Origin of the sequence: Burkholderia plantarii, from assembly GCF_001411805.1 — a bacterium.
GTDB classification, from domain to species: domain Bacteria; phylum Pseudomonadota; class Gammaproteobacteria; order Burkholderiales; family Burkholderiaceae; genus Burkholderia; species Burkholderia plantarii.
Map to the genome: position 1 here is coordinate 1,147,257 of NZ_CP007213.1, position 57,671 is coordinate 1,204,927.

Below are 57,671 nucleotides of genomic sequence, written 5' to 3' on the forward strand. Positions count from 1 at the left end.
GCGCGGGCGCCGGCGCGCCGCGCGTGATCGACGCGGCCAACAGCTACCTGATGACGGACATGCTGCGTGCCGCCGCCGCGCACGGCACCGGCGCGGCCACCAACGTGCTGAAGCGACACGACCTGGCCGGCAAGACGGGCACCACCAACCGCTATCGCGACGGCTGGTTCGCCGGCTATCAGCGCGAGCTGGCCACCGTGGTCTGGATGGGTTTCGATACACCGGCGTCGATGGGCGCGCGCGAGTATGGCTCGCGCAACGCGCTGCCGGTCTGGATCGAATTCATGCGGCATGCGCTCGCGAACGTGCCGGAGCAGCCGGACGCGGTGCCCGACGAGATCGCGTTCGTGGGCGGCGAGCCCTACGACCTGCATTTCATGCCCGACGCGGGCTTCGTGGCGGCGCTCGACGCGCAGGGGCGCATGCCGTCCGTCACGCCGCGCGCGGCGCTGCCCGAAACGGCGCGGCAGGCGGTGGGAGCGGGCGGGGCCGCGGCGATGCCGGGCGTGGTGTCGTCCGACGAGAAGGCGCGGATTCTGCGCTATTTCTCGGGGCCGGGCGATGCGGACACCGACGGCATCTGAATGCCGGCTGCCGAGCGGCGAAGCGGGAGAGTCGAAACGATTCGCGCGGCGGCATGCGCAGCGCCGCCGCGCGTGGCGGGATCGTGTCGGCCGTCCTCAGGCGCGGCCGATCGGCCTCACGGCACGAGCCACAGCGCCACCGCGTAGATCACCAGCGACACCGCGAACGTGACGGCCGTATAGCCCATCACGCGCTGGATGCGGATGCCCGCGATCGCGACGATCGGCACGGCCCAGAACGGCTGCAGCATGTTCGAGACGTTCTCGGCCATCGCCACGCCCATCGCGGTGCGCGGCACCGAGGCGTGCAGGCTCAGCGCGGCGGGCAGCACGAACGGCCCCTGCACGGCCCAGTGGCCGCCCGCGCTCGGCACCAGCAGCGTGATGATCAGCGAGCTGAGGTAGCTCCAGAGCGGCAGCGAGGCGGGCGTGGCGATCGTCACGAAGGTCTTGGCGATCATCGAGGCCAGGCCGGTGCCCTTCATCATGCCCATGATGCCGCCGTACACCGGGTATTGCAGCAGCATCGAGCCGGTCTGGCGCGCGGCGCGGCGGATCGCGTTGGCATAGGCGATCGGCGTGCGCTGCAGCGCGAGGCCGATCAGCAGGAAGATCAGGATGGTGGTGTTGATGTCGAGATCGAAGCGGTGCGCGCGCCACGCCATCACCAGGTAGCCGACGCCGAACACGAGCAGCAGCAGCGTGCCGAGCATCGAGTTTTCCAGGCGCGTGGCGAAGGTGGGCGTGGTGCCGACGCGCGCGTGCGGGTCGTCGCTCGCGCCGCCGGCCTCGTGCTCGGGCGCCTCGCTGAACGCGACCACGTCCTCGGCGCGCGGATGCATGCGGATGAAGATCGCCGTCATCACCACCACCACCAGCACGGTGGGGATGAACACGAACGGCGCGAACACCGTCGCGCCGAGCGGCACCACCTGGCCGGTGGCCTTCTCGACGAGGTTCAGCGCGTTGCCGTGCGAGGCCTGCGAGAGCGCGATCGAGCTGGACAGGCCGCTGTTGCAGACCGACCACGCCGAATAGCTGCCGGCCACCAGCCAGGCGAAATCGACCTTCACGCGCCGCGCGATCTCGCGCGAGAGCAGCGCGCCGACGATCAGCCCGAGGCCCCAGTTCAGCCAGGCCGCGATGCCGACCACCGGGAACACCAGCAGCGCGGCGCGCGTCGGCGTCTGCGCATGGGCGGCCAGCGCGCGCAGGCCGCGCTGGATCACCGGTGCCTCGGCGATCGCGTAGCCGGTGGCGAGGATCAGGATCATCTGCAGCGCGAAGCCGAGGATGCCGAAGGTGCCGGTGTACCAGGAGTCGAGCAGCGTGGGGAGGTTGCCCTGCGGGCCGAGCGCGAGCGCCAGCACCGCGACCAGGGCCGTCAGGCCGATCGACAGCACGAACGGATCGGGCATGACGCGCTCGAACAGGTAGACGAGGGCGGCGACGACACCGCGCCGGTCGTTGGCGTGGGCGATGGGGTTGTCTCTTTTCATGCTGTGGTTCAGTTGCTCGGCGTGTGCCTGCTGGCTGGCCGGGGCGGCGGATCGGCGTGCGGATGAGCCCGGGCGCGAGCGGCCGGGCGGCCGCCGGAAGGCGATCGGGATCAGGGTGCGGTGCTCCTCCAGGTGCCCGAGGCGGTTGCCACGGCGCAGCGGGTTCATATCGCGCCTTCGCTGCGTCCGGGATCGAACGCGAAGGAAGGCGGCCAGCCCTGTTGTTATTCTAATGTTCGTAATAAGAACATCGTTTCGTTTAACGAACGGCCAATATTCGCCGTGCGGCAGGGCGATGTCAAGCTGCTTGCGCGGCTATCGCACGCGATTCGCCGTGGTTCGCTTCTTTTGAAAGAAAATTGAATGGTGTTGACTGGAGAATGAAATGTGCGATCGGGCGCCTGGCCGGCTCGATGGATCGGCAGCAAGAAGGCCATGCGACCGCATGGCCTCGGGGCGACGCTTGCCGCCGGTGCTGAAACGCCCTTGTCCTGGCGGGCGTATCAGGCAAAAACGGCGTTCAGCGTGGCGATGATCGCGGTCTGGCTGCCTCCCGCCAGCGGCACCGTCACCGTGGTGCCGCTGAAGCCCGCCACGCTTTGTCCGGCGGGTGCTGCCTGCACGAACGGATTGCGGCTGGTCGCGCCTGCCATGCTGCCGAACGGGCCGTAGGTGCGGCCGCTTTGGCCGGTCAACGTGAGTTGCAGGACGCATTGCCAGCCGTACCACACGCCCGTGTAGCCGGAAACGGACACGACCGGATCGTCAAGCGGGATCTGGATGGTTTGCGCGCTTCCGCCGTTTCCACCGTGTTGCAGCAAGGTGAACGTTCCCGTTTTCGCACCCGGCTCGGTGCCGAAGTTGTAGGGGCCGGTGCCGGTGTTGACGGCCTGGATCGCGTCGAGGACGTTACCCGAGCGGATCGTCATTTGCGTCAAGAGGGGATTGCCTGCCGCACGGATGATCGGCGTATCGTCGAAGCCGTTGCCGCCGGGCGGATCGCCGAGCTGGCCGAGAATCATGAACTGCGCCTGCTCGAACTGGAAATTGCCCGAATTGAGGCGCCACATGAAGATGTCTTGATAATGGTATTGCGTACCGTTGAAGGAAAAGCCCTCCGACACCGCGCTCCAGACCTGTTGCGCGCTGCTGTTGGGCGCCGTGTTGCCGGGTTCGAATTGCGCTCCGTAGCCGATCAGCGACGGCGGAACCTTGGCATCGAGGAATTGCTGCAGCGACGAACCATCATAGAATTGCGGAGAAACGAAATCGAACAGGCCATCGAGCGTGGCGTAATCGATTTTGCCCCAGGACCACGCCGGCGTGAACGACAGATAATATTTGACCGGCTGTTGATCGAATACCGCGCGAATCGTGGAAAACAAAGTCTGGAATTGCGCCGGCGTCAGGGCGTCGGAAACGGGGGGTTCCCAGTCGATGTCCAGGCCATTCATCCCGTTGTCCTTGAGATAGGCGACCAGATTGTTCGCAAAATCAGTGGCCTGGGTTTGCGCGTCCCCGCCCGCCGAGAAAATCGACGCCAGGGTGTGGTCGCCGGAATACACCATGGTGGCCAGGAACTTGATGCCGGGATTGACCTGACGCGCGTCGCGGAGCACGTAATCCAGATAATCCTGATTGGACAGGTTGTCCGGATGGGATTTGTCGCCGATCTCGATCGTGGAGCCCTGCGCGGCGGGGACCACCTTGAAAAAAGCGATGCCGAGAAAGTTGGCGCTGTCGTAGACGCGCGAACCGATCAGCGATTGATAGCAGCTGTCGGGGCTGTGGTAGCTGGTGTCGGGCGGTTCGTCCTCGTTCAGGAAAATCCACGCATTGATGCCGTTTGCAAGGTTGGCCATGTTCTTTCCTTGGTGGTTGCGGATGGGCGGTGGCACGCGAGCTGCAACGACTGAGGGAGGCCACCATGCAGCGCTCCTGAATGCGCAAATACTTCCTTGTTCACGCGGCCGAATCAAGCAGAATTTTCCGATGCGGATAAATGAGAGAGTTTTTGAGGATTTTTTATTTTGATTAAAAAATCGTCTTGATTCGATAATCGATCAAGGAATTTTCATCCATTCACGGACGCGTGGTATCCACGTGCCGGCGAGGCGCGGGCGCGCCTCGCCGGCCCTTCACTTCAAGGCGTGCCGACCAGCGCCGCCACCGGCAGCTCGGCGAGCAGTTCGGCCACCCGCAGCCGCCCATTCGCCGCCGTCAGGCGGCGCTCGTTTCCGAGTCGCTCGCGCCATTGCGTCGACGCGTCGTCGGGCAGCACGATCGCGGTATCGCCCCAGAAGCCCGCGTCGATGCGCGGGCCGGCGCCGTCGGTGGCGAGCCGGCCGTGCGCGAGCCGACTGCCGACCACCAGCACGGCGGTGCGCGTGTCGCGCCGCAGCAGCGCGATCGCGTGGTCGCGGGCCGGGCCTTCGACCGTGAGCGGCAGGTAGGCGCCGTGAGTGAAGATCTCCGCGTATTCGGCGCGCAGCGCCAGCAGGCGCGTGACCAGCGCGCGTTTGACGCGGCCGTCGGGCCAGGTGCGCAGATAGCCGGCCAGCGGGCCGTCCACGGGCGTGGCGCGCCGCTCGGCGAAGCCCACCTCGCGCCGGTTGTCGGGATCGACGAGGCTGAAGTCCCACAGGTCGGTGCCCTGGTAGAGATCGGGCACGCCGGGCGAGGCGATGCGCAGCGTCGCCTGCAGCAGCGAATTGACCACGCCGGCCGGCGCGATGTGCGCGACGAACGCATGCAGCGCATGGGCGAAATCGTCCTCGCCGCGCGGCGTGAGCAGTTCGCGCACGAACGCCTCGCAGGCCGCTTCGTAGTCCGCATCGGGCGCGAGCCAGCTGGTCTCGCGCTTGGCCTCGCGCAGCGCCTTGGTCTGCCACTGCACGACGCGATCGGCCAGCCCGGCGAGGCCCTCGGCGTCGTCGGGCGCGAGCGTGGGCGGCCAGCAGCCCACCAGCGTCTGGTACAGCATCGCCTCCGCCGCGCGGCCCGGCGCCGGCGGTGCGCCGTCGGCCGGCGCGCGGCGCTGCGCGTCGTTGCGCGCGGCCCAGGCGTCGACGGCCGCGCGCCACGGCACGGGCGCCTCGCTCAGCACCGCGAGCCGCGCGCGCACGTCCTCGCCGCGCTTGTGGTCATGGGTGGCCGTGGCCAGCAGCGTGTGGGGCGTGCGCGCCGCGCGTTCGAGGTTGCGCAGGTGGAACGCGTCGGGCGAGAGCGCGAACTGCCCGGCGTCGGCGCCGACTTCGTTGCGCGACAGCAGACGCCCGTAGCGATAGCAGGCGGTGTCCTCCACGCCCTTCGCCGCGAGCGGCGAACTGAGCCGCGCGAACGCGATGCGCGCCTGGCGGGCCAGCGCCGGGTCCACGTCCGCCGCCGGTTCGGCGTGCCCGTCGGCATCCGGTTTCGCATCCGGTCCGCCGCGCGCGAGTTCGGGCCAGCCGAGCCAGCCGAGCACGCGATCGAGCGCGTCGTGATCGGTGCGCGGCAGCGCCCGACGCGCGGCCTGGCTGGCGGCCTCGATGAACGGACGTTCGGCGTTGCGCTCGCCCTCCACGGGATAGAGCCGGTAGACGGGCAGCTGCGCGGCCAGCTCGGCCACCACGCGGCGCAGCGGGTTGCGTGCGAAGTCGCGCGTGCGCGGGTCGGCGCGCGCGATCGCGTGCAGCGCGTCGGTCACGCGCTCGACCTCCACGGCCAGCTGCCGCGCGGCCGCCTCGCGCTTGCCGGCCAGCGCCTCGTCGGCGAACGTCGCGGTGCTGCCCGACAGCTCGGCCCAGTGCTGCGCGAGCGGCTCGGCGCCGGCCGGATCGTGCAGCAGCGCGCCGACGTCGTTCATGAAGTCGTAGCCGGTGGTGCCGTCGGTGAGCCAGTCGGCGGGCAGCGCCTCACCGGTCGCGAGGATCTTCTCCACCACCAGGTACGGCGCCGGGTCGCGCAGCGCGGCGAGCCGCGCGTGCAGCTTGCGGCAGTAGCCGCGCGGATCGGCGAGGCCGTCGACGTGATCGATCCGCACGCCGTCCACGAGGCCCGCGTCGACGAGCCGGAACAGCAGCGCGTGGACGTCGTCGAACACCGCGTCGTCCTCCACGCGGACGCCGGCCAGCGTGTCGATGTCGAAGAAGCGGCGCCAGTTGATCTCGTCGGGCGCGGTGCGCCACCAGGCGAGCCGGTAGGCCTGCCGCTCCAGCAGCGCGTGCAGCCGCGCGCGGCCGGCTTCGCTGTCGCTCGCGTATTGGCGCAGCGCGCCATCGAGCGCGGCCGCGCCGTGGGCGGCGAGGTACTCGCGCAGCGCCTCGAACGCGAGGCCGATGCGCGGCGTGCCGGGCGCCGCCTCCACCAGCGGCGCGAAGCGCGCGGCCAGCGTGTCGAGGCCGGGCTGTTTCGCGGCGCGCAGGATGTCGGGATAGGTGGCGAGCGCGACGGGCAGCGTGCGTCCCGCGCAGGCGATCACGAAGCGGCCGGTGGCCGCGTCGCAGCCGAGCACCATCTCGCCGGCCGCGAGCGCCTCGCCATATGGGCGGCCGAGGCAGGGCAGCAGCACGCGGTCGCGCAGCAGCGGGTCGGCGGGGCGCCAGTCGATGTCGAAGTGGCGCGCGTAGCGGCTGCGCGGCCCCCATTCGAGCACGTCGTTCCACCAGCCGTTCGACGAACCGGCCACGCCCATGTGGTTCGGCACGAAATCGACCAGCGTGCCGATGCCGTGCCGGCGCAGCGCGCCGACCAGCCGCACGAGGCCGTGCTCGCCGCCGAGCGCGTCGCTCACGCGGCCGTAGTCGACGGTGTCGTAGCCATGCATCGAACCGGGCTCGGCCTGCGTGATCGGCGACAGGTAGAGATGGCTGATGCCGAGCTGCGCGTACAGATCGACGTGGGCCGCCGCGTCGTCGAACGTGAAGCCGGCGTGAAGCTGCAGCCGCAGCGTGGCGCGCGGCGTGCTCATGGCGCCTCCGTACCGGTGCGCCGCGCCAGCGCGACGGCGGCGAGCGTGGCGTCGGCGGCGTCGTCGAGCAGGCCGGCGGTCTCGCGAGGCATGCGGCGGCGCCAGTTCGGATGGCCGACCGGCGGCCCGGGCAGGTTCGGCTGCGCGGGCAGCGCGAGCAGATCCTCGAGCGGCACCAGCGCGAGCGCCGAGGCGCTGCGCGCGACGAACGCGAGCGCGGCGGCCACCGGCGGCGCGTCGGGCGCGGGCGGCGTGGACGAGGCGGGCGGCGGCACCACCCGAGCATCGACGAGCGCGCTCCAGAGCGCGGCGCGGTCGGCGTCGCGCTCGGCCAGATCGGGCGGCAGCGATGGGGGCGCGGCGGTGGGCGAGTGGGCGGGCAGCGTTGGATTCATGTCGCGGGATACCGGATGAGTGGAAGGGGGGGAGGCGGCCGGCTGATCGGTGCCGCCGGCCGGGGTCGCGGCTTCGGCGTCGCGCGCGAGCGGTGCCGCTGCCCGGGGCTGGGCCGATGCCGCCACGGAGGGTGCGGGATCGGACGACGGCGGCCAGGTGACGGGCGGATCGGCGGGCGAGCGCGAGGCGGCGAACGCATCGAACGCATCGAACGCGTCGTACCGGCCGGGCGCGGCGGGCGGCGTCGCGGCATCCGTCGCCGGTGCAGCCGCTGCCTTGCTCGTTGCGTCCGCAACCTTGTCGCCGCCCTCGCGCCCGGCGTCGGGCGCCGCCACGTGCCGCCGCCAGGCCAGATCGACGCCGCGCCACCAGCCGGCCAGCGTCGGCAGGTCGTGCGTGGACGGCATCGCCACCGCGTCGCGGTCCCAGCGCTCGGGCCGGCGAAACGCGCCGTCGGCGTCGCGCTCGAACCAGAGCACGCGCATCCCGGCGATGCCGCGCGCCGCGAGCCGCTCGCGCAGCCCGTCGGGCACGGTGCCGAGATCCTCGCCGATCGCGATCGCGCGATGCCGCGACGATTCGAGCGCGACCAGCCGCAGCAGGTCGTCGAGCGGATAGCGCAGGTAGGCGCCGTCGCGCGCGGAGGTGCCGTCGCGCACGATCCAGAGCCGCGCGAAGCCGAGGATGTGATCGATGCGCACGCCGCCGGCATGCGCGAACGCGGCGCGCAGCAGCGCGATGAACGGCGCGAAGCCGCTCGCGCGCAGCGCGGCCGGGGTCCAGGTGGTGACGCCCCAGGCCTGGCCGTCGGCGTTGAACAGGTCGGGCGGCGCGCCGATCGAGGCGGCGCCCAGCATCAGGCCGGGCGCGGCCCACGCGTCGCTGCCGTCGGGCGCGCAGCCCACGGCGAGATCGGCGATGGTGCCGATCGACATGCCGGCGCCGCGCGCGGCCCGGTGCGCGCCGTCGAGCCCGCGCGCGGCGAGCCATTGCGCGAACGAGAAGAACGCCACGTCGTCGGCGTGCGCGGCCGCGAACGCGCGCACCCCGGGCGCGTCGGGGCCGCCGCGCAGCGCCTCGGGCCAGCGCCGCCAGTCGGGCTCGCGCCGGTCGGCCAGCGCCTGCGCGTGCAGCGCGTCGAAGCAGGCATGCGCGTGCAGCGCGGCGCCGCCGTCGGCGACGAAGCGCGCGAACGCGTCGGCATCGGGTGACGGATGCGCGCGCCAGCGCTCGAACAGCGCGCGCAGCACGCGCAGCTTGGTGTGGACCGCCAGCGGCCAGTCCACCAGCGGCGCGGCGGCGAGCCGGGCGGCGGTGTCGGCCAGCCCGGTTTCGGCGAGTGCGGCGGCGGTGGCCTGCGGGCCGGCCACGTCGTCGGGATCGACGTAGGCGAGGTTGTGCCAGCGGCGCGAGGACGGCGAATACGGGCTGTCGCGCTCGGGCTGGGCCGGGAACGTGGCATGGGTCGGGCTGATCGCGAGCGCGTCGGCGCCGAGCCGCGCGGCGCTGCCGGCCAGGGCCGCGAGCGCGGTGGTGTCGCCGATGCCGAAGTCGCCGGCGCGGCGCAGCCCGTAGAGCTGGGCCGCGAGCCCCCACGGCCGCTGGCGGCCCGCCGCGAACGCCGCGTCGCCGATGGTCCAGCCGCGCGCGGGCGCCACCGCCACCGTCACGCTGGCCTCGTCGGTTTCCACCAGGTGATAGCCGGGCGTGTCGATCGCGGGCAGCCGCGCGCCGCCGCCGGCCGGATCGGCCGCCAGCCGGCCCGTGACGCGGGCGCCGTCCTCGAGCGTGAGCGTGTAGCCGCCGCCGGCCCGGCCGGCCGCGGCGGGCCACGGCACGGCCTCGCCGGCCGTGGCCGTCACCAGCGGCGGCGGCGCGGCCGGCGCCGCCAGTGCGGCCAGGCTCCATTCGCGATCGGCGAGCGAGGCGGCCGGCAGGCCGAGCGCGTCGAGCAGCACCGCGAGCGCGTCGTCGCCGACCCGCCGCGGCTGGTCGGCCGCGTCGGTCCATTCGGGCTCGAGCCCGGCCGCGCGGGCCAGCGCGGCAAGCGAGGCGTCGTGTCCGGTGCTCATCGTCCACGCCCCTCGGCCGGCGCGCCGGCCGGCGCGTCGAGCCAGACGAGGCAGGCGTGCGGGCCAAGCCGCCCGTCGACGAGCGCGTCGCGCACGCGCGGCGGCGTCTCGAACACGATCTTGCCGGGCGGCGGCTCGGCCAGCGCGATCGGCGTGTCGTCGAGGTTCAGCGCGATCGCGAGCCGCGCGCCGTTGCCGAGCCGCCAGCGCGCGACCAGGGCACGAGGCGCGGCGCCCGTGCGTGGCGCACGGCCGGTGCCGGTGGCCTGGTCGTCCTCGCCGCTCGCGCGATCGCGTTCGATCGCCTCGGCGAGCGTCGCGGCCGCCGCGCGTTCGGCCGGCTGCTCCGGGTCGTCCGGCAGCAGGCGCGAGTGGTCGGGCGCGATGCCGGGGTCGCCGCCGCGCGGATCGTCGTGGGCCGGCGCGTGGCTGCCCGCGTCCGCGCCGCCGTCGAGCAGGCTGACGCCCTCCGAACGCGTGCCCGGCAGATGCGGCACGACAAAGCCGTTGCGCACCGCCAGCGCGCCGCGATAGAACGCGCGCCAGCTGCGTGCATCGTCGCTCTCATGGTCGGCATCCACCGCTTCGAGCGAGGAACGCGCGAAGGTGGCCGGGTCGTTCGGGTCGGGAATCAGATGACGCCGCTCGGAATTCTCGAACGCCGGGAACGCGGCGAACTCGCGGCGGCGGCCCTCGCGCACGGCGTCGGCCAGCTCGCCTTCGTAATCGGTGAAGAACTGGAACGGCTGCGTCGAGCCGGTTTCCTCGCCCATGAACAGCAGCGGCACCGACGGCGCCAGCAGCAGCACGGCGGTGGCCGCGCGCAGCGTCTCGTCGTTGACCATCGCGCGCAGCCGCTCGCCGAACGCGCGGTTGCCGATCTGGTCATGGTTCTGCAGGAACGCGACGAACGCGGTGGGCGGCAGGTGCGCGCTCGGCTCGCCGCGCGGGCGGCCGTCGTGCAGCGGCGAGGGCTCGCCCTGGTACGCGAAGCCCTCGGCGAGGGTGCGCGCGAAGCGCTGCAGCGGCGCGTCGGCGTAGGCGCGGTAATAGCCGTCGCGCTCGCCCGTCAGCAGCACGTGCGCGCTGTTGTGGAAATCGTCGTTCCACTGCGCGTCGAAGCCGGCGTCGGCGAGCAGGTGGGCGCTGTTGCGCTCGTTTTCCAGCACCAGATGGACGTGCCGCTCGCTGCCCGCGTAGGCGCGCACGCGCGCGGCCAGCTCGCCGAGCCAGCGGTCGTCGTCGATCGCGTGAGCGGCGTCGATGCGCAGCCCGTCGATGCGATATTCCTCGAGCCAGTAGAGCGCGTTGTCGATGAAGAAGCGCCCGACCTCGTCGCGCTGGAAGTCGATCGCCGGCCCCCAGCCGGTGGTCTTGCCCTCGCGGAAGAACGGCGGCGCGTAGCGCGCGAGCCAGTTGCCGTCGGGGCCGAAGTGGTTGTAGACCACGTCGACGAACACCTGCAGCCCCAACTCGTGCGCGGCGTCCACCAGCGCCTTCAGTTCCTCGGGCCGCCCGTAGGACGACGACGGCGCGAACGGCAGCACGCCGTCGTAGCCCCAGTTGCGCGTGCCGGGGCACTCGGCCAGCGGCATCAGCTCGATCGCGGTCACGCCCAGCGCGGCGAGTTCGCCGAGCCGCTGCGCCACGCCGCGATAGCCGCCGAGCGCGCCCACGTGCAGCTCGTAGAGCACCGTCTCGTGCCAGGGCCGGCCGCGCCAGTCGTCCTGGCGCCAGCGATAGGCGCCGGGGTCGATCACCTGGCTCGGGCCGTGGACGCCCTCGGGCTGGAAGCGCGAGGCGGGATCGGGCACGGCCTCGCCGCCGTCGAGCCGGTAGCGGTAGCGCGTGCCGGGGCCGAACGGCACGGTGGCGTCGAACCAGCCGCCGTCGCGCGCCGTCATGGCCACGCTGGCGCGGCGTTCGCCGTCGTCGAGCTCCACGCTCACCGCCTGGCAGGCAGGTGCCCAGAGCCGGAAGTGCGTGCGGTGCGGATCGATGCAACTGGCGCCGAATGAAGTCGGATACGCGTGGCGGCCGGCGGGAAAGGTCAGGGAATCGGTCATCGCGATGTTCTCGGATGCGGGTCGGTATCGTGTTCAGGACACCGACGTGGGTTCGTCATGGGCCGACACCGCGCCGGCGGTCGGCTCGGGCTCGGGTTCCGTGCCGGGCGCGGGCACGGTTCGCGGTTCCGCGCTGCCGTCGTCCGCGCTGTCGGCGTTGTCGTCCCGGTTGTCGTCCGGGTCGTCGTCGGAAGCGCCTCGCGGATCGTCGTCGCCCTCGTCCTCGGGGCGCGCGTCGCCGGCCGCGTCGGCACGCGCGGGGTCGAGGCTCGCGGCCTGCCCGGCGGGCAGCCGCGCGGCCGCGATCACGGCCGCGTGCGCGGCCAGTTCGATGCCTCCGGCCGGCAGCGGCTGCGGCTCGAGATCGGGTCGCGCGCTGTCGGCCAGCACGCGGAACTCGAGTGGCGGCGCGGGCGGCACGAACACGAGCGGCTGCGCCGAACCGTTCAGCATCAGCAGCAGCACCTCGGTCTCGCCGTCCCGATCGGGGCCGACGCGGCGCATCGTCAGCGCGCGCAGTTCGCGGTTCTGCCAGGCGGGGATCGAGATCGCCTCGCCGCGCTCGTCGAACCAGTCGATCTCGCGCAGCCCCGGCGCCGCCTCGCGGTCGCCCGACGGATAGCCCGGCCCCGACAGCAGCGGGTGGTCGCGGCGCAGCGCGGCGAGCCGCGCGACGAAGCCGGTGAGCTGGCGCCCGGCGTCACTGGCCGCGGCCTCCCAGTCGAACCACGCCAGTTCGGTGTCCTGGCAGTAGGCGTTGTTGTTGCCCTGCTGGCTGCGGCCGAACTCGTCGCCGCCGAGCAGCATCGGCGTGCCGAGCGCCGCGAACAGCGTGGTCAGCATCGAGCGCGCCACGCGCTCGCGCACCTCGAGGATGGCGGCGTCGTCGGTCGGGCCTTCCACGCCCCAGTTCGCGCTGCAGTTGTCGTCGCGGCCGTCGCGGTTCTCCTCGCCGTTGGCCTCGTTGCGCTTCGACGAGTACGAGACGAGATCGGCCAGCGTGAAGCCGTCGTGGGCCGAGATGAAGTTCACCGAGGCCCACGGCTTGCGCCGGTGGTGGTTGAACAGGTCGGCCGAGCCGGCCAGCCGCGCGGCCAGCTCGGGCCGCATGCCGGCGTCGCCGCGCCAGAAGCGGCGCACCGTGTCGCGAAACTTGTCGTTCCATTCGCCGAAGCCGGCCGGGTGGTTGCCAAGCTGGTAGCCGCCGGGGCCGAGGTCCCACGGTTCGGAGATCAGCTTGCGGGTGGCCAGCACCGGATCCTGGCGCAGCGCGTCGAAGAAGCCCGAGCCGCGGTCGTAGCCGTGCGGCTCGCGGCCGAGCGTGACGCCGAGGTCGAAGCGGAAGCCGTCGATGTTGAACGCGGTACACCAGTAGCGCAGCGAATCCATCACCATCTGCAGCACGCGCGGATGCGAGAGGTTCAGCGTGTTGCCGCAGCCGGTCTCGTCGATGTGGTAGCGCGGGTCGTTCGGCTGCAGGCGGTAGTAGCTGGCGTTGTCGAGGCCGCGCCACGACAGCGTCGGGCCGAGCTGGTTGCCCTCGCAGGTGTGGTTGTAGACCACGTCGAGCAGCACCTCGATGCCGGCCGCGTGCAGCTGGCGGATCGCGATGCGCATCTCGTCGAGCCGGCGCGTGGCGAGATACGACGGCTGCGGCGCGAAATACGCCAGCGTGTCGTAACCCCAATAGTTGCGCAGCCCGCGGTTGACGAGCTCGCGGCTGTCGAGGAACGCCTGCACCGGCAGCAGCTCGACGGTGGTCACGCCGAGCTTGAGCAGATGGTCGATGAATTCGGGCGAGGCCAGCGTCGCGAAGGTGCCGCGCTCCGGCGTGCGCAGCCCGTCGCGGCGCATCGAGATGCCGCGCACGTGGGTCTCGTAGATCACGGTGTCCTGCCACGGCACCTCGGGGCGGCGGTCGCCGTGCCAGTCGAACGATTCGTCCACCACCACGCACTTGGGCATGGCCGGCGCCGAATCGCGGCGGTCGATCGACAGGTCCGCGCGGTTCGAGTGCAGCCGGTAGCCGAACAGCGCGTCGGACCAGCGGAACTGGCCGATCAGCTTGCGCGCGTAGGGATCGAGCAGCAGCTTCGAGGAATTGAAGCGGTGGCCGTGCTGCGGCTGGTAGGGGCCGTCGGCGCGAAACGCGTAGACGGTGCCGGGATGCGCGCCCGGCAGGTAGCCATGCCAGATCTCGTCGGTGCATTCGGGCAGGTCGAGCCGGGCGATCTCCTTGCGTCCGGACGGCTCGAACAGGCAGAGCTGCAGGCGCGTGGCGTGCGCGGAAAACACCGCGAAATTGATGCCGAGGCCGTTCCAGCTCGCACCGAGCGGGTACGGCCTGCCCGGCTCGAGCCGGTCGGCGGACGCAGCACGCATGATGATTTTCTCCTCGTTGTCGCGTGTTGTTTCGGATGACGATGTTTCAGGCGCGGGACGCCACCGGCGCGGCTCAGTCCGGACGCAGCCAGACGGTGGCGAGCGGCGGCAGGCGCAGCGAGGCCGACCAGCGCTGGCCGTGCAGCGGCGCTTCCTCCGCGAACACGGCGCCGTCGTTGCCGCGGTTGGTGCCGCCGTAGGCCGCGCTGTCGGTGTTCAGCAGCTCGGTCCAGCGGCCGGGCGCGGGCAGCCCGATGCGGTAGCCGTCGCGCGGCACCGGCGTGAAGTTGCAGACGGCCACCAGCAGGCGGCCGGCGCCGTCGCGGCGCACGAACGCGTAGACGCTGTTGGCGGCGTCGTCGCCGATCAGCCAGCCGAAGCCCTCGGGGCTCGCGTCGAGCCGGTGCAGCGCGGGCTCGGCCGCGAGCTGCCGGTTCAGGTCGCGCACCAGGCGCTGCACGCCGCGGTGCGCGGGCGAGTCGAGCAGCTCCCAGGGCGGTTGCGCGTCGTGCGCGAACTCGCCGGGCTGGGCGAACTCGCCGCCCATGAACAGCAGCTTCTTGCCCGGGTGCGCCCACATGAACGCGTAGTAGGCGCGCAGCGTCGCGAAGCGCTGCCACGCGTCGCCGGGCACCTTCGCGACCAGCGAGCCCTTGCCGTGGACCACCTCGTCGTGCGAGAGCGGCAGCACGAAGCGCTCCGAGAACGCGTAGACGAGGCCGAACGTCATGCGGTCGTGGTGATGGCGGCGATGCACCGGATCCTCGTGCAGATACGACAGCGTGTCGTGCATCCAGCCCATGTTCCACTTGAAGTCGAAGCCGAGGCCGCCGTCGGCGACGGGCGCCGTCACGCCCGGCCAGGCGGTCGACTCCTCGGCGATGGTCAGCACCCCGGGCGGCGCGCCGGCGCCGTGCAGCGTGTCGTTGAGCGTGCGCAGGAACGCGATCGATTCGAGGTTCTCGCGCCCGCCGTAGCGGTTCGGAATCCACGCGCCCGAGGCGCGCGAGTAATCGCGGTAGAGCATCGAGGCCACCGCGTCCACGCGCAGCCCGTCGACGTGATGGTCGCGCACCCAGGCCAGCGCCGAGGCGATCAGGAACGCGCTCACCTCGTGGCGGCCGACGTTGAACACCAGCGTGTTCCAGTCGGGATGGAAGCCCTCGCGCGGATCGGCATGCTCGTAGAGCGCGGTGCCGTCGAACTGCGCGAGGCCGTGCTGGTCGGTCGGGAAATGCGCGGGCACCCAGTCGACGATCACGCCGACCCCGGCCGCGTGCGCGCGATCGACGAAGCGCGCGAAGCCCTCGGTCGGCCCGAAGCGCGCCGACGGCGCGAACGGCGAGAGCGGCTGGTAGCCCCACGAGCCGCCGAACGGATACTCGGCCACCGGCATCAGTTCGACGTGCGTGAAGCCCATGCCGGCGGCGTAGGGGATCAGCCGGTCGGCGAGCTCGTCCCAGCTCGGCGTGCGCGTGGGCGGATCGCCGAGCCGCTGCCACGATTCGGCATGCACCTCGTACACCGACATCGGCGCGTTGGCCGCGTTGGTCTGCGCGCGGCGCGCGAGCCAGGCCCCGTCCTGCCAGGCGAAGCGTTCGCGCGCGGTGTTGTCGGCCACCACCGAGGCGGTCAGCGGCGGCGCCTCGGTGGCGCGCGCGCACGGGTCGGCCTTCAGCGGCAGCACGCGGCCGTCGCGCGTGCGCAGCTCGTACTTGTAGCGCGCGCCCGCATGCACGGCCGGGATGAACAGCTCCCAGACGCCCCACGGGCGGCGCAGCCGCATCGGGTTGCGCCGCCCGTCCCAGGCGTTGAAGTCGCCCACCACCGACACGCGCGCGGCGGCCGGCGCCCAGACCGCGAAGATCACGCCGGCCACGCCGTCGATCTCGGCCAGGCGCGCGCCGAGGCAGTCGAGCACGGCGAACGGATCGCCGTTGGCGAAACGCGCGAGCGCCGCGTCGTCGAGCAGCGGCCCGAACGCATAGATGTCCTCGATCTCCTGGGTGGCGGTCATCCAGTCGATCGCGAGCCGGTACGGCTCGTCGGCCTCGATCTCGCCGGCGAAGCAGCCGGCCGGCGCCACGCGTTCGAGTTCGCCGAGCACGCGGCCGCCGTCGCGCGCGACCACCTGCACGGCGTGCGCGCCGGGAAACAGCGCGCGCACCACGGTGCGATCGCCGTCGCGATGGCGGCCCAGGCACGCGAACGGGTCCGGATGCCGCGCGTCGAGCAACGCGGCGATGTCGTCCGGTGCGAACAGCGTGTCGCTCATTGTTTTTTCTCCGGTGCTGCGGGGTGATCGGGTGAATGAGGGGGATCGGCGAGCGGGCGGCCGAGCAGCTGCGCGGCCAGCGCCGCGAGTCCGACCACCGGCACGCGCAGCCAGTCCGGGCGGTTCGCGGCCTCGTAGCCGAGTTCGTAGGACGCCTTCTCGATCAGGAACAGCATCAGCAGCCGCTCGGCGTGCCCGGGTGCCACGAACGGCTCGGCGGCGGCTTGGCAGGCGTCGCGGTAGTTGGCGAGGAAGCGGTCGGCCGCGGCCTGCCCGAAGCGGTCGAACAGCGTGCGCTTGAGGTCGGCCGTCGGCGCGGGCGCCTTCTCGATCGCGAACTGCGCGGCCGCGCTTGCATACGACAGCGAGCGCAGCAGGCCGGCCACGTCGCGCAGCGGATGCGACTTGGCGCGGCGCGCCTCGAGCGGCCGGGCCGGCTCACCCTCGAAATCGATCAGCATCGCGTCGCCGTTGACCTCGAGTACCTGGCCGAGGTGGAAATCGCCATGGATCCGCATGCAGGTGGCGCCGAGTTCGCGCGGCACCAGCGTGCCGATGGCCTGCGCGATCGCCTCGCGCGAGGCGAGCAGCGCGGCCGCGGCCTCGCGCGCGTCGGCGTCGAGCTCGTCCAGGCGCGGCGCGAGCAGGGCCGCGGCGCGCTCGAACATGGCCAGCGCGTCGGCGGTCCAGCCTTCGACGTGGGCCGGAGTGGCGGGTTCGGGCGCGAACGCCGGATCGTCGCTCGGCGCGGCCAGCACCACGTGCAGCTCGCCGAGCCGGGTACCGATCGCGCCGGCGAACGCGGCATAGGTGTCGAGTTCGAGCGCCGCCTGCGCCGATTCGCCGGCGTCGGGCGTGGCCGCCGCCGCGAGCGCGAGATCGCTCACCGCGCGCTTCAGGAAATCGAGCGAGCGCGCCCAGGCGTCGCCCTGGTTGTCGACGAAGTTCTGCACGATCGCGACCGTGTGCGGCGTGCCGTCGGCCGCCACGCGGCGCACCTCGCCGATCAGCGCCGGCGCGTTGCGGTAGCCGGCGCGCGTGAGGTGGCGGCTGACCTCGGCCTCGGGATGGATGCCGGGCGCCACGCGCCGCACCAGTTTCAGCACCAGCGCCTCGCCGATCACGAGCGAGCTGTTGCTCTGCTCGGCGGCCAGCCAGCGCACCTCGGGCGCGTCGCCGAGCGCGTATCGCGCCAGCGCCGGTTCCGGCTCCGGTGTGAACACCAGCGTGCCGCCATCCGCGAGCGGCACGTCGCGCGGGTCCGCGAGCCGGCGCAGCACGCCGTGCGCGAAGCACGGCAGCGCGAACGCATCGGTCAGGTAGCCCACCGTCGGGCCGCGCCGCACGCGCGCGAGCGCGAGCCGCATGAAGAGCGGATGCGAGGTCTCGTCGCCCCAGGCGGGGGCGAGCGGCACCGCGTAGCGATCCTCGCGGCCGTCCACGGTGGCCACCAGCTCGGCGTACTGGAACGCCTCGCCCGGGATCGGCGTCACGCAGTCGAAACGCACCGCGTCGAGCGGGCGGTCCTTCGAGGCGAACCAGCGGCGCCGCGTGAGCCACGACGGCAGCACTTCCGCCTCGAGCGTGGCGACCAGCTCGGCGGCCGGATGCGTATCGCCGCGCCGCATCACGAGCGTGGTGTACTCGGGCAGCGGCTCCGCGTGCGGGCGGTGCCAGGCCGGCTCGCTGCCGGTGGCCGACAGCTGGAACCAGAGGAAGCCGTAGGGCGGGAAGGTCAGCAGGTAGGGCAGCTCGCCGATCGCCGGGAACGGCGAGTCGGAGGTCATCTCCACCGGCACGCGGCCGGCGAACTCGGACAGGTCCAGCTCGACCGCCTGCGAGGCGCGCGACAGGTTCGCCACGCACAGCACCGGCGTGGCGTCGGGCAGCTCGCGCAGATAGGCGAGGATCCTGCGGTTCTCGGGCCGCAGGAAGCGCAGCGTGCCGCGCCCGAACACCTGGGTGGCGCGGCGCGTGGCCAGGATCCGGCGCATCCAGTTCAGCAGCGAGTGCGGATCGCGCGACTGCGCCTCGACGTTCACCGCGTCGTAGCCGTACAGCGCGCCCATCACGGGCGGCAGCACCAGTTGCTCGGGATCGGCGCGCGAGAAGCCGCCGTTGCGGTCGGCCGACCACTGCATCGGCGTGCGCACGCCGTCGCGGTCGCCGAGGTGGATGTTGTCGCCCATCCCGAGCTCGTCGCCGTAGTAGACCACCGGCGTGCCCGGCATCGACAGCAGCAGCGAGTTGATCAGCTCGATGCGGCGCCGGTCGCGCTCCATCAGCGGCGCCAGGCGCCGCCGGATGCCGAGGTTCAGGCGCGCGCGGCGGTCGCTCGCGTAGGTCTGCCAGAGCAGGTCGCGCTCGGAGTCGGTGACCATCTCCAGCGTCAGCTCGTCGTGGTTGCGCAGGAAGATCGCCCACTGGTTGCTCGGCGCGAGTTCCGGCGTCTGCCGCATGATGTCGATGATCGGGAAGCGGTCCTCGCTCGCGATCGACATGTAGATGCGCGGCATCAGCGGGAAGTGGAACGCCATGTGGCATTCGTCCTCGTCGCCGAAGTATTCCTGCACGTCCTCCGGCCACTGGTTGGCCTCGGCCAGCAGCATCCGGTTCGGATACTCGGCGTCGATCGTCGCGCGGATCGTCTTCAGGATCGCGTGCGTCTCGGGCAGGTTCTCGTTGCTGGTGCCCTCGCGCTCGACCAGGTACGGCACCGCGTCGAGCCGCAGCCCGTCGATGCCGAGATCGAGCCAGAAGCGCATCACCTGCAGCACCTCGCGCACCACCGCCGGGTTGTCGAAGTTCAGGTCCGGCTGGTGCGAGTAGAAGCGGTGCCAGTAGTACTGGCCCGCCACCGGATCGTGGGTCCAGTTCGACGGCTCGCTGTCGACGAAGATGATCCGCGTGCCGGCGAACTTGGTGTCGCTGTCCGACCAGACGTAGTAGTCGCGATGCACCGAGCCCGGCTTGGCGCGGCGCGCGCGCTGGAACCACGGATGCTGGTCCGAGGTGTGGTTGATCACCAGCTCGGTGATCACGCGGATGCCGCGCGCGTGCGCCTCGCGGATGAAGCGGCGCACGTCGGCGAGCGTGCCGTAGTCGGGGTGGACGTTGCGGTAGTCGGCGATGTCGTAGCCGTCGTCGCGGCGCGGCGACGGATAGAACGGCAGCAGCCACAGCGCGTCCACGCCGAGCGAGGCGATGTAGTCGAGCTTCGAGATCAGGCCCGGGAAGTCGCCGATGCCGTCGCCGTTCGAATCGAAGAACGACTTCACGTGCAACTGGTAGATGATCGCGTCCTTGTACCAGAGCGGATCGGCGGGCGCGGCGCCCGGATCGACGGCGCGCGAGGCGGCGCGGCGCGTGGTGCGTCGCGGGGTGCCGGCGGCCGGCTGGAACGGGGCATGCGGCAGTTGGTCGAGCGGCAGCTGGTCGAGCGGTTCTTCACGAATCATCGCTGGTCTCCCGAGCCGGACGTGGCCGGCTGCGTGGCGTAGGCGGGCAGGTGCGGCGCGTCGGGCGCGATGCGCCAGATCGCGAACGGCAGCGCGTGCGGGTCGAGGTTCACGTACTGGCGCGTGCCGTGCCAGCGGGCGGTATGGCCGGCGGCGAGGTCGGTCACGCGCAGCGCCGCGCCCTCGGGTACGGCCCAGCCCGCGTAGAGCGCCGCGTCGAGCGTGAAATCGGTGGCCTGCGGCGCCCACGGGTCGAGGCTCACGGCCGCCACGATCACGCTGTCGAGGTTCGGCGTGGCCTTGCGGAACACCAGCACCGAATCGTTCGGCGAGTCGAGGAACGTGATGCCGAGATGCGTCTGCAGGGCCGGGTGGGTGCGCCGCACGCGGTTCAGCAGCGCGATCTCGCCGGCCAGGTTTCCGGGCCGGTGCCAGTCGCGCGCGCGCAGCTCGTATTTCTCGGCGTCGCGGTATTCCTCGCCGGCCTCGTCGAGCGGCGCCGATTCGCCGATCTCGAAGCCGCTGTACATGCCCCACACGCCCGACAGCAATGCCGCCAGCGCCGCGCGGATCACGAACTGCGAACGCGGCGCGTTGTGCAGGTAGCGCGGGTTGATGTCGGGCGTGTTGACGAAGAAGTTCGGCCGGAAGAACTCGCGCGGCGCGCCGTCGGCCAGCTCCTGCAGATAGGCGCGCAGCTCGTGCTTGGACTCGCGCCAGGTGAAGTAGGTGTACGACTGCGAGAAGCCGACCTTGGCGAGCCGGTACATCATCGCCGGGCGCGTGAACGCTTCCGACAGGAACACCACGTCCGGGTGGCGCGCGCGGATGTCCTCGATGAGCCAGGCCCAGAACGGCAGCGGCTTGGTGTGCGGGTTGTCGACGCGGAACAGCTTCACGCCCGCCTCGATCCAGTGCAGCACCACGTCGCGCAGCGCGATCCAGAGGTCCGGCATCGCGTCGGCCGCGTAGAAGTCGGGGTTGACGATGTCCTGGTAGCGCTTCGGCGGGTTCTCCGCGAACCGCAGCGAGCCGTCCGGGCGCCAGGCGAACCAGCCCGGATGCTGCGCGAGCCACGGGTGATCGGGCGAGCACTGCACCGCGAAGTCGAGCGCGATCTCGATGCCGTGCGCGTGGGCCGCTTCCACCAGCGCGCGGAACGAGGCGAGCGAGCCCAGGCTCGGGTGGACGTCCGCGTGGCCGCCGATCGGCGAGCCGATCGCGTAGGGGCTGCCGACGTCCTCCGGACCGGCGCGCAGGCTGTTGTTGCGGCCCTTGCGCGCCGTCAGGCCGATCGGATGGATCGGCGGGAAATAGAGCACGTCGAAGCCCATCTCGCGAATGCGCGGCAGATGGCGGGCGACGTCCTCGAAGGTGCCGTGGCGCTGCGGATCGTCCGACGCCGAGCGCGGGAACATCTCGTACCAGCTGCCGAAGCGCGCCGCGCGGCGTTCGACGTCGATCGGATAGACGGTCGGGTCCTGCGTCTGCGCGCTGCGCCGGCCGAGCGCCGCGTAGGCCGCCGCCGACGGCGGCGCCAGCACCAGCGCGAGGCGCCGCTCCGCGTCCGACGAATCGAACTCGGCCGCGATGCGGCGCAGGTCGGCCACCGAGTCGTCGTCGTGGGTGCCTTTCGCCGCGTCGAGCGCGTCGGCCAGCAGCGCGCGCGCTTCCTGCAGCTCCAGCGCCACGTCCTGGCCGGCCTTGTGCTTCTTGCCGATGTCGTCGACCAGCGAGCCCCAGTCGTCGCGCCAGGCGACGACGCGGAACAGGTGGCGGCCGATCCGGTCGAGCGGGATCGCGGCCTGCCAGCGATCGTTGCCGAGCGGCGCGAGCGGCACCTCGTGCCACTCGGCCTCGTCGGCCGCGCGCCACGCCACCACCGCGCCGAGCCGTGCATGGCCGTCCGCGATCAGCGTCGCGCCGACCACCGCGCGCTCGCCGACCACGCGCTTGGCCGCGAAACGGCCGCCGTCCACCGCCGGCTCCACGCGCTCGATCGCGATGCGGTCGGCCGCCAGCGCCGCCGTGAGCGCGTTCGTGCCCGGCTTGCCGCGGCGGCGTGCGCCGCCGGTGGCGGTGGCGTCGTCGGGCGTGTCCTTGCCGGCCTTGCCCTTCGCGTCCTTGCCGTCCTTGGCGTCCTTGCCCGGTTTGACCGGCTTCGCGCGCGAGGCGCGCAGCAGCGCGAGGCCGCCCGGCGGCAGCTCGAACGCGTCGAGCGGCGCGGCCTTGGCGCGGCGGGCGGCCGCGAGCGGCGCGAAGCGCGTGAACGCGCCCGGCACGCCGGCCAGGCAGGCGCCCGGATCGACGCGCGCCGCGCGGTCGAGATCGGGGTTCAGCGCGATCAGCAGCGCGTCGTCGGCCTGTTCGAGCGAGGCGTCGCTGCCGCGCAGCAGCACGGTGGCCGCCGCGTCGGCGCCGCTCAGCACTGCCAGCTCGCCGCGCGAGGCGAACACCGGCGAAGCGTGGCGCCGACGGTTCGCCTCGGCCAGCGCGTCCGAGAGATCGAACGGCGCGGCCTCGAACGCGTCGCGGAACGCGCCCGGCTGGGCGTGCGGCGTCATCAGCGGGATCGCCACGCCGCGCTCGAAGCCCATCGGCACCAGCCAGCCGGTGCCGAGCGCCGCCGCGGCTTCCAGCGCGCGCCGATAGGCGCGCTCCTGCGCCTCGCGCGACGCGCCGCGCAGATCGTGGGCGAGGCGCGGGCCTTCGAACGCGTCGGGGTAGGCGATCGGCGAGCCCACCCGGCGCAGCAGCGCGTGTTCGTCGACCAGCCAGGGCGCGCGACCGTCCCACCAGCGCAGCGACGAGAACACGCCGTCGAAGCCGGCGCCCTCGAACGCCGCCAGCGTGTCGCGCGCATGGCCCGGGATGCCGGCCAGCCAGCGCACGTCGTGCAGTTCGCCGTGGCGCGAGGCGAGCCAGCTGCGCCACCATTGCGCCGGCAGGCGCTGCGGGGCATCGACCAGGAAGCCCGCGATGCCGGCCGCCGAAAGCGTCGCGAAGCGGCCGTGCCACCAGCCCGACAGCGCGTCCGCCACCTCCGGGCGGGTGAGGTCGGCATAGGCCACCGTCTGCTCGAACGCCGCCGTGCGCGGATCGATGCGCGCGTCGTCGTGATGGCGCTCCACGTACCAGTCGGGCGAGGCGCGCCGCAGCGGATGCTCGACCGCGATCCGGTCCAGCGTCACGTCGAGCATCAGCTTCAGGTCGAATTCGCGTGCCTGTTCGACGAGCGTGGCGAGCGCGTCGGCCGTGTCGAGCCTGGTGGCCAGCGCGTCGGCGGGGCGATCGTGATCGGCCACCACGCGCGGGTGGCCGCCGCGGCCTGCCGCGTTGAACGCGCCGATCACCACGTGATCGAAGCCGCCCGCGGCGATCCGCTCGAACCAGGCGGGCCAGGCGTCGAGCGCGCCGACGAAGCGGGCGTCGCAGAAGTAGAGATGCGGGGAGAAAGGGGAATCCATTTAACCGTCCACGAGGCGGATTGGGGCGGCCTTGGCCGCTGACGGCGATGGGTAATGCAATGTACGTGCCCGCTGTTTTCACGTATTGGGGACAGGCGCAGCGCGGCGCCGGGCGGGTGGGCGGCGCCGGCGTGTTGCGCCGCGATGCAAAGTCGGCGCGCCGATGTAGTTTTTACAGCGTCGGCGAGGGGCGGCCGGGCGGGGTGGGCGCTTTCGGGAACGGGACGCGAATTGGTTACAACTCTTGCGGGATGCCGTGGCGATGGTTACATAAGCCTTTCGATGACTTGGCTACACTCGCATCGTCTTTCGTTTTCATCCTTATCTGTCCATCAAGGAAGGGCGTCGATCATGACCAACTTACTGACCCGACTCGTTGCGGTGGCCGCCCTCGGCGCCGTGCTTTCCACGCCGGCGCTGGCGCGCGGCGATCTCGACAATGCCTTGGGCGGTGCGCTCGGCGGCGTGGCCGGCGCGGCGCTCGGCGGCGCGGTGGGCGGCAGCACCGGCGCGGTGATTGGTGGCGCGGTGGGCGGGGGCGCGGGCGGGGCGGTGACGTCCAGCCGGCGTGAACGGACCGGGGCGATTATCGGTGGGGCGTTGGGTGGCGGGGCGGGAACCGCCGCGGGGAATGCGATGGGCGGTCGATCGGGTGGGTTGATCGGGGCCGCGCTGGGTGGCGGGGCGGGGTCGGCGTTGGGAGGGAATATGTCGAGGTCGAATTCGTATCAGGAGGATGATCGGCGCGGGCGGTATGGGCATGGGCGGCATCATCGTGGCGGGCGGCGGTGGGATTGAGGGGGCGAGGCGGGGAGATGAACCCGGCGCAGGGGGCGGTTGCCGGGTTTTTTGTGAATGGGAGAGAGCGCCGGGTGGGGATGTCGACCCTGAGCGGACTTTCATCCGGGACCGAAGCAGACATTCGCAAGGTGTCGCCCGTCCGGATCCAGTGAGCGTTCAGCTATGATGCCTCGAGCTATCGGCTGCATGCCACCGCCTTCGCAGCCGGTCTTTCCAGATCGATCTTCGCGTTTCGAAAGAGGATTCTTCGATGGCTATCGAGCGAACCGGCCACAGGTATCGAGCTACTGATACGGGCAAGACTATTGACGTCTGGTTTCCGGCTACCGGTGGCGGGAAAAGGCGCAGTTGCCTCGCCGAGAAAGTCGGGATTATTTTTGGTGATGTCGTTGCTGTAGTGATTGAGTCGCTCGAAATCCCGCCCATTTCTACGGAGGACGCGTACCTGCGATTGCACCTGCTATCTGAAAGGGCCGTTAAGCCGAATGAAGTCAATCTCGACGGCATTTTTGGCCTGTTGCCCAATATTGCATGGACATCCGCAGGCCCTGTTTTCCCCGGAAACGTCGAGGATCTGCGGGACCGGTTAGCAGCCGAATACCACCACCTGACAGTGTCGTCGGTAGACAAGTTTCCTCGCATGACTGACTACGTCGTGCCCGAGGGCGTGCGGGTAGCCGATGCGGATCGCGTGAGACTTGGCGCGCATCTGGCAAGTGGTACGACGGTGATGCATGAGGGTTTCGTTAACTTCAACGCGGGCACCCTTGGTGAGTCGATGGTCGAGGGGCGTGTGACGCCGGGCGTTACTGTCGGGAAAAATTCCGACGTCGGCGCAGGCTCGTCCATCATGGGTACGCTCTCGGGCGGGGGCAAAAGCAGGAACTCAATCGGCGAACGGAGTTTGCTCGGAGCGAACGCCGGCATAGGTATTTCGCTTGGAGACGAGTGTATCGTCGAAGCCGGTCTGTATGTCACGGCCGGTACGAAAGTGAAGTTGCCCGATGGCAACGTCGTGCCGGCACGGCAGTTGTCCGGTCGATCCAGCCTGCTATTCCGTCGAAACAGCCAGACCGGTGCAGTCGAGGTGCTGCCGACAGATTCTTCCCGCTGGGGCGGCCTGAATACGAGCCTGCATAGTAACGACTGAGTAACCGTGTCTCGAGTCAAGCCAGTTGAAGCGGCGTGACTTGCCTGAAAATCCCTGGCGCGGCTGGTGGATGACCGCTTCGTGCTGGCGTCCCCATCGGCCGCTTATGGACGGAAGTCGCCCTACGTCTCCGCGCCCGGGCTCGGCCGGCCGCAGCCGACCCGTTGCCGCCATTCAGCGACCCAGGCCACGTGCCTGCAATTGCCAACGTCGCTTCAGTCGGTCGGAGCGGTAGCACGGTGTTTAGGGCGGCAGTGGCCCAAACACTTCAACCAAGAAGAAGCCGATTTACATCTTTTCTTTTACCCCCGAACGGATCAACCACCAGTTGACGGGATAGCTGGTTGCGAATCCCGCGAGCATGGCGAGTTGCATGGCGAACCAGAATTCCGGGCTCGCAACTTTGGCGATTCCCCCGTAAGCCGGCTTGAACCACAAGAACTGGATGATGGCCATGAGTCCATACATGCCCACCTGCCAAGCAGTGATCGACGCGATATCGGCTTTGACGGCTGCCACCACACCTGCGCCTACCGACAGCCCTCGCATCGGTTTGACGGTGAAATACTGAAAGACGATGCCGAGCAGAAAGGCGATGATGAAATCGAGGATCCACACGGCAAACGTTTTTTCGTTGAACACCGTGTGCCACCCGAACCAGCCCGCCAACGCGGGGAAGGCAAACGCCGACCACTCGACAATGATGTCTCCCAGCGTACAGCCGGCACCGCAGTGGCTCGTCCCTTTCATCGCCATCACGGCGAACGCCTGCTCGTCGGCCCTCCGCCCGGCGTCGGCGATATTTCGTCCCCACGCGTAGTAGGCGGCACCCCATACGACTGTCCCGAACAACGCCGTAAGGGGCCAGACGACGTTCATAATCCACATCTTCTGGGGGTGTCGAAGCTCGTCAACGATGATCGCGCCTGCAGATATCGCGCCCAAAATGATCCAAGTGATCGACAGCGTATTCAGCCAGGGAGGAAAGGTTCCGTAGGTCATCTCTTTTGGTGTTGGCGGTACACATGCCAAGCATCCAGCAAGGCGCGTTCCGTCGCGATGACGGGTGACGGACGCACGTTCCGGGGCGCACGACTACAGCATCAAGAACGTTTTTCCGGAGCGGGGGGAACGGGCACGGCTCAAGACGTCATCGACCTGCTATCAACAAGGATTGCCTGAAAATGGTATGGCTTCATCTCGCTTCTTACTTCTTCGGCGGCGCCTTTCTCACGAACGCTGTGCCGCACTTCGTCGCCGGCGTAATGGCAGAGCCGGGCCAACCACGCGCCATCAGCCATGGAATGGCATCGGGTTCAGGTGACCGAACATATAGGAAGTGGATGTCAAGGCCGTCAATGGTCGTCTTGAACTGCCCGAAGTCATTCAACATCGACTCGCAGCGGCGCCAGTCGTAACCGTCTAGCCAATAAGCAAGCAATTGCGGTCATAGATCATTCGACGCGATAGAACACCTTCCGGCAATATCGCCTGACGGAAATGCTGCCCGCTCATGTTTCGATTATTCCGGGGCGACCGAGTTCGACACAGGTCGAAAACGCTCCAGCAGCCATCTGCCAGCCGGTCCCGGCAGGCGGTCGGACGGATAGACGGCCTGAAAAGGCATCATGCCTGCCGATGGCCCTTCCAGCTCGATGCGTGTCAAACGTCCCTCCGCCATGTCTTGCTCGATGAGCCATCGCGGCATGTGACCCCAGCCCAGGCCCGCGCGCAGAAAAGCGTGCTTCGCGCCGAGGTCGGCCAGCCGCCAGATATTCTTTCCCTGCACTCCGTAATCCACGCCGCTCGTCAGCGACGAGCGATCGGTGAGAACCAGTTGCGTGGTTTCCTGCAGGTCACGCAGCGCAACCGGCCTAGGCGCTGAAGCCAGAGGCGACGCCGGCGCGACCACGGTCACGATTTCCTCGCTGAACAATCGTTCGGCTGCAAGCCCCGGGGGCAGAAAGGGCAGCGTGCCCGTCACGCCCAGGCTGCAATCACCGTCGAGCACGAGTTGCGCAACGCGACCCAACGCTTCGACATGAAGCCTCAGCGACGTGGATGGGAATTGCGCCTTGAAACTTCCAAGGGCATCGGTGAGGCATGACTGCGGAAACATGACGTCAATCACGATCGACAACTCAGGTTCGAGCCCGGCCGACAGATTGCGGGCCTTGGCTTTCAATGCATCGGCGCTCATGACCACGCGACGGGCATCGTCCAGCAGATTCTTCCCCTGCGCGGTCAGTTGCGGATAACGCCCGACTCTTTCGAACAGGGCGACGCCGAGTTGCGCTTCGAGATTCGCGATGGTCTGACTCACCACCGACTGCGCACGGCCAATTGCGCGGCCGGCCGCTGAGAAGCTTCCTGCGTCGGCTGCAGCGACGAAGGTGCGCAAATGATCGAGCGAGACGCCGTCCAGCATGTATCTGTTCCGCAGATGGATATCATCGAATGATATAGGCTTCTCAGAGATATCGCCCGCCCGTATCTTGAACGGAACAAAAGGAGCCGTTCATGATCAAGTGCGTCTTTATCGTGGGTGCATCGGGCTTCGCGGGCAGCGCGTTGGCGCGGCGCTTTCTAGCGGAAGGACGGTCGGTATTCGGCCTCGCGCGATCCGACCGTGCGGAGGCCGCGCTGACTGCCGCAGGTGTCCATCCCGTGCGCGGCGACCTCGATGCCGACATCGCACCCGTGTTAGCGGCGGCACGTTCGGCCGACGCGACCGTCTATGCCGCCCGGATTGCCGTCGAACGCGAACCCGCCGTCGTCCGGGCGCTCCGTGGGTGCCTGGCGCGCACCGGGAAGACGCTTGTCTTTCTGTCCGGCACCGGCGTTTTCATGCAGCGCACCGGCGGTGCCTGGAGCGCCGACAGCTTCGCTGAAGACGATCCGTTCACGCCGGAGCCATTGGCCACGCCGAGGATCGAAGCGGAAGGCATCGTGCGAGGGTCGGCCGATGATGGCTTGCGTACCATGGTGATCCGGCCGCCCGCGATCTGGGGACCAGGCGACGACGGCCCCGTCGCAAGCGTCTATCGTTCCGTCGCGCAGACCGGCGCCGCCTGCTATATCGGCTCGGGACTCGCCGCTTATTCAAACGTCCATTCCGACGATCTGGCCCGCCTGTTTTCGCTCGCACTCGAACGAGGAACATCGGGCGCGCTCTACCACGCATCCGCTGGCGAGATTCCATATCGCTGGATGGCCGATGCCGTCGCCCGCGACCTGAACGTGCAAACACGCAGTCTGACGATGGACGAAGCATCTGAAGTTTTCGGACCTTTCGGCGCACTCATTCATTCTGCGTGCAGCCGCTCGCGCGATCCCCGAACCCGGTCCGAACTCGGCTGGCAGCCCATTCATCTCGATCTGTTGTCTCAAGTCGGCGAGCCGCGTTTGCGCGCGCTTGCCCATCCTCAATTCAAGCAGGGAGTCACTCATGAACATGAACACGCATGAAGGCAAAATCGCAATCGTCACGGGCGGAAAGCAAGGCATTGGTCGAGGTATCGCGCAACTGTTGGCCGCGAGAGGCGCGAAGGTGGTGATCATCAATCGCGAGCATGCCGGGCACTCGGCGCGGGAGATCGGCAACGGCGCCATCGCCATTGCAGCCGATATCACGCGCGAGGCCGACTGGGCCGATGTCGCGCGTCAAGTCGAGCAACGGTTCGGGCGTGCCGACATTCTCGTGCATGCGGCGGGCATTTATCCGCTTGCATCGCTCGATCAAATGACGCCGGAAGCATGGCGACACGTGCTGGCGGTGAACCTCGACGCCCATGTGCTCGGCGCACGCGCGATCGTCCCGCTGATGCGCTGTGCCGGAGGCGGTGCGATCGTGGCGATCGGTTCGGATGCAGTGAATATGGTGACGCCGCCCGGCATGGGGTTCTCGCACTACGTGGCGTCGAAGATGGGCGCGATCGGTCTCGTTCGCGCACTCGCCAATGAGCTTGCTGCGGACAATATCATCGTCAATGCGGTGCATCCGGGAATCACGGATACTGAGGGTGCGAGCGGCATGCCGAACGAACAGAAGGCTCAGGTGTACATGATGCAGGCGATCAAGCGGCTCGGCACGCCCGCTGACATTGCGGGTCCGGTCGCCTTTCTGACGAGCGACGATGCGCGCTTCGTCACCGGGCAAACGCTCGTGGTCGATGGCGGTCTGATGCGTCTCTGACTACAGAGGAAGAACGACATGAAACGCACGGGAAATACGATGCTGGTCACTGGCGGCGGCACGGGTATCGGGCAGGCGCTGGCGTATCGATGGCATGACACGGGAAGCGACGTCATCATCACCGGACGTCGGCAGTAGATTCTGGAGGAAGCGATTGCCGTCCGATGAAAAAAGCGGTGTCCCTTCGACAGCCCAATGGGGACGTTGGCGTCTCGTCGTTGACGAACTACTGAATGTCGCTTACTGGCCGACCACGGCCTGCCGCCGCCTGCAACGTGCGACCGGCGCAGATCGACCCGTTGCAGCTGTTCAACGTCGGACCGGTGCAATGTCCGGTTCCAAATTACAACGGCCTGTAATGACCCAGCCAAACCTGCACAGGTTAAGCGGCTAAAGCAAACGCCTCGGCCGGGGTCTTCATCTTCAGCGACTGATGCGGTCGCCGGTGGTTGTAAAACTGAATCCAGTCGGCGATGGCGCGGCTCGCATGCTGTAGCGATTCGAAGCGCTGCCGGTGTACGCATTGCTCCTTCAGCGTCCTGATCACTCGCTCCACCATGCCGTTTTGTTGCGGGCAATGCGGCGTGATGAACTCCTGCTTCAGGCCGTAATCGCGCACCAGCTTCGTGTACTTTTGGCTCGTGAAAACCAGGCCGTTGTCGCTCCTCAACAGGAATGGCGTCGATACTCGACCCAGCGTGCCGAACCGGGCAATCAACGCGTGCTCCAGCGCGCTGGCCGCGGTCGTCGCCTTTGCGCTTCGGGACAGGTGCCAGCCCAGCAACTCGCGCGTGTAGCAATCGATGACCAGGGCCAAGGTTGCCCAGCCGTCTCGCCCCGCCCAGATACGGCACATGTCGGTCGACCAGCGCGAGTTCGGTTTGAGCGCAACCGATGGCATCGATTGCACCCGTGGCCGAAAGCCAACTGGCCGCTTGCGCACTTGCCAGCCCATCAACTGGAACACGCGTTGCACCGTGTTCTTGTTGAAGCCCAGCAGGTGCGCCACTGTCCGATAGCCGAATGATGGCGACTCCTCGATCATGGCCTTGATCGGTTCCGAGAAACGCGCCTGCACGACGGGTTCTGCCTTGACTGGCCGGTAATACACGGTTCGGCGCGGCACATCGAACCACTTGCAGAGCTTGGAAATCGAAACGACAACGCCTTCTTCTTTCAGTCCCTGGTGGATCGTTTCGATCACTTCTCGTCCTCGCCCAGCAGGGACTGCAATTTTTTTCTGGCGCGCAACTCCAGCATGGCTTCGCCGTAGGCCTCCTGCAACTCCTTGATCTGCCGCTCGTACTGCTCCTTGACGTCCAGCGGATTGGCGCGAAGCGCGTTCTCCATGCCTCGCTTGCCGTCGTCCACCCAGTTCTCAACCTCGGAGGGCGACAGGTCATAGGTTCGGCTGGCTTCGGCAACCGTCGTCTTGCCCTGAATGATATCCATCACCAGCGCGCTCTTGCGCTTGGCCGTCCATCGTTTGATGTCTTCATCCATCTTCGTGCTCATCGTCTTTTCATCCATTATGACGTGAGCAGGTTTTCACTGGGTCGGTACAGTCATTCAGCTTGAGGCTTGTTCTGGTAGGATTCACGTCCGGTTGGATGAATCGGAGCACTTCAGCAAATGAAATTCAACATCGAAGGGAAAGCGGAAATCATCGCGCCAACGCCACGACAAATCACTCACGCACTGAAATCGCTGCGCAGCTATGGCAAGTCATCTTATGCGTCTTTGACTGATGCTAGTGGTGGCTATGTGCAGGTAGCGGGCGGCGGCGTAAGTTGCATGATTGAGCGTTTCCAGTTCGGTTCGCAACGGTGGAGAGCATTCCACGACAAACCGTCACCTGTACGCCCAGACGGCACCATCCTAGTCTTCCGGGCGGGCAACATTCCGATGCGCTCAGATGAATGGTTCATGGCTGACCAAGTTGTGGAGGTATTTCTGGCCTTCCTCAACGGCGCACCGTACCCACCATTTGTTCATTGGCGGCCAGCGCCGGGCTTTTAAGGAGGCATCCGCCAGGAGACACTTTCTGCCGGCTTCTGTATTCCGAACTGTCAACGTTTCGAGGTTCGCGTTCGACTGACCGAAAATGGCCGAACTCGGCCTGACGACTACCGTCGCGGCGCCTTGTTGGAAGCTGCGGACGCCGACGGCAGACGGCGACCCGGAGCGGACTGTCAGGCTGCTTCTAAGCAGCCATTCATGCAAGTATCCGACGACACCGACGCATGGCGCTTCATCGCCGCATCCGAGGCCGTCAACGTTGACAATACGCGCGAAACAAAGGGAGCAGTTCTCGATACACCTCTACGTATCTATCGCCACCAACATGTCGAGTCGCACGCGCAACGAAAAATAACTCGTTCCGCAATTCGTTCAACATTGATCGGGGTTTTTGGTTTGCGATAGCCGAGGATTTTTCGAACGAGCCGTAGTGCTCGTATCCATTAAATGACATCGCAAATGCAAAGATAGCCTGCGCATCGTTGGGGTCAGGTAAATCCGCTTCGCTTACCAGCGTTTCCATATCAAGAGCCCGAAACTTGGTGATTCAAGGGAATCTTATTTGTAGAAGTCGCGACCCGATCTGACAGTTACCCGTTCCGACGGTGCGTGATTGTCAGATCAGATTCAGGTGGCTCACTTTTTCACGCCACACCTCCTTGCCCGCGATGAGCGGTTTGCAGAGGCGTGCGACCACGATACATCTTACCTTGATGGGTCCGCTCGCCGTTGTAGTACATCAGCCAGGCATCGAGATCGACCTGCAGCTCCGCCAGCGTCAGATACAGCTTGCGGCGGAACGCGACCAGATAAAACTCCTGCAGGATGGTTTTGTGGAACTGCTCGCAGATGCCATTCGCCTGCGGATGTCGCGCCTTGGTTCTGGTGTGCTCGATGTCGTCCAGCGCCAGGTACAGCTGATAATCGTGCGATTCCGGCTTGCTGCAATATTCCGTGCCTCGATCGGTCAGCTTGCGGATCACACCCATGTCGTGCTCCTCGAAGAACGGCAGCACCCGGTCATTGAGCAGATCGGCCGCCGTGATCGGCGTCTTGGAGGTGTACAGCTTGGCCATGGCCACTTTGCTGTACGTGTCGACGAAAGTCTGCTGGTAGATCCGGCCTACGCCCTTGATCGTGCCCACCTAGAACGTGTCTTGCGAGCCCAGATAGCCGGGATGAGCGGTTTCGATTTCGCCGTGGGCCACATCGTCGTCCTGCTTTCTTTCCAGCGCGGCCACCTGGTCCTCGCTCAGCACGATGCTTTTTTCAGCGACCTGCTTCTCCAGCGCCACGAGCCTCAGCTTGAAGGACGACAACGCGTGACGCAGCCGGATCGAACGAACCCCGGATGCAGACACGAAAATGCCGCGCCGGCGTAATTCGTTGCTGACCCGAACCTGCCCGTGGGCGGGCTGCTCCATGGCATAGCCCAGCACGACGATTTCCGTCGATTCATCGACGCGATTCTTGGGATTCGGCTTGCGCCGATTGCTGTCGAACAGGGCATCGATGCCGCCCTCGGCCACGGCGTTCTGATAACGGTAGAACGTATCGCGCGAGAGCCCCATCACCTTGCAGGCTTTCGACACGTTGCCCAGCTCGGTGGCCAGATTCAGCAGACCGATCTTGTGGCGGATGACGTTTTGGTTGAGACTAATCACGGGGTGACTCCTTGGCGCTTGCGCGCTGTTTTGATGAAGATTCGCACCTCTATCAAAACGGGTGACCCCACCTCCTGGCAAGGCCTTACTGTCAGATCAAGTCTGAACTTCTACACATTACGATCACGGGAGCCAACCGGTACGATTCGATGGCATTCGAGTCCACGCTTGATGCCATCCCTGCCGTGGCTGGCCTGACTGGTCAGCCGCGCAAGCGCGCCGACCAAACTGCACGCTGACAAATGTATGCCTTCGCGCTGTCGACGTTATCTGAGACAGCGCGGCATCAAGGCCCGTATCGCGCGTCGTGGCGTCGAAAGTCGCGATCGCCTTGGGCGGCATCGTTGGGTGGTCGAACGCACGCATGCCTGGTTCGCCGGATTCGGAAAGCTCCGGATTCGCTTCGAGCGCCGCCTCGATATTCATACCGCTTTGCTCGTCCTGGCTGCCGCCATCATCTGCTCGAGATTCGTGGATGACTTGTTAGCGGTTCTTAGTCACCTGCTTGCCGTGTCGCTACCTGCGCCGCCAGCGCACCAAACAATACGTCAAGACTGAGCTCAAAGTTGGCCTCCAGGCGTTCCACGGCCAGATGCGGTGCGATGGCCCGTACATGCGGATAGGCGATGCGCTCGGGCGCGTGTTCGAGCAACAGCGTCGTCGCATCGTCGACCTGCTCGCGGCTCGCCACCTCGGCTAGTCCGGCGCCGCAGACATAACCGCCGATCAGCCGGAACCAGAAGGCGGATTCTTTCGCGCTCAGGCCGATTTCGGCGAAGGCCGCGAGCACTTGCTCGTAAAGCGCGAACGCAAAATCGGTATTGAAACGCCTGCTGGCCAGCAGGATGAAGGCGCGCGGATGCGCAATGGCAACCGCGCGCTGGTTGCGCATAAATTCTCGCAAGCGCTTTAGCGGCGGCAGAGAGGCATTCAGTTGCTGGCCAACCAGTAATTGCTCCATGACGGCGTCGAGCAATTCGCCCTTGCCCTTGAAGTGATGGTAGATCGCCATGGCCTCCACGCCCAGCCGAGCCCCTAGCCGCCGCATTGAGCAGCCATCCAGCCCCTCATCGTCAATCAGCGCCAGCGCGGCCTGCGCGATGCGCTCGCGCGTCAGAGGCTCGCGTTGCGTCTCTTTCCGTGCCCCGCCTTTTGAACTTCGTGCCATGCCTGTCCTTTACACCGTAAATTTCGCATGATAATTTCTGCGCCATCGTAACTTACAGTGTAAGGAAAAACCACCGTGAATGCTTTCCCGACTCCCCGAGAAACTGCCGCGCTTGCCGATCAGGCCGAAGCCCAGGCCTGGGCGGATTTCATCGCCGCCGCGCCGGAAACCCTCAAAACCGAGTTGTGCCTCGGCGTCGAGGAGGTGGGGGATGCCACCCTGCTGATCGGCCCCGGCACGTCACTGACCTATTTCAACCGAGTGATCGGCCTGGGCATGCGAGGCGAGGCCACAGCGAATCAGGTCGATCGGATCGTCGAGCGCTATCGTCGCGCCGGCAGCTCTGAATGGCTCCTGCTCTGGAGCGATCTGGCCCGGCCTGCGACGATGCCCTCTATGCTGACTGCCCGGGGCTTCACGTATCCGGCATCAAGCAGCTGGGTCAAGCTATACAGGGACGCGCGAGCGCCCGCGCCGGTCGCGAGTGAACTCGTAATCGCAGAGGCCTCGGCCGACCAGGCCGTCGAACTCGCTCGTGTCGTCGTCGGCGTGTTCGGCATGCCGTCCTTCGTCTGCGAATGGCTGGTGCGAGTGCGCGGCAGGACCGGTTGGAAACTGTATGCGGTGCTCGACGGCGAGCGCATCGTCGGGGGAGGCTGCCTGTTCGTATCGGGCGAACAGGCTTGGTTGGGCTGGGGAGCGATAGCGGAATCGCACCGCTGCCGTGGTGGCCAAAGCGCCTTGATCGCACGCCGCGTCGAGGATGCCATCGCGTCAGGCGCCCGTCATCTGTTCGCCGAGACGGGCGAACCCGCAGAAGGCAGCAGCAACGCGTCGCTTGACAACATGCTGCGAAATGGATTTTCCCGAATCGTTTCGCGTCAGAATGTCATGGGGCCGGCGTTTTGACACTGAGTGTGCCTATTCAAGCGGTGGTCCGGTTCGAAGGTTGCTTGGTCGAGACCATGATGCCGTTGTTTCAACGCTTGTCCAGATTGGGGAGCGGTCGCGCTTACGCGAACAGCCCTCCAGTAAGAGTCGCTAACACAAGTCATCCGCGAATCTCGAGCAGATGATGGCGGCAGCCAGGACGAGCAAAGCGGTATGAATATCGAGGCGGCGCTCGAAGCGAATCCGGAGCTTTCCGAATCCGGCGAACCAGGCATGCGTGCGTTCGACCACCCAACGATGCCGCCCAAGGCGATCGCGACTTTCGACACCACGACGCGCGATACGTGCCTTGATGCCGCGCTGTCTCAGATAACGTCGACAGCGCGCAAAGTCATACCCTTTGTCAGCGTGCAGTTTGGTCGGCCGCTTGCGCGGCTGACCAGTCAGGCCAGCCACGGCAGGGATGGCATCAAGCGTGGACTCGAATGCCATCGAATCGTGCCGATTGGCTCCCGTGATCGTGACAGCCAGCGGGATGCCGCGTGCATCTACGATGATGTGTCGCTTCGATCCGAAGCTTGCCTCGATCGGTCGGATTGGGGCCGGTCTCCTGGCCCCCCGGGGGCTGGAAACGCTGGCGCCATCAAGACACGCGCGTTCCCAATCAATCTGGTCGTGCTCACGCAGCCGACGCAGCATCGCCAGATGCAGCCGATGCCATACACCGGCCGCTTGCCAGTCTCGCAGACGTCGCCAGCACGTCATGCCGCTGCCGAAGCCCAGTTCTTGCCGGAGGTCTTTCCACGGGATACCGGTTTGCAGCACATACAGGATGCCATTGAGCGCAGATCGGTCATCGACCGTGCGTCGCCGTCCGCCTTTGGGTGAGGGAGTGATTTCCGGAATCAGAGGTTCCAGCACCACCCCACAACTCGTTGCTGATTTTGCGTCTTGCCATGTCGCAGACGATACGACTTCTGCTATGTCATGTCTAGGTTGCGTTAGCGACTCTTAGACCATCCCGAAACAGCCGAACGACGTTGGCCGTAAGCGACGCCTCTGATTGTCGGCAATCTGGCCGACGCCGATGAACGCCTCATGGCCGGCTACTGCCGGCCGAGCCCTGGCGTGGCTACCTGCCTGACCGTAGGGCGACGTCCGGCCGCGAAGTGCCCGAGGTCTTCCATTTTCAGTAGCGCCTGGCTCAAGAGTCCGGGAGTTGACGGGTGGGCATCGAGACAAGCTCCACGACGGCGGCGGATTTGATGTTGCAGGTCAACGCCGCCGGCCGGCCCGCTAGCGCCGCATCCAGGTTTTTCTGAACCGGCAAGGCCAGGTGCCTGCAAACGACGACTGGACGAAACCCGTAGCAGGGTGGATCGATTCATTCGTTACCGTTCTGCCGCCGGTCGTCATAAATATTTCACCTCAACCCTAAAGATCACCTCCTGTCGGTCCGATAACAACGGTCTGTCGGCAAGACTTGCGCCGTCACGAAAAGACCAACAGATCCGCACGAACGCCGGACGGCGCGTGCCAGACCGCGAAAAATGAAGATACGAGAGTGGGCCGGACACGCGAGCGGGGGCTTGCGCGTGCTGGGGCAAATGATGATCGTCGCATCGATGCTGGCGCCGCTGTGGGCGGCCGCCGCCGGCATCGTGCCGGACGGCGGTACGCAGACGAGCGTGTCGGCGGGGGCCGGCGGGCGCCAGATCGTCAACATCGCGCCTGCGGTGGCAGGCGTGTCGCAGAACACCTACAGCAGTTTCAACGTGTCGACGGCGGGCGCCTCGCTCAACAACGTCGGCATCAACGCGCGCACCATCGTCAACCAGGTGACGGGCACCGACCGCAGCCTGATCGAAGGCAACATCGACGTGCTCGGCAGCACGCGCGCCAACCTGATCCTCGCCAATCCGAACGGCATCACGGTCAATGGCGGCTCATTCACCAACACCGGCCACGTGGTGCTGTCGACCGGCAACGTGTCGTTCGACGACATCGCCATCGCCCCCGGCGTGATCCGCCGCGACGTGGTGCTCGACACCGATGCCGGCACCATCGTGGTGGGCCCGAACGGGCTGACCAGCGCGCTGATCTCGCTCGACCTGATCGCCAAGAACCTGCTGATCGAGGGCCCGGTCAACAACACCTTCAGCTCCAGCACGGCCGGGCTGCGCCTGCTGGCCGGCACGAGCCGCGTGCAGCTCGACACCAGCATTTCGCCGACCGACAATGCCAACGACTGGCTGACCCGCTTCACGCCGTCCACCCTCGACACCGCGAAATCGTTCGCGATCGACATCACGGCGGCCGGCAGCCTGACGAGTGGCCGGGTGCAACTGATCGTGAACGATCGCGGGCCCGGCGTGCGCAGCGCGGGGCCGCTGAACGCCTCGCTCGGCGACTTCACGCTGTCGTCGAACGGCAGCGTGCAATTCTCCGAGACCTCGCTCGCGGCGGCCGGCAGCGCCGAATTCGACGTGCGCGACGCGTTCTCGATGGCGGACACGCAGCTGAAGGCCAGCGCGGGCCACGTGACGCTCACGGCCAGCGGGCCGCTCACGCTGCTCGGCAGCAGCATCCTCGCCAACGACGACATCAAGCTGTCGGCCAACGGCATGCTGTTCGGGCCCAGCGTCGCGGCGGCCGGCTCGACCATCGCGTCGGCGTCGGGCGGCGTGGTGCTGACGAGCGGCGGCGACATCGCCAGCACCGGCACGCTCGTGCAGGGACAGACGGCGATCGCCGGCGACACGGATTCGCGCGGCGCCGTCACGCTCACGGCGGCCGGCTCGATCGTCAATCAATCGCTGCCGGGCACCCAGCTCGGCGTCCTGTTCGGCGTGGCGGGCGACGTGTCGTTGAGCGCCGGCGGCGGCGTGACCAACCGGAACGCGCGGATCCTGTCGAACCAGAACGTGTCGATCGCCGCGGGCGGCGACGTGCTCAACGTGGTCGATCACACCTCGGGTGCGGACGACGGCGCGCAGATCGCCTATTCGTCGCGCGGCAGCAGCTTCCTGTTCCTCACGCATCGCACCAGCGGCTTCACGGTGGATTACGGCGAGATCGTCGATCCGGCCAAGCTCGCCTACATCACCGCCGACGCGGGCAACGTGACGATCCGCGGCGCCAACGTGGTCAACACGGGCGGCTCGATCCTGTCGAACGACGGCGCGATCGACATCGCGGCACTCGGCTCGCTGACGACGCAGGCGGTGTTCACGGGCCAGGCGCAGCTCGAGCGTTCCTGCTTCATCTTCTGCCATTCGCGCGCGTCCAGCACGGTGCAGGCGTTCGGCGGCGCGATCGAGGCCGGCACGGACATCACGCTGAAGGCCGGCACGCAGATCACCAACATCGGCGGCACGGTGTACGCGACCCACAATCTGCGCCTCGACGCGCCGGTGACGCTGGCTCAGGCGGTGCTCGGCTACAGCACGATCAATCGCACGAGCGATCTGAAGGCCTGGTTCGGCAACAGCTGGGCCGCGATCTACGCGACCGACACGGGCGGCATCTTCGACAGCAAGTCGGGCCAGGTGGAGCTGACCGGCGAAGGCCGAATCGACGGCGGCGCGTTCAACGCGCCGGGCGGCGTCTCGGCGGCGGGCGGCATCGTCACGGTGCGCGCGCCGCGGCGCGATCCGGTCACGATCGGCGCGGGCAACCATCTCGGCCTGGTGTCCTGGTTCGGGCTATGAGCATGCGTCACGCGATTTCGCTGGCTGTTTGCCTCGGCATGCTGTCGCCCTGCGCGTTCGCGCAGTTCGCGGGCCCGCCGGCGGCGCGCGTCGAGCAGGATCCGGCGCAGCGGCTGCTGCAGGAGCAACGCGATCGCCAGCAGCGCGACGAGGTACAGCAGGCGCCCGCGCGGATCGCGGCGCCGGCGCCCGCCTTGCCGGACCTGCCGGCCGACGCGGACGTGGGCACGCTGCCCGACGTCGCGCCGACCTTCATGATCCGCCATATCGAATTCAGCGGCGACACGGTGCTGACCGAGCGCGAGCTTGCGCGCATCGCGCAGCCGTTCCTCGACCACCAGCTGGGCCGCAACCGCATCAACCTGCTGCTGCGCCGCCTGACCGAGGCGTTCATCGCGCACGGCTACATCACCACGCGCGCCTACCTGGGCGCGCAGAACCTCGCGGCGGGCACGCTCACGATCCGCATCGTGGCCGGCAAGGTGGCCGCGTTCACGCTGAACGGCAAGCCGCTGCGCCCGCGCGACCCGGCGCAGCCGTGGTGGCGGCACGACGGCGGCGGCCTGCTGACCGACGCCGGCACGGCCGGGGCGTTCGCGGCGTCGCCGGGCGACGTGCTGCGCCTGCCCGATCTCGAGCAGGGCGTGGAGCAGATCAACCGGCTGCGGCGCAATCAGGCCGAGCTGCAGATCATGCCCGGCGAGACGCCCGGCGATTCGGTGGTGGCCCTGAGCAATCGCGTGGGCGACCGCCTCTACTACAACCTCGGCATCGACAACTACGGCAGCTCGCAGACGGGCACGATGCGCTATCGCGGCGGCATCGAGGCCGACAACCTGCTGGGCCTGCAGGAATCGCTGGCGTTCAACTACGTCGGCACCACCGACAGCAACGCGCTCGTGGCGTCGGCCGCGGTGCCCTACGGCTACCAGACCTTCAGCTACACCACGTCGCTGTCCGAATACCAGCAGACGATCGGCAACGTCGCGCTGCTCACGGGCCGCTCGTTCAGCCAGATCTTCGGCTGGAACGACGTGCTGAGCCGCTCGCGCGCCGGGCGGACCAGCCTCGACGTGACCTTCAGCAAGACGCGCACCCAGCGCAGCGTGAACGGCATCGACCTCGACGAGCAGGACCTGAGCGTGTTGCGCGTCGCGCTGAACGGCCTGGTGCGCTTCGTCGCCCACGACCAGCAGGCCGCGGCCACCTGGGAGGTGGGCGTCTCGCAGGGGCTGCCGTGGCTCGGCGCCTCGCACGACGCGCCGGACAACGGCGTGGCCGACGCGCACAGCCAGTTCACCAAGCTCGACGCGACGGCCACGGCGCAGCTCGCGCTCGGCTCGCTCGGCGCCACGCGCTGGGGCTATCGCGGCACGCTGCGCGGCCAGTACAGCCGCGTCGCGCTGTTCGGCAACCAGCAGATCTTCCTGGGCGGGATGGATTCGGTGCGCGGCTTCACGGAAGGCGGCATCAGCGGCGACAGCGGCGTGTTCGTGCGCAACGAGGCCGCGTGGCAGAACGTGCCGGCCTGGCACGGCGCGCGCGTCGAGCCGTATGTGTTCGTCGACGCGGGCAAGGCGCACCTGGTGGCGCAGGGCGGCTGGCCCACGCTGGCGGGAGCGGGCGTCGGCGCGCGCGCGGCATGGAATTTCAGGCAACAGAGCGTGACGGGCGAACTGCTGCTCGGCCAGGCACTGCTGCAGCCCGCCTTGCTGGGACGCAAGGCGACGGTGGTGCTGGCCACACTGAACTGGACGGAATGACGGAGAGGGCGGGGCAATGAAGATCGGAATGACGAAGCAGGACGCGACCCACGTGAATCACCGCGAACGGCCGAGCCGCGCAATGCGCGCGGCGAGTGCCCTGGCGCTGGCGATCGCGGGCCAGCTCGGCGGCGCGCACGCCGCGCTGGCGGCGCTCGACGCGATGCCCCGGGCCGCCACGAGCGCGGCCGCCAGCGGAGCTTCCGCGCCGGCCGCCGCGCCGCTGCCCGACGGCATCGTGGCGCGCGTGAACGGCGTGGCGATCACGCGCGATCAGCTCGAACAGGCGCGCGTCGCGGCCAGCCAGCCCGATACGGCGAGCGTGCGCGCCGCGCTGAAGAACGAGCTGATCGCACGCGAATTGCTGCGCCAGGCCGCCGCGAGCGCGCACTACGACACGCGCCCGCAGGTGCTGGCCGCCGTCGAGCAGGCGAAGTCGCTGGCGATGACGCAGGTCTGGCTGCAGGACCACGTCAAGCCCGAGCCCGTCACCGATGCCGAGGTGAAGGCGAAGTACGACGAGGTGGTGGCGGGGCTCGGCCAGACCGAGCTGAAGCCGCGCGTGATCGTGCTGAAGGATCGCGCGAGCGCCGACGCGGCGCTCGCCCAGTTGAAGCGGGGCGCCGATTTCGCGCAGCTCGCGCGGCAGGCGGCCGACGGCCCGAGCGCCGCGCAGGGCGGCGCGCTGAACTGGGTCTCGTTCCGCCAGCCGGTGCCGCCGGCCGGTCAGCAGGGCTGGCCGCAGCCGCTCGCCGAGGCACTGCTGAAGCTGCCGGTGGGCGGCGTGACCAGCGCACCGGTCGAGGCCGGCGGCCGCTTCTGGATCCTGCGCGTGGACGAGCAGCGTCCCACCCGGGTTCCGGCCTACGCCGATGCGAAGGACGTGCTGCGCCGTGGCCTCGAACAGGCCGCGCTGCAGAAGGCCACGATCGAGATGATGGTCGGGCTGCTCAAGCAGGCGCAGATCCAGCAGTAAGGGCTGGCCGCCCGGCCGCGACGCGGTCACGGGCACGATGGCGCGGCGGCACCGGGGAACGGCCGCCGCCCGGACGATGCCGGCGGGCCGCCGGCGTCGCAGCGAACACGAAGCACGCACGACATAGCGACAAGCATGAAGAACGCCTCGACTCACGCCTCGACCCGATCCGCCCTGCTCGATCTCGCGCGACGCACGGCCATGCGCCGCGCGGCCGACTTTCATCCGCTGGCACGACCGCGCTGGCTCGGTGAAGCCGCCGCGCCGGCGCGCCGCTATCGCGCCTGGCAGCGCGCGGTGGCGGCGATCGTGGCGATGGTCATGTACCTCGGGCCGTTGAGCATCACCGTCGAACAGGGCCGCGAGGCGGCCGGCGTGCTCGCCGCGGGCAGCCCGCGCGTGCTGGCCGAGCTCGCCGCGCTGCGCATCCGGCTCGCGATCGGCGAGGCCGAGGCCGCGCCGATCACCGATCCCACCGCGCCGATCCGCTTCCAGCCCGCCGTCACGCAGAGCACCGGCCTGGGCGGCGGCGTGCCCGTGGTCAACATCACCGCGCCGAACGCGGCCGGCATTTCGCTGAACCAGTACCGGTCGTTCAACATCGATCCGGTCGGGCTGATCCTCAACAACAGCCTGATGTCCGGCACCTCGCTGACCGGCGGCGACGTGCGCGCGAACCCGAACCTGTCGGGGCGAGCGGCCAGCGTGATCGTCAACCAGGTGACCTCCACCGGCAGCGCGTTCGCGAGCCTGCTGAACGGCCCGCTCGAAGTGTTCGGCGCGCCCGCCGCCGTGGTGATCGCGAATCCGAACGGCATCACCACGGTCGGCACCGGCTTCACCAACACCATCGGCGTGACGCTGTCCACCGGCACGCCGCAATTCCTGAGCGACCTGAACGGCACGCGCGCGAGCTTCGACAATGCCACGGCCGTCGGCTACAGCGTGACGGGCGGTCATGTCCAGATCGAGGGCAACGCGGGCGTGAACGGCCCCGGCGCCGGCATCGAGGGCACCGTCGGCACCATCGACCTGATCGGCGAGACGATCGGGGTGAACGCACCGCTTTATGCCGGCACGCGCATCAATGTGATCGCGGGCCGCCAGTTCGTGCTGCCTGGCGCCGTGAGCGCGCAGGGCACCTCCTACGCCACCTCGGCGAACGGCGCCGACAACACGCTGGCGGCCATCGCCGGCGCTAGCGCCAGCGGCCAGGCGATCGACGCCACCGCGTTCGGCGCGATGACGGCCGGGCAGATCCAGGTGATCAGCACGGCAGCCGGCATGGGCGTGCGCGCCGATGCGCAGCTCGCGGCCAACGCGGGCGACCTGACGCTGTCGTCGAACGGCGATCTCGCCGTGGCCGGCACCGCCGCGCAGCAGCAGGTGACGATCCACGCCAACGGCGACGTGACCATGACGGGCGCGCATCTGGGCGTGACCGACTTCACCCTGCAGGCCAGCGGCGACGTAAGCTCGCAGGGAACCATCCAGGCCGGCGGCAGGCTCGGCGTGACGGCGGGGGGCAAGGTATCGCTGGCCAACACGCAGGCGAACGGCGACATCGCGATCTCCGGCGACGGCGGCGTGAAGCTCGGCGACGTGCAGGGCGGCACCACGGTGAGCGCGGTCGCGAGTCACGCCGACGGCGACGTCGCGATCGACGGCACGCTGCTGAGCGCGAACGGCGTGACGCTGCAGGCCGGCCACGACATCGCCGTGGCGGGCCAGATCGGCACCAGCACGCTGCAGGCCGGCGCGCAGCACGACATCGGCGTGACCGGCACGGTACAGACCTCGGGCACGGCGACGCTGCAGGCGGCAAGCGGCGATGCCTCGATCGGCGGCACGCTGGCGAGCGGCGACACGCTCGCGATCACGGCCGGCCACGACATCGTGTCGACGGGCAGCCTGCAGGTCGGGCGCGATCTGCAACTGCAGGCCGGCAACGGCGCGCGCATCGGTGACGCGCGGGTGAACGGCGTGCTGGACGCGCAGGCGCAGGGCGCGGCGGGCAGCGGCGACCTGACGTTCGACGGCAAGACGCAGGTGGTGGGTGCCGCCACGCTGACGGCCGCGCGCGACGTGAACGTGACGGGCACGCTGGCCGGCGGCGCGACGCTCGCGCTCGATGCGCAGCGCGACGTGAACGTCAACGGCACGGGCACCGTGCAGTCCGGCGGCGACCAGTCGATCGTCGCGCACACGGGCAGCGTGAATTCGCAAGGCACGTTGACCGGGGCGACGAAGCTGACGGTATCGGCCGGCCAGGACGTGGCGCTGACCGGCGCGACCGGTGCGGTGGGCGACACGCGGCTGAACGCGGGGCGCGACCTGACGATCGGCGGCACGCTGGCGGGGCAGGGGGCGGCGCTGCTGGAAGCGGGGCGCGACGCGACGCTGGGCGGCAGCACCGGCTACCTGAAGGACCTGACGGTGACCAGCGGCGGCGACCTGGCGGTGACGGGCTCGGCGCTCGGCAACGCGGTGACGCTGACCAGCGCGGGCACCATGACGCTGAACGACGTGCAGTCGAACGGCCCGCTGGCGCTGGCCGCCAACGGCGGCGCGCTGAACGTGAACGGCACGGTCACCTCGATGTCGGACGCGAGCGCGAAGGCCGGCGGCGACCTCGACGTGAACGGCACGCTGCAGAGCACCGGCCGCCTGAGCGCGAACAGCGGCGCGGATCTGGCCGTGGCCGGCAAGCTCAACACGCTTTCCGCGGGCACCGTGAGCGCGGCGCACGATATGTCGGTGAGCGGCACCTTGCAGGCGTCCGACGCGCTCGCGATCACGAGCGGCGGCAATCTGTCGGTGGCGGGCACGCTCAACGCGCTGTCGTCGGCCACGCTCGACGCGGGCGGCGCGGCCAGCGTCACCGGCCTGGTGCAGGGCGGCGGCACGCTCGCGCTGACGAGCGGCGCGGACACCTCGATCGGCGGCACGCTCGCCGCCACCGGCGATCTCTCGCTGTACAACGCGGCCGGCTCGCTCGCGAGCACCGGCACGATCGGTTCGGGCGGCAACCTGCGGATCGACGCGGCGCACGACGTCGACCTTGGCGCGGGGGCCACCACGGCCCAGCATGACATGACGGTGCAGGCCGGCGGCAATCTGACGGCCGACGGCACGCTGGGCGCCGGCGGCAACGGCACGCTGAGCTCGGGCGGCACGCTCGGCGGCGCGGCCGCGATCGCGTTCGGCCAGGCGGCCGCGCTGAATTCGGGCGGCGACACGGCGCTGACGGGCTCGCTGCGCGGCGACACCGTGCAGGTGCAATCGGCCGGCAACGCCTCGCTGCACGACGTGCTGGCGGCCTCGACGATGTCGCTCGCGGCGGCCGGCAACCTCACCACCACCGGCGCCCTGACGGGCAATGCCACCGCCGCGCTGCGGGCGGGCGGCGATCTGGCCGTGCGCGGCACGATCGCCGCCACCGACAGCCTGACGCTTGCCGCGGGCGGCGGGATCGACTCGACCGGCACCCTGCAGACCCGGCATGACCTGCACGTTCAGGCCGGCGACGGCGCGCGGATCGGCGACGCGCAGGTGAGCGGCGCGCTCGACGCGCAGGCGCAAGGCAACGCGGGCGGCGGCGACCTGACGTTCGACGGCAATACGCAGGTGGCCGGCACGACCACGCTCGCGGCGGCGCGCGACGTGAACGTGACGGGTACGCTCGCGAGCGGCAACTCGCTCGCGCTCGATGCCCAACGCGACGCCAACGTGAGCGGGACGCTCGCTGGCGGGGCGACGCTCGGCATTGCCGCGCAGCGCGACGTGAGCGTGAGCGGGGCGGGCACGGTGCAGTCGGCGGCCGACCTCGCGATCACCGCGCGGGCGGGCAGCGTGAACTCGCAAGGCACGCTGACCGGGGCGACGAAGCTGACGGTATCGGCCGGCCAGGACGTGGCGCTGACCGGCGCGACCGGTGCGGTGGGCGACACGCGGCTGAACGCGGGGCGCGACCTGACGATCGGCGGCACGCTGGCGGGGCAGGGGGCGGCGCTGCTGGAAGCGGGGCGCGACGCGACGCTGGGCGGCAGCACCGGCTACCTGAAGGACCTGACGGTGACCAGCGGCGGCGACCTGGCGGTGACGGGCTCGGCGCTCGGCAACGCGGTGACGCTGACCAGCGCGGGCACCATGACGCTGAACGACGTGCAGTCGAACGGCCCGCTGGCGCTGGCCGCCAACGGCGGCGCGCTGAACGTGAACGGCACGGTCACTTCGATGTCGGACGCGAGCGCGAAGGCCGGCGGCGACCTCGACGTGAACGGCACGCTGCAAGCCGCCCGGAGCCTGAGCGCCAGCGCCGGCGGCGCGCTGGCCGTGGCCGGCGCCGTGAGCGCGCAGGCGGCCGCCACGCTCGACTCGGCGGGCGCGATGTCCGTCACCGGGCAGGTGCGCGGCGGCGGCACGCTCACGCTGACGAGCGGCGCGGACACCTCGATCGGCGGCACGCTCGCCGCCACCGGCGATCTCTCGCTGCACAACGCGGCCGGCTCGCTCGCGAGCACCGGCAACATCGCCACCGACGGCAGCCTGCACATCGACGCGGCCCGCGATGTCGATCTCGGCACGCAATCCACCACCGCCCTGCAGGACATGACGGTGCAGGCCGGCGGCAACCTGAAGGCGGACGGCACGCTGATCGCCGAGGGCAACGGCACGCTGGGTTCGGGCGGCACGCTGGGCGGCGCGGCCTCGATCGCGTTCGGCCAGGCCGCCACCGTGACATCGGGCGGCGACCTCGCGCTGACGGGCTCGCTGCGCGGCGACACCGTGCAGGTGCAATCGGCCGGCAACGCCTCGCTGCACGACGTGCTGGCGGCCTCCACGATGTCGGTGGACGCCGCGCACGACCTGGCCACCACCGGCGCGTTGCGCGGCGGCGCCACGGTCGCCCTGAAGGCGGGCGGCGCGCTGAACCAGAGCGGCGACCTGCAGGCCGCCGGCGACACCACGCTGAGCGCCACCTCGGGCGCGGTGAATTCGAGCGGCCCGATCGCCACCAACGGCACGCTCGCGATCGCGGCGGGCACCGACATCGTGTTGTCCGGCGCGACCGGCGCGGCAGCCGGCATGACGCTGAACGCCGCGCGCGACGTGGCCGCCAGCGGCGCGCTGACGGTGCTCGCCAACGACCTGACGATCACGGCCGGCAACAGCGCGAGCCTGGCCGACGTGCAGGCGGCCGGTACCTTCCACCTGGCCGCGAACGGGCAGGCGGGCGGCGGCGACGCGAGCTTCAACGGCACCACGGCCGTGGTCGGCGAGACGGTCGTGTCCGCCGCGCGCGACGTGATCGTCAATGGCGTGCTGGCGGGCGGCGGCGACGGCACCGCGACGAACCACGCGCCGACGCAGGTGCAGGCCGGCCGCGACGTGCTCGTCAACGGCATCCTCGGCAGCGGCGACCGGCTCGGCGTGGGCGCCGCGCGCGACATCACCGTTGGCACGCGCGGCCAGCTGCAATCAGCGGCCGACATGACGCTGGCCGCCGCCGGCGGCAGTCTCACGTCGGTCGGCACGCTGTCGAGCGCCGGCAGCCTGAGCGCCAGCGCGGCGCAGGACGTGACGCTCGCCGGGGCCACCGGCATCAAGGGCGACACCACGCTGACGGCCGGGCGCGACCTGGGCGTCGGCGGCACGCTGGTGGGCAACGGCGCCGCCACGCTCGGCGCCGGGCGCGACCTGACGCTCGGCGGCGCCAGCGGCTTCGCCGGCGACGTGGGGGCGCAGGCCGGCCGCGATCTGGCCGTGACGGGCGCGCTGCAGGGCAACGCGCTCGCGCTGACGGCGGCCGGCAATGTGTCGCTGAACGACGTGCAGGCGGCCTCGACGCTGAATGCCGACGCCAGGGGCGGGGCGCTCACGCTCGGCGGCACCGTCGCCGCGCTCGGCGCCACGCAGCTGCAGGCCGCCACCGATCTGTCGATCACCGGGCTGCTGCAGGGCACGGGCGACGTGAGCCTGGCGAGCCAGGGCGACACGCGCATCGTCGGCGCCGTGAAGGGCAGCGCCGGCACCACGGTGCAGGCCGGCGGCGATCTCGCCGTGGCCGGCACGATCGAGACGGGCGGTGCCGCCACGCTTGGCGCGGGCGGCGGCCTGACGCTCGACGGCAGCCTCGTGGCCGGCACGACCGGCACACTGCAAGCCGGGCAGGCGCTCGCGATCGGCGGCAAGCTTGCCACCGGCAACTCGCTCGACCTGCACAGCGGCGCCGGCACCACCATCGCCGGTGCCGTGACGAGCGCGGCCGACGCCGCGCTCGACGCGGGCGGCGCGATCGGCGTCACCGGCACGCTGCAGGCCGGCGGCCCGCTCGCGGTGACGAGCGGCGCCGATACCACGGTCGGTGGCGCGCTCGTGTCGGGTGGCGACCTGACGACCCGCAATGCCGCCGGTGCGTTCACGAGCAGCGGCACCGTGCAGGCGGGCGGCAATCTGTCGATCGACGCGGCGCGCGACGTCGATCTCGGCACCGGCCGCACCACCACACTCGGCGCCCTGACGGTCGAGGCCGGGCAGGATCTGGCCGCGAACGGCACCGTGATCGCCGGGCAGGCCGGCACGCTGAGCGCGGGCGGCAAGCTCGGCGGCAATGCCAGTCTGGCGTTCGGCGGCGCGGGCACGCTGCAGTCGGGCGGCGACATGCAACTGGCGGGCGCGGTGCAGGCCGCGAGCGTCGCGGCCACCGCGGGCGGCAGCGCCACGCTGCACGACATGACGGCCGCTACCTCGCTGGCCGTCAACGCCACGCAGGACCTGCACACCACCGGCACGCTGGTCAGCAACGGCACGCTGAACCTGCATGCCGGGCAGGACCTGCTCAACGAGGGCACGCTGCAGTCGCAGGGCGACATGCAACTGAGCGCCGCGAGCGGCGGCCTCGCCTCGACCGGCACGCTCGGCGGCAATGCCGCGCTGAGCCTGCAGGCCGGCACCGACATCGCGCTGGGCGGCACCGCCACGGCGGGCGCGGCCACCACGCTCGAGGCCGGGCGCGCGCTGAGCGTGACGGGCGCATTGACCGGCCACGGCACGCTCGACGCGAGCGCCGGCACGGATCTCACCGTATCGGGCAGCGCGGCCTCGGCTGGCGATGCCACGTTTGCCGCGAACGGCAACCTGGCCGTGACCGGCAGCGTCGGCGGCGACGGGCGCGGCACGCTGAGCGCCGGCCGCGACATCACCGGCGCGGGCACCGTCTCGTTTGCCGGGGCGGCATCGCTCGGCGCCGGCCACGACGTCGCGCAGGGTGGCCTGATCCAGGGCGATACCGTCGGCGTGACGGCCGCCGGCAATGTCGGTGTCACCGACGTGCAGGCCAATGGCGCGCTGACGCTGAAGGCGGCCGGTACGAACGGCGGCGGCGACCTGACCGTGGCCGGCACCGCCGCCGCGGGCGGCCAGGTGACGGCCGATGCGCAGCACGACCTGTCGGTGGCGGGCCAGTTGCAGGGCGGCGCGGGCGTGGCGCTGGGCGCCGGCACCGACGTGTCGATCGCGGGTGCCGTACAGTCCGGCGGCGCGATGACGATCGTGGCGCAGCAGGGCAGCCTGAACGCCACCGGCGGCATCAACAGCGGCGGCACGCTCGGCGTGACCACCGGGCTCGACCTGTCGCTCGGCGCCACCACCAGCGCCGTCGGCGACCTGACTTTGAACGCCGGGCGCGACGCGCTGCTCGGCGGCGGCCTGCTGATCGGCGATGCCGGCGGCTCGCTGAACGCGGGCCGCGACCTCGTCGGCACCGGCACGCAGTCGTTCCTCGACGGCGCGCTCGGCGCCAGCGCCCAGCGCGACGTATCGCTGGGCGGCAGCGCGCAGGCCGCATCGGTGAACGTGCAGGCCGGCGACAGCGCCACGCTCAAGAACGTGGTGGCCGGCACCACGCTCACGGTGAAGACGCAGGGCAGTGCCGGCGGCGGCGACGTCTCGATCACCGGCAATGTCGGGGCGAACGGCGCGGTGTCGATCGATGCCGCGCGCGACGTGCTGCTGAGCGGCGCGCTCGCGAACGGCGCGGCGCAGACCCTCACGGCGCAGCGCGACGTGAGCATTTCCGGCAGCACGCAGTCGGCCGGCGACATGAGCGTCACGGCGACCCACGGCAATCTCGGCGTGACCGGCAGCGCGATCTCGGGCGGCGCGCTCGGCATGACGTCGGGGCTCGATACCACGCTTGGCGGCACGGTGTCGGCGGCCAACGCGATGACCGTGTCGGCGGGGCAGGACCTGACGCTGGGCGGCACGCTTGCCGGGCAGCAGGGCGGCACGCTGAATGCCGCGCACGACATCGCCGGCGCCGGCACCACCGCGTTCGCGCGGGGCGCGACGCTCGGCGCGGGCCACGACGTGAACCTGAGCGGTTCGCTGCAGGGCGGCAGCCTGGCCGTGACCGGCGCGAACGACGTGACGCTGGCCGGCGTGCAGTCGACCACCGGCACGCTGGCGGTGACGGCCAACGGCAGCGCCGGCGGCGGCGACGTGACCGTGAACGGGCCGGCCATCGCGACCGGCGCGCTGAACGTGCAGGCCGCGCGCGACGCGATGCTGAACGGCACGACCACCGCGCTCGGCACGACCAACGTGCAGGCCGGGCGCGATGCGACGCTGGCCGGCACGCTCAACGCGGGCGACGCGGCCACGCTGAGCGCCGCGCGCAATCTGACGGCGGGCGACCTCAACGCGGCCGGCAATCTCTCGCTCACGGCCACCGGCGGCACGTTGCAGGCCGGCAACCTGACCACCCAGCACGATCTGAACACGACGTCGGGCGGGGCGACGAGCGTGGCCGGCAAGACGCAGGCCGGCGGCAATGCCACGCTGACGGCCGGCGGCGACCTGACGCTCGCCGGCGACATCGCCGCGCAGAACGCGGGCACGCTCGAGAGCGGCGGCGCGCTGAACGCCGCGTCGGTGGCGTTCGGCCAGTCGGCCAGCCTCACGGCAGGCGGCGCATTGAACGTGGCCGGCACGCTCGCGTCGAACGGCGACGTGACCGCCAGCGCCGGAAACGGGCTGAGCGTGACGGGCGCGCTGACCTCGGGCGGCAACCTGCAGGCCAGCGCCGGCGGCGACGTCGTGATCGGCGGCAATCTGCAGGCTGGCGGCACGGTGACGCTGCATGGCCAGGGCACCACCGGCAACGGCGACGTATCGGTGGGCGGCGGGCTCACGTCGGGCGGCGACGCGCGGATCGTGGCCGCGCGCGACGCGACGATCGGCGGCGCCGTGGCCGCCGGCGCCGCGTTCGACATGAGCGCCGCGCGCAACCTCGTGCTGCACGGGCTCGCGCAATCGAACGGCAACTTCACGCTCACCTCGACCGATGGCACGATCGTCGCCGATCGCGCGCTGACTTCGGGCGGCGACCTGACGGCGAACTCCGCGGGCGCGATCACGTTCTCGCAGGGCACGCTCGTGAACGGCAACACCGTCCTGAACGCGGGCGGCGCGCTCACGCTCGGCGGCGCGCTGTTCGGCCTCGGCTCGGCGCAGCTCCAGGCGGGCGGCGCGATCAGCGCGGGGGCGCTGACGTTCGGCAAGGACGTCGGCTTGCAGGCCGGCACCACGCTCGCGGCCGGCGAGATCCAGAGCGCCGGCAAGGTGAGCGCGAGCGCGGCCGGCGACGTGACGCTGAGCTCGGCTACCGCGGTGGGCGACCTTTCCGTCACGTCGAATGGCGGCAATGTGGGCGCGAGCGGTTCGCTCACGTCCGGCGGCGCCACGCACGTGGAGGCGAACGGCAACGTGGCCGTGACCGGTGGCGTGTCGTCGTCGGGCGCGATCGCCATCAAGGCCGACACCGGCGACGTGTCGCTCGGCGGCCTGACCTCGAACGCCGGCGCCACCGTGCAGGCCGCCCGGCAGCTCACGCTAAGCGGCACCAGCCAGACCGTCGGCGATCTCTCGCTGACGGGCGGCAACGTGAACGTGGCGGGCAGCGCCACCACCTCCGGCAGCCTGACCGTCGCAGCGACGGGCACGCTCGATGCCGGCGGCGCGCAGCTCGTCGCCTCGCACGACGTGCATCTGAGCGGACAGGAGGTGACGTTCGGCAACACGCTGGCCGGCGGCGCGCTCGACGCGCAGGCCGGCGACCAGCTCACGCTCGCGGCCGGTACCGTCGGCGTGGTCGGGGCCACCTCGCTGACGGGCGGCAACGGCATGACCAATGCCGCCAATGTGCTGTCCGGCGGCGGGTTGACCGTGTCCGCGCCGCAACTCGTCAACCAGGCCGGCGCCTCGCTGGCCTCGACGGGCGCGACCACCGTCACCGCGACCAACTTCTCGAACGCGGGACTCGTCAACGGCGGTACCACGACCGTCAATGTCGCGAACTGGCTTGGCAATGCCGGTGGGGCGCTGATGGGCGTCAACGCGCTCACCGTCGCCGCCTCTCAGCTCGATAACGGCAACGGCGTGCTGTTCGCCGGCAACGCGAGCGATCCGACCAGCCAGACGGGTGACCTGTCGCTGACGATTCGCGGCGGCAACGGCTCGCTGAACAACGCGGGTGGACAGCTGCTTGCGCAGCGCAATCTCGGCCTCGACGCCGAAAACCTGACCTTCGATCCGACCCAGGGCACCATCAGCCAGGGTGGCGGCCTGTGGATCACGGCCGGCTCGATCTACGTGGGCGGCACCTGGAACTACGGCGGACAGAGCGTGACGCTCGCCGGGCTCAACGGCATCACCAACGTGGGGGTGATGTCCGGCACGGCGGCATTGACGATGTCCGCCGGCGGAGCGTTCTCGAATTACGGGCAGTTGCTGGGCTCGAACGTCACGCTGAACGGCACGCTGGCGAACTACGCGAACGCGATCGTGCATGCCGACGGCACCTTGACGCTGAACGGCGACACGTACAACCGAGGCACGGTGGAAGCCGGCGGTACGCTGAACGTAAATGGCGGCACGTACGACAATCAGGCCGGGCTCACGCAGGCGAAGGGCGACGCGAATTTCAATCTCGGCGGCGGCGGGGTACTGCAGAACACCGGCGGCTCGATTTACGTGGGGAACAACCTCACGATCAACGCGGGCACGGTGGTGAATGATCAGACCGCGCCGGGGGCCGCGGTCACCACGTCGTATGCCACGGTGGATCCGGCCCTGCTGTGGTCGGGGTCGATCGGAACGTCGACGATCAATTGGGAGTGGGTGCATGGTGGTGATCACATCACCAACTACTTCTATACCTCGACCCAGTCGGCCACGCTGGGTCAACTGCTTGCGCCGACCGGCGAGACAGCGGCAACCCCGGGCCTGCCCGGCTACTACAGTTGCGGGAACGGCTGTTCGATCCAGCCATCGCAGCCCGTCGCCGGCTCCGGCACCGTGACGTTCTATCAGGAGCAGGTTTCCGTGTCGAGCGGGGATCATTACACCGGGACGGAGCCGGTCTGGATTCTCGCCAATGGTCCGGTGCCGGGCGGCGTTCCCACCGTCACGCTCGCGCTGCCGACTGCCACGGTCACGACGACGACGCAGCAGGCCGGGACGTCGGGAGTGATTTCCGCAGGCGGTTCCATCGCGTTGACGGCGGGTACCTTGTCGAATCGAGGCGGCCAGATTTCCGCGGCAGGCAATGTCACGCTGAACGTGCAGAGCCTCGGCAATGGCGCGGTTGCTCCGACATTGACAAACCAGACCGTCACCGCGTACGACGCTGGTCAGTATGCGGCGTTCCTTTCGCAACTGAAGTCGATGGGATCGATTCTCGCCACCGGGAATGCAACCAATTCGACGTCGCTGTTCTGCATGAGCTCGGAGAACTGTTCGACGGATGCCGTCGCGACGCAGTTTTTCAACATCAACACCTCGAGCGCGGCGCCGGTTTCCTACGGCAGCACGTCGTCCTCGACGCCTACCGGCATGATCGCTGCGGGCAGCAACCTGACGCTGCTCGGCGGCAACCTCGTCAACGCCGGGCTGCTTTTCGCCGGCAACAACGTGCTGATCGGCGCGCAGAGCTTCTCCAACCAGGGCGGCAATCAACAAAACTATTCGTCGCAAGTGGGCTGCGCGTCGGGCGTGCCGAACTCGGCTTGCGGCAACGCCGGCCAGCCGCGCGGCAACGACCCGAGCACCACGAGCTTCGGCTACAACCAGAGCGATGCCACGATCTACGCCGGCCATGACCTGGTGGTGGCCGCCGGCAGCATCGACAACACCTACGGCAACCTGCTGGCGGGGCATGACATCGTGCTGGGCGGTGTCGGCTCCACCGCCAGCTCCACCACGCCGGCCGCGAGCCTGACCAACACGTCGGGCAACATCATCGCCGGCAACAACATCACGCTGAACGTATCGGGCGCGATCACCAACACGTTGCCGCCGCCCGTGCCCGTGCATGAGAACTACGGCACGCAGGAGCAATACGCCGGCTGCATGACCGCCGGCGGCTACAAGGAAAGCTACTGCGAGGCATACGTCGATCAGCAGTCCGGCAGTTCGTCCGTGATCAGCGCGGGCAACAAGCTCGACATCAACGCCGGTTCGCTGACCAACATCGGCAGCCTGATCGCGGCCGGCAACGACGCGACCATCGCCGTGGCCGGCCCCGTGGTGAACGAGGCGCAGACGCTCAATGCCTACTGGCACTCGCACTGGGTGCAGGAAACCGGCATGTTCAGTTCGGACAAGCGCCACGACATCTGGGCCTGCGGTTCGGTGGCCGAGTGTACGGCGCTGTACGGCAGTGCCTACACCAACAGCGGCGGGCAGATCGATCCGCCCACGCCGGTCGGCAACATCGCGGCCACGATCCAGGCGCCGAACCTGTCGATCACGTCCGGCGGCCAGATCCAGAACGTCGGCAACGTGATCGGCACGGCCGTGTCGCTGACCGGGCAGAAGCTGATCAACGGCATCACGCAGCCGAACACCTATACGCCGACCGTCAGCGCGCCGCAGCGCGTGATCACGCTGAGCCCGGCCACGCTGCCGGGGCTGAACCTGTCGATTCCGCGCACCGTCGGCACGGGCAGCATCCCCACGCCGGTGGCGGGCACCGCGTCGTACGTCGACGGCTCGCTCGGCGGTTCGGGGATCGGCAACCTCGGCCCGCAGAACCTGATCAGCAATCTGCCGGCGACGCTGCAGCCGAGTTCGACGCTGTTCTACTACAACCCGCAGGAGGAAGACCTGCTGCTGCAGCAGGCGTCGCTGCAGCAGACCGGCAAGGCTTCGTTCGTCGACGGGCTCAGTACCGACAGCGAGAGTGGTGCCTCGGTGGTCGAGCAGGAGAAGGCGTACCTGTATCAGAACGCGATCGACTACGCGAAGCAGAACGATCTGCAACTGGGGCAGGCGCTGTCGCAGACGCAGGTCAACCAGCTTACGCAGCCGATGCTCTGGTACGTCGAGCAGACCGTGCCCGATCCGTCATGCACGGCCACCGGCACGGGCGTGTGCCCGACGATCACGGCACTGATGCCGCAGGTGTATCTGCCGCAAGGCACGGCGGCGATGACGGCCGGCGGCAACATCACCGGCGAGAACGTCGCGCTGAACTTCAACGCCGACGGCAACGGCAGCATCCTGAACACCGGCAGCATCTCCGCGTCGGGCACGCTCGCCGTGAACACGCAGACGCTGACCAACCAGGCCAATCAGGTCGACGTCGGCCAGATCTGGCAGAAGGTGGAAGGCGGCTACGTCGACACCACCGGTACGGTGGTCCAGCCGGGCGGCTTCATGAGCGCCGCGAACATGGATCTGAACGTGCAGACGCTGAACCAGATCGGCGGCGCGCTGCAGCAGCTCAATCCGGACGGCAGCGTCGATCAGGCGGGCACGCAGGCGCTGCTGGCGCAGTTGCAGCAGCAGCTTGGCGGGAACTTCACGCAGACGACGGTGAGCGACGACCTGCATCAGGACTTCGTGAAGGAAGGCGGGGCGTTCGGGATCGAGCAGATCGGCATGCTGGTGGTGGCGGTGGCGGCGTCGATCGTGACCTACGGGGCGGCGAGCGCGGCGATCGGCTCGCTCAATACCGCGTTCGGCGCAGTTGGCGGTACGTTCGCGGCGGGCGGGCTCGGCAACGTCGTCTTGGCGTCGGCGATCGCTGGCGTGATGTCGAGCAGCGCGAGCCAACTGGTAGGGACGGGCAAGATAAGCTGGGGCAGTGCGTTTGAAGCCGGGGCGGTTGCTGCAATCACGGCAGGACTGACTAACGGGATAACGTACAACTCGAACACCGGGGGGCTTGGTTTCCAGACTACGCCGATTACCGAGCAAGGGGTGTCGAGCCTGGCAAGCCTAGCCGGCGTGCAGCCGGTTGTTGGTACGTCGACGAGTCAGATAATCGGTTCAGCGACGATCTCGACGATCGAAACACGTGGCTTGGCTATGCTGGCCGACGGCGTGATCACTGCTGGAGTGAACACGGCAATTGAGGGCGGTAGCTTTCTTGGCGCGCTGAGGGGCTCGCTGGTCAGTGAAGCGTCGGCTGTCGCCGCGAATGCGATTGGTGATGCGGGAAGCGTGAAGGGTTCCATTGTCGAAGGGGAAACCATCGGGAATTGGCTTGCCCATGCCGCATTGGGATGTGCTGCGTCGGCTGCGAATGGAACAGGGTGCGCGGGCGGGGCGATTGGTGGGGCCGCTAGTGCGGCGTTCTCGCCAGACTTCATCAAGGCGATTGACCCGACAGGTGCAGTGCTCGATTCGGGGCAGCAGGCAGCGTTGGCTGGCTTCGCGACGCTGCTCGGTGGCGGCTTGGCTGGATTAGTCGGCGCGAATGTTCAGGGTGCGGTGACAGCTGCACAGAACGAAGCGCTGAACAATTCAGGCGCACCCGGGCATCAGGGAGGCGTTCATCTTCATTTCAATCCAGATGGCACCGAAAGTTTGTCCAGCGAGATCGAGAAAGATGCTGTCCCGATCATCCCGCAAGGCACACCCTCGGCCCAAGACCAAGAGAATGACAACTTTGCTGTAGGCGGAAGGCCATTCGTCGGCGGGCTGGGTAGTGGTGCCGCCACAAACAGTTCGACACAGACTCCGTTCCAAAGGGGGATACAATTCCAAGGCGACGCGTTGTTGGCGCTGGGGGTGCCTGAGAATACGCAGCGTATTACAGTTTCGTTGCCCAACGGATCTCCGGTCACCGTCGTTCCGGATGCTTTGGATGGCTCGACGATCGTTGAGGTTAAAGACGTGGTCAATCTTTCGAACTCGAATCAGTTCAGAGGTTACCTCGCCACAGGTAACCCGATTCAGCTCATCGTCAGCCCAAACACACGGACTATTTCACAACCTCTGCAAAATTTGATCACTAACTCTGGTGGAACGATTAGGGTCTTCAACTCGTCGACCGGAACCTTCAGTCCATGGACAATGAAATAGAGGAAGGCTGCATGAAATTTAAAGCACCGGTGAGCGTCAACATTCTCAGTCCGCTGACGCTTAGAGGGTCGACGGAATTTTTGGATGCAGTGCAGACTTTTACCGACCTACTACCCCGTTTAACGCCAGAAAGATGGGGTTGGTGGGAGCCGCTTGAACGAGAATTTGATGCGGAACATCTCGACAGGCTCGTTCCCGAGAAAGGTTTATGCGAAACGGTCTATTGGCAACGCAAGAAGCAGCCTAAAGCAGAGGGCGCCTTTTCCGTTCGGTGGTCAAGTAAATCATCCAGGGTGCATGACACACACTCCAATATCAGCCTTACTGCTGAATTGAGGCAGGTGGAGCAAGAGGCTATTGTCGGGTACTTGAAGAATGCAAGCATGCGTTCTGCAGCAGATTTCGCGCTTGTCGATACGCTTGCGGGGTCGTACCGGGACTTCGCGATTGAAAGTGGATCTGCGCCGTACGGAGAGCGCTTCATGGTGGTCACGCACCTATTGCGACACTGGCTCCCAGACGTTTTTTGGGGCACAGTTTTCGGTCCACCATACGTGCGTTTACTAGGAAAGGAGCGTCTTCTAAGCGCGCCCGCGTATATCGTGGAGGAGTTGGCGCCAGAAATGGTGTACGTCCAATTATCTGAGCGCATCGTGGATGTTGTCGAAGACAATGCTGGTCTTCGAACACGCCGCGAACTCTTTAAAGAGCATTTCGATAGCAACGTATTTTTCCGTTCAGGTCAAGGTTACGATCGACTGCAGCGAGGACCCGTGGGGGATGTCTTCACCGTGCCTACTTTCGAGTTAAGT

30 protein-coding genes and 2 pseudogenes (2 of these 32 cut by a window edge) are annotated in these 57,671 nt (G+C 68.8%); 15 read left to right on the top strand and 17 right to left on the bottom strand.

Annotated elements, in window-relative coordinates:
- Positions 1 to 584, top strand: partial view of a penicillin-binding protein 1A gene (locus bpln_RS22315; RefSeq protein WP_244132129.1) — the 3' portion only. The gene continues 1,807 nt to the left of window position 1, outside the view; the window shows 584 of its 2,391 coding nt (coding positions 1,808–2,391); its start codon lies off the left edge, out of view; the stop codon is at positions 582 to 584.
- Positions 585 to 700: 116 nt separating this feature from the next.
- Here bpln_RS22315 and bpln_RS22320 read toward each other — a convergent pair whose 3' ends face one another.
- Complete coding sequence (locus bpln_RS22320; protein ID WP_055141175.1) at positions 701 to 2,083, bottom strand: TIGR00366 family protein; 1,383 nt, start codon at positions 2,081 to 2,083, stop codon at positions 701 to 703.
- Between the two features lie 120 nt (positions 2,084 to 2,203).
- Here bpln_RS22320 and bpln_RS35940 point away from each other — a divergent pair, with 120 nt between their 5' ends.
- Positions 2,204 to 2,446 carry a hypothetical protein gene (locus bpln_RS35940; RefSeq protein ID WP_148654128.1) on the top strand — a complete coding sequence of 81 codons (243 nt, stop codon included), beginning with the start codon at positions 2,204 to 2,206 and terminating at the stop codon, positions 2,444 to 2,446.
- 140 nt (positions 2,447 to 2,586) lie between these two features.
- On the opposite strand, the gene bpln_RS22325 is transcribed toward bpln_RS35940, so the two are convergent.
- The 8 genes from bpln_RS22325 to bpln_RS22360 all read right to left on the bottom strand — a co-directional run bounded on the left by bpln_RS22325 (position 2,587) and on the right by bpln_RS22360 (position 23,150).
- The gene (locus bpln_RS22325) at positions 2,587 to 3,945 is read right to left on the bottom strand and encodes a glycosyl hydrolase family 18 protein (protein WP_055140032.1); all 1,359 of its coding nucleotides are present in this window, start codon (positions 3,943 to 3,945) and stop codon (positions 2,587 to 2,589) included.
- A gap of 281 nt (positions 3,946 to 4,226) precedes the next feature.
- Complete coding sequence (treY, locus tag bpln_RS22330) at positions 4,227 to 7,034, bottom strand: malto-oligosyltrehalose synthase (RefSeq protein ID WP_055140033.1); 2,808 nt, start codon at positions 7,032 to 7,034, stop codon at positions 4,227 to 4,229.
- Positions 7,031 to 9,502 carry a 4-alpha-glucanotransferase gene (malQ, locus tag bpln_RS22335; RefSeq protein WP_055140034.1) on the bottom strand — a complete coding sequence of 824 codons (2,472 nt, stop codon included), beginning with the start codon at positions 9,500 to 9,502 and terminating at the stop codon, positions 7,031 to 7,033. The genes treY and malQ overlap by 4 nt, the downstream gene beginning before the upstream one ends.
- Positions 9,499 to 11,568: a malto-oligosyltrehalose trehalohydrolase gene (gene treZ, locus bpln_RS22340; protein WP_055140035.1), complete on the bottom strand. Its 2,070-nt coding sequence runs from the start codon at positions 11,566 to 11,568 to the stop codon at positions 9,499 to 9,501. Before treZ ends, malQ begins: the two co-directional genes overlap by 4 nt.
- Positions 11,569 to 11,601: 33 nt before the next feature.
- The gene (gene glgX, locus bpln_RS22345; protein WP_055140036.1) at positions 11,602 to 13,950 is read right to left on the bottom strand and encodes a glycogen debranching protein GlgX; all 2,349 of its coding nucleotides are present in this window, start codon (positions 13,948 to 13,950) and stop codon (positions 11,602 to 11,604) included.
- A gap of 73 nt (positions 13,951 to 14,023) precedes the next feature.
- Positions 14,024 to 16,225, bottom strand: coding sequence for a 1,4-alpha-glucan branching protein GlgB (gene glgB / locus bpln_RS22350; RefSeq protein WP_055140037.1), 2,202 nt, complete (start codon positions 16,223 to 16,225; stop codon positions 14,024 to 14,026).
- Entirely contained in the window at positions 16,222 to 19,683 is a 3,462-nt protein-coding gene (gene treS, locus bpln_RS22355) for a maltose alpha-D-glucosyltransferase (protein ID WP_055140038.1), read from the bottom strand. Before treS ends, glgB begins: the two co-directional genes overlap by 4 nt.
- Entirely contained in the window at positions 19,680 to 23,150 is a 3,471-nt protein-coding gene (locus tag bpln_RS22360) for a maltotransferase domain-containing protein (RefSeq protein WP_055140039.1), read from the bottom strand. Before bpln_RS22360 ends, treS begins: the two co-directional genes overlap by 4 nt.
- A 351-nt stretch (positions 23,151 to 23,501) precedes the next feature.
- Between bpln_RS22360 and bpln_RS22365 the strand changes: the two genes are divergently transcribed.
- The gene (locus bpln_RS22365) at positions 23,502 to 23,948 is read left to right on the top strand and encodes a hypothetical protein (RefSeq protein ID WP_055140040.1); all 447 of its coding nucleotides are present in this window, start codon (positions 23,502 to 23,504) and stop codon (positions 23,946 to 23,948) included.
- A 253-nt stretch (positions 23,949 to 24,201) separates the two neighbouring features.
- Positions 24,202 to 25,101 carry a DapH/DapD/GlmU-related protein gene (locus bpln_RS34345; protein ID WP_082465395.1) on the top strand — a complete coding sequence of 300 codons (900 nt, stop codon included), beginning with the start codon at positions 24,202 to 24,204 and terminating at the stop codon, positions 25,099 to 25,101.
- A 288-nt stretch (positions 25,102 to 25,389) separates the two neighbouring features.
- On the opposite strand, the gene bpln_RS22370 is transcribed toward bpln_RS34345, so the two are convergent.
- The 3 genes from bpln_RS22370 to bpln_RS22375 form a co-directional block, all read right to left on the bottom strand.
- Positions 25,390 to 26,103: a DUF4396 domain-containing protein gene (locus tag bpln_RS22370; protein ID WP_055140041.1), complete on the bottom strand. Its 714-nt coding sequence runs from the start codon at positions 26,101 to 26,103 to the stop codon at positions 25,390 to 25,392.
- Between the two features lie 205 nt (positions 26,104 to 26,308).
- A complete protein-coding gene (locus tag bpln_RS34350) occupies positions 26,309 to 26,494 on the bottom strand; it encodes an epoxide hydrolase N-terminal domain-containing protein (protein ID WP_244132128.1) in 186 nt (61 codons plus the stop codon).
- Positions 26,495 to 26,623: 129 nt separating this feature from the next.
- Positions 26,624 to 27,529, bottom strand: coding sequence for a LysR family transcriptional regulator (locus bpln_RS22375; protein WP_055140042.1), 906 nt, complete (start codon positions 27,527 to 27,529; stop codon positions 26,624 to 26,626).
- A gap of 92 nt (positions 27,530 to 27,621) precedes the next feature.
- Here bpln_RS22375 and bpln_RS22380 point away from each other — a divergent pair, with 92 nt between their 5' ends.
- Together bpln_RS22380 and bpln_RS22385 are read left to right on the top strand one after the other, a co-directional pair.
- Positions 27,622 to 28,569, top strand: a complete 948-nt coding sequence (locus bpln_RS22380) for an NAD-dependent epimerase/dehydratase family protein (RefSeq protein WP_055140043.1) — start codon at positions 27,622 to 27,624, stop codon at positions 28,567 to 28,569.
- Positions 28,550 to 29,296, top strand: a complete 747-nt coding sequence (locus tag bpln_RS22385) for an SDR family NAD(P)-dependent oxidoreductase (RefSeq protein WP_244132127.1) — start codon at positions 28,550 to 28,552, stop codon at positions 29,294 to 29,296. Before bpln_RS22380 ends, bpln_RS22385 begins: the two co-directional genes overlap by 20 nt.
- A 382-nt stretch (positions 29,297 to 29,678) precedes the next feature.
- Here the strand turns inward: bpln_RS22385 and bpln_RS22390 are convergent, their stop codons facing one another.
- Both bpln_RS22390 and bpln_RS22395 read right to left on the bottom strand, forming a co-directional pair.
- Complete coding sequence (locus bpln_RS22390) at positions 29,679 to 30,500, bottom strand: IS3 family transposase (RefSeq protein ID WP_042625707.1); 822 nt, start codon at positions 30,498 to 30,500, stop codon at positions 29,679 to 29,681.
- On the bottom strand, positions 30,497 to 30,811 hold the full coding sequence (locus bpln_RS22395; protein ID WP_047837792.1) for a DUF1153 domain-containing protein: 315 nt from the start codon (positions 30,809 to 30,811) through the stop codon (positions 30,497 to 30,499). The genes bpln_RS22390 and bpln_RS22395 overlap by 4 nt, the downstream gene beginning before the upstream one ends.
- 117 nt (positions 30,812 to 30,928) lie before the next feature.
- On the opposite strand from bpln_RS22395, the gene bpln_RS34355 reads away from it, so the two are divergent.
- Positions 30,929 to 31,315: a hypothetical protein gene (locus bpln_RS34355; protein WP_082465397.1), complete on the top strand. Its 387-nt coding sequence runs from the start codon at positions 30,929 to 30,931 to the stop codon at positions 31,313 to 31,315.
- Between the two features lie 198 nt (positions 31,316 to 31,513).
- Positions 31,514 to 31,720 carry a hypothetical protein gene (locus tag bpln_RS36810; protein WP_158512062.1) on the top strand — a complete coding sequence of 69 codons (207 nt, stop codon included), beginning with the start codon at positions 31,514 to 31,516 and terminating at the stop codon, positions 31,718 to 31,720.
- Between the two features lie 211 nt (positions 31,721 to 31,931).
- Here the strand turns inward: bpln_RS36810 and bpln_RS22400 are convergent.
- Positions 31,932 to 32,979, bottom strand: a pseudogene (locus tag bpln_RS22400) (IS481 family transposase).
- A 110-nt stretch (positions 32,980 to 33,089) separates the two neighbouring features.
- Between bpln_RS22400 and bpln_RS35950 the strand changes: the two are divergent.
- Positions 33,090 to 33,456: pseudogene (locus bpln_RS35950) on the top strand (transposase); the annotation flags it as partial.
- A 16-nt stretch (positions 33,457 to 33,472) separates the two neighbouring features.
- On the opposite strand, the gene bpln_RS22405 reads toward bpln_RS35950, so the two are convergent.
- Positions 33,473 to 34,147, bottom strand: coding sequence for a TetR/AcrR family transcriptional regulator (locus bpln_RS22405; RefSeq protein ID WP_042627474.1), 675 nt, complete (start codon positions 34,145 to 34,147; stop codon positions 33,473 to 33,475).
- A gap of 75 nt (positions 34,148 to 34,222) precedes the next feature.
- On the opposite strand from bpln_RS22405, the gene bpln_RS22410 reads away from it, so the two are divergent.
- On the top strand, positions 34,223 to 35,056 hold the full coding sequence (locus tag bpln_RS22410) for a GNAT family N-acetyltransferase (RefSeq protein ID WP_052498417.1): 834 nt from the start codon (positions 34,223 to 34,225) through the stop codon (positions 35,054 to 35,056).
- Positions 35,057 to 35,188: 132 nt separating this feature from the next.
- On the opposite strand, the gene bpln_RS34370 is transcribed toward bpln_RS22410, so the two are convergent.
- Complete coding sequence (locus tag bpln_RS34370; RefSeq protein WP_420807380.1) at positions 35,189 to 35,962, bottom strand: IS5 family transposase; 774 nt, start codon at positions 35,960 to 35,962, stop codon at positions 35,189 to 35,191.
- A gap of 626 nt (positions 35,963 to 36,588) precedes the next feature.
- On the opposite strand from bpln_RS34370, the gene bpln_RS22415 reads away from it, so the two are divergent.
- The 5 genes from bpln_RS22415 to bpln_RS35955 form a co-directional block, all read left to right on the top strand.
- Positions 36,589 to 38,748: a two-partner secretion domain-containing protein gene (locus tag bpln_RS22415; protein WP_055140045.1), complete on the top strand. Its 2,160-nt coding sequence runs from the start codon at positions 36,589 to 36,591 to the stop codon at positions 38,746 to 38,748.
- On the top strand, positions 38,745 to 40,511 hold the full coding sequence (locus bpln_RS22420) for a ShlB/FhaC/HecB family hemolysin secretion/activation protein (protein WP_055140046.1): 1,767 nt from the start codon (positions 38,745 to 38,747) through the stop codon (positions 40,509 to 40,511). The genes bpln_RS22415 and bpln_RS22420 overlap by 4 nt, the downstream gene beginning before the upstream one ends.
- A 16-nt stretch (positions 40,512 to 40,527) precedes the next feature.
- The gene (locus tag bpln_RS22425; protein ID WP_055140047.1) at positions 40,528 to 41,487 is read left to right on the top strand and encodes a peptidylprolyl isomerase; all 960 of its coding nucleotides are present in this window, start codon (positions 40,528 to 40,530) and stop codon (positions 41,485 to 41,487) included.
- A gap of 135 nt (positions 41,488 to 41,622) precedes the next feature.
- Positions 41,623 to 56,859, top strand: coding sequence for a two-partner secretion domain-containing protein (locus tag bpln_RS22430; RefSeq protein ID WP_082465399.1), 15,237 nt, complete (start codon positions 41,623 to 41,625; stop codon positions 56,857 to 56,859).
- Positions 56,844 to 57,671: the 5' portion of a hypothetical protein gene (locus tag bpln_RS35955; protein ID WP_148654129.1), read on the top strand. Its footprint extends 9 nt past the window's final position; only the first 828 of its 837 coding nucleotides appear in the window; its start codon is at positions 56,844 to 56,846; its stop codon lies off the right edge, out of view. The genes bpln_RS22430 and bpln_RS35955 overlap by 16 nt, the downstream gene beginning before the upstream one ends.

Bases quoted from the DNA above. Each gene is read 5' to 3' on its own strand.
- bpln_RS22320 (WP_055141175.1), bottom strand. From the start codon at position 2,083: ATGAAAAGAGACAACCCCATCGCCCACGCCAACGACCGGCGCGGTGTC.
- bpln_RS22325 (WP_055140032.1), bottom strand. From the start codon at position 3,945: ATGGCCAACCTTGCAAACGGCATCAATGCGTGGATTTTCCTGAACGAG.
- treY (WP_055140033.1), bottom strand. From the start codon at position 7,034: ATGAGCACGCCGCGCGCCACGCTGCGGCTGCAGCTTCACGCCGGCTTC.
- malQ (WP_055140034.1), bottom strand. From the start codon at position 9,502: ATGAGCACCGGACACGACGCCTCGCTTGCCGCGCTGGCCCGCGCGGCC.
- treZ (WP_055140035.1), bottom strand. From the start codon at position 11,568: ATGACCGATTCCCTGACCTTTCCCGCCGGCCGCCACGCGTATCCGACT.
- glgX (WP_055140036.1), bottom strand. From the start codon at position 13,950: ATGCGTGCTGCGTCCGCCGACCGGCTCGAGCCGGGCAGGCCGTACCCG.
- glgB (WP_055140037.1), bottom strand. From the start codon at position 16,225: ATGAGCGACACGCTGTTCGCACCGGACGACATCGCCGCGTTGCTCGAC.
- treS (WP_055140038.1), bottom strand. From the start codon at position 19,683: ATGATTCGTGAAGAACCGCTCGACCAGCTGCCGCTCGACCAACTGCCG.
- bpln_RS22360 (WP_055140039.1), bottom strand. From the start codon at position 23,150: ATGGATTCCCCTTTCTCCCCGCATCTCTACTTCTGCGACGCCCGCTTC.
- bpln_RS22365 (WP_055140040.1), top strand. From the start codon at position 23,502: ATGACCAACTTACTGACCCGACTCGTTGCGGTGGCCGCCCTCGGCGCC.
- bpln_RS34345 (WP_082465395.1), top strand. From the start codon at position 24,202: ATGGCTATCGAGCGAACCGGCCACAGGTATCGAGCTACTGATACGGGC.
- bpln_RS22370 (WP_055140041.1), bottom strand. From the start codon at position 26,103: ATGACCTACGGAACCTTTCCTCCCTGGCTGAATACGCTGTCGATCACT.
- bpln_RS34350 (WP_244132128.1), bottom strand. From the start codon at position 26,494: ATGTTGAATGACTTCGGGCAGTTCAAGACGACCATTGACGGCCTTGAC.
- bpln_RS22375 (WP_055140042.1), bottom strand. From the start codon at position 27,529: ATGCTGGACGGCGTCTCGCTCGATCATTTGCGCACCTTCGTCGCTGCA.
- bpln_RS22380 (WP_055140043.1), top strand. From the start codon at position 27,622: ATGATCAAGTGCGTCTTTATCGTGGGTGCATCGGGCTTCGCGGGCAGC.
- bpln_RS22385 (WP_244132127.1), top strand. From the start codon at position 28,550: ATGAACATGAACACGCATGAAGGCAAAATCGCAATCGTCACGGGCGGA.
- bpln_RS22395 (WP_047837792.1), bottom strand. From the start codon at position 30,811: ATGAGCACGAAGATGGATGAAGACATCAAACGATGGACGGCCAAGCGC.
- bpln_RS34355 (WP_082465397.1), top strand. From the start codon at position 30,929: ATGAAATTCAACATCGAAGGGAAAGCGGAAATCATCGCGCCAACGCCA.
- bpln_RS36810 (WP_158512062.1), top strand. From the start codon at position 31,514: ATGCAAGTATCCGACGACACCGACGCATGGCGCTTCATCGCCGCATCC.
- bpln_RS22405 (WP_042627474.1), bottom strand. From the start codon at position 34,147: ATGGCACGAAGTTCAAAAGGCGGGGCACGGAAAGAGACGCAACGCGAG.
- bpln_RS22415 (WP_055140045.1), top strand. From the start codon at position 36,589: ATGAAGATACGAGAGTGGGCCGGACACGCGAGCGGGGGCTTGCGCGTG.
- bpln_RS22420 (WP_055140046.1), top strand. From the start codon at position 38,745: ATGAGCATGCGTCACGCGATTTCGCTGGCTGTTTGCCTCGGCATGCTG.
- bpln_RS22425 (WP_055140047.1), top strand. From the start codon at position 40,528: ATGAAGATCGGAATGACGAAGCAGGACGCGACCCACGTGAATCACCGC.
- bpln_RS22430 (WP_082465399.1), top strand. From the start codon at position 41,623: ATGAAGAACGCCTCGACTCACGCCTCGACCCGATCCGCCCTGCTCGAT.